This is a genomic window from Agarivorans sp. QJM3NY_25, assembly GCF_050870875.2.
In the GTDB taxonomy this organism is placed as follows: domain Bacteria; phylum Pseudomonadota; class Gammaproteobacteria; order Enterobacterales; family Celerinatantimonadaceae; genus Agarivorans.
The window spans coordinates 518834-576504 of record NZ_CP194041.2 but is presented as its reverse complement, the minus strand read 5'-3'; the positions used below and the strand labels follow the sequence as shown (position 1 = coordinate 576504).

Here is a 57671-nt window from a genome sequence, read left to right as displayed (position 1 = left end):
TAACTCAGCGGTTTCGGCAGCCATCACCATTCCCGCCCCAACTGCTTCGCCATGTAGCCAAACGCCATAACCTTGCTCTGCTTCGATCGCATGACCATAGGTATGACCTAGATTTAACAAAGCTCTAATCCCCTGCTCGGTTTCATCTTTAGCCACAACTTCGGCTTTAATTTCGCAACAACGAGCAATTGCTTGAGTCATTAATACTGCATCTAATTGCATCAACGGATCAAGATTATTCTCCAACCAAGTGAAAAAGTCAGCATCATAAATAATGCCATACTTGATTACTTCGGCCATGCCCGCTGATAACTCACGTTTATCCAAGGTCGCTAAACAATCAATATCGATCAGTACCGCCTTTGGTTGGTAGAAAGCACCGATCATATTTTTACCGAGAGGGTGATTCACTGCGGTTTTACCACCAACCGATGAGTCAACTTGCGATAATAAAGTGGTTGGTACCTGTACGAAAGGAACCGCCCGTTGATAACAAGCGGCAGCAAATCCAGCCATGTCCCCAATCACGCCGCCGCCTAAGGCAACAATGGTGGTATCACGGCTATGTTGTTTTTCCAATAATCCAGAAAAAATAAGATCAAGTGTCTGCAAGTTTTTGTACTGCTCGCCATCGGGCAAACTAACTACATCCACTTGAAAAGCACTCAAACCCTTCAACAGAGGCTCTAAATAGAGTTCCGCGACCGTAGTATTTGTAACAACCATTACTTTTTTACTAGCAATAGCAGAAGTAAAAAAATCGGGCTGACTAATTAGTCCTTGCCCGATAGTGATGGGATAACTACGCTCACCGAGAGCAACTGTTAAACATTCCATGATTAGCTTAGAATCCTAAAAGTTCAATAATTTGGTTAGCCACTGCTTTGGCACTTTGATCATCTGTTTTAACCGTATAGTCAGCTACGTCTGCATACATCGGATTACGTTCTTCAGCTAGATTTTCCAAGACCTCTCTTGGCTCATCACTTTGTAATAAAGGACGACGTTTATCGCGTTGTGTTCTAGCAAACTGCTTATCAATGGTCGTTTCTAGATAAACCACTATGCCGCGAGCAGAAAGATGATTACGGTTTTCTTTACTAATGACTGAACCACCTCCGGTGGCCAATACGATGCCTTGAAGTTGGGTCAGATCATCAATAACCCCTTCTTCTCGGACTCTAAAACCAGCTTCGCCTTCTACGTCAAATACCCAAGCGATATCCGCGCCAGTACGGCGTTCAATCTCTTGATCTGTATCGTAAAACTGCAAATGTAATTGCTGTGCTAAATGACGACCAATGGTGCTTTTCCCAGCACCCATCGGTCCTATAAGGAAGATATTTCGTTTCTCAGCCATGCTTCTTCAAATTTATCTTTGTCTATTTTCTCCCCGCAATGCGGGCACCTAATGTACCAACCTTAGTAAAAAGATCAGGGCGCGATTATCTCAGCATGAAGGGGACTTTGGCAACCGCAAAATCACCTTCAACCACGATTGACTCAGATTAAACCCGATACTCTGATTTTCCTAGAGACTATCAACCAGGATCCTTGGGGTAACAAAAATCAATAATTCATTTTTTTCTACGCTTTGAGTCGTGGTTCTAAACAATACACCTAAACCCGGAATATCGCCCAATATCGGAACTTTTTTCACATAGTCAGTTGTTTGCTGCTGAAAGATCCCCCCCAAGACTATCGTTTCGCCGTTTTTCACCAAGACCTGAGTTCCAATCTCCTGTTTATTGATGGCAATCGCTGTCCCGGTAGAGGTAGCAACGGCTTCACCTTCGGAATCTTGGGTAATGACTAAGTCCAAAATAACATTCCCATCTGGGGTAATCTGCGGAGTCACCTTAAGACTTAGCACCGCCTTTTTAAAGGTCACCGCCGTTGCCCCGCTAGACGAGCTTTCTACGTAAGGAATCTCTCGACCTTGCTCAATGTAGGCCGCCTTTTGATTGGCGGTAGTAATTCTTGGGCTGGCGATCACTTCGCCTTTATTCTCTTGCTCCAAGGCAGACAATTCTAGATCGAGAATTTGTCCATTCGCGAGCTTAGCCACTTGAAAAGCAATCGAGCCTGCGGCATCAGTGACCGGAAGGTTAACATTTAGGCGATCGTCCAAGGCTGGAATGTCGCCAGAGACGACGCTATCAACACCTTCTAAGCTTCCGCTTGTAATCCCAGTGCTACCACCGACTGACCCCGAATTAGTCACCCCCCAGCGTACACCGAGCTCTTCACTGACACTATCAAGTACCGTAACCATCCGTGCTTCAATCACAACTTGTTGAACCGCGACATCCAATTTCTTAATCATCGCCTTAATATCGCTTAGCGAGTCTTCGGTATCTTTTACCAACAAGGTATTGGTTCGCTCGTCCACACTCACCGAACCATGCTCGGATAACATCGACGCCTGCTCATTTTTAAGCAAGGCCGATAAGTCAGAAGCCTTCGCGTAATTCACTTGGATATATTCTGAATACAGAGGGGCTAAATCGGCAACTTGCTTAGCGCTTTCTAATTGTTGTCGTTCCTGCTCAGCCAACTCTGCCGCAGGCGCAATTAACAACACATTATTATCAAGGCGTTTATCCAAACCTTTTACTTTCAAAATTATATCGAGAGCTTGCTCCCAGGGAACATCATCCATGCGCAAGGTGATATTACCAACCACGGAATCCGTTGTGACTAGATTTAATTGATTAAAATCAGCAATTAATTGCAGCACGGTACGTACTGGAATATCTTGAAAATTTAGAGAAATGGGCTTGCCCTGATACGCAGCTTTCGCGACTTCTTCCGCTTGCAAAGGTTTAACTTCAACCAGAAACAGTTCTCCTGATTGATCATAACGATAATCAAAAGCCCCGTTAATCGTCACGACTAAACGCACCTTCGCCTCATCTTTAAAGACTTCAACATTATCGACTGGGGTTGCGAAGTCATTCACATCCATCACATAAACATTTTCGTCGGCAATATCGGTATTATAAAAATCGACAATCAAACTATTATCGCGTCGTTTAATATCGGCAGCGATAGAGCGATTATTCAGATCAATCATCAGCTGGCCGGTTCCACCTTTGCCCCGCCGAAAATCGATGCCTTCAATATGATTGATCGTAGCATGCTCAACACGACTGGCGGTTTCAAAAGCATTGTTAACCGTTGTAGACTTAGAATTGCTTGCGGTGGCAGTAGTAGGCAGCGCACCTAACTTAATCAGCAGCCGTTTAGAGTCTTGTTGTACTTGATATGGAACTAAGCTTTCCAAGGCCAAAACGAGTTGTAAACCAGACTCTGTCTGTAAGCTTTGTACTTGTTTCACCCCACCTCGGCCAATAATCAAAGGATTAACCTTCAGTGCGGAGCTGGCATTTGCTACGTCAATCACTAACTGATTAGGAGAGTATTCGAGGTGATCATTTACCTGCTCGATAGGCGCATCAAATAGTAATTCAATTTCTACCGCGCCTTTAATCATCGGGTTGGTATTCAGCTGAATTAACTGGGCGTTAGCCCAAGCTTGAGCTGCATAACAGAAAAGCCCCGCGAATATTAAGCTACTGTTGCAGATACCTTGCAGCATTCTTCCCTTCATGCCATTTATCCTATTGTTCCACTTTCGAAAGCAAAAGCTGAGTATTTCGCTCATTCCAACAGCCTTCACCATCAGAAACGACTTCTTTAATATCTAAACCGAGCTGACTAACTTTTATGATAATACCGTTATGCAAGCCTAGAAAATTACCTTCTCTCACTCGATACAATTCACCACTAGGAACATCAATTAAGGCCCATAGGTTTGCACCATCCCCCATGATCCCGCGCATCGTTAGACTCGCCAAAGAATACTGTTCGAGTGGTTGTTTCTCACGGTCAAAATTCGGTGCTAAAGAGCATTCCTTTTCAGAGGCTAGAGCAATCGCTTCCGCTTCAGGAACAGGGCTCGTAAAAGGGTTTCTTAGGTTATCGGCCTGGTAAGCAAGATGCTCAAAAGGCTTAATTTCTGGCACATCTTGTTTCACCGAAACCTTACGCGCTTTCACTTGCATGACATATTGCTGTAAATCATCTTTGGAGCCCCCACAAGCAAATAATGTAAGCAAGCTTAGCCCTAATATGATTGCTCTCATTACTTATCCTTAGGCTCTATTTTCTCTTTATAACGGTAGGTCTTCGCTAACATCGCCATCGTTAAAACTGCGCCGTCTTTTTGTTTTTTCAGCGAAATATCATCGAGAATCACAATTCGCGGTAAAGCGGCAACGGCACTCACAAAACCACCCAACTGGTGGTAAGTTCCACTCACTTCTAATTTTATCGGTAACTCAGTTGAAAACTCACGTTCAACTTCTGGCTCCCAGTTAATACGGTGAAACTCTAAGCCATTATCGATACCGATAAAACTCAACTCGTCTAGCAAACCTGGGATCTCATGTTTTTCGGGCAGCTGTTTGAGCAAAGAGGAAAAGGCATCTCGCATCTGCTGTATTTGCGCCTGATAAGCAGGCAAGTTACTTGCTAAAGCAGCTTTAATTTCGAATTTGCTACGTAACTCTTGTTCTTGTGCTTCAAATTGAGCCAACTTGGTTTGTTCATCTGATACTTGAACGTAATAAAATCCTGCTGCAATCAAGCCACAAATGAGACCAATGAATATTATTTTTGCAGGCCGAGGCCAAGTACCGATGCTTTCTAAATCTAATTCATTAAGCTGTTGTAAATCCATTACTTAGCTCCGACTTTTTCACTTGGCAGACCCAACTTAACGACGAATTCAAGTTGAAACTTACTCAGCTCCATATCCGCTTGTTTGTTCGATAAAGCGACGATGGAACTAATCTTGGGGCTGCCTAACCAAGTTTTTTGCTCAATATTGCGCATTAAACTCGCGACTCGATAGTTGGCTTCACTCTTCCCATCGAGGCTAATCAAGGAATTTTGAAAAGTTAAGCTATCCAGATAAACTCCGGCTGGCGAAATCAATGGTAGGATGTTGAATATTTTGGTTGGAACATTACGACTTTCTTGCAACTTCTGAATCAAGCTGATTCGTTCATTTAAGCTTTTTTTCTGCTCTTTTATTTTACGTATTTCACCAATTTGCTGGTCGAGGACCGCTATTTCAGTTTCTAAATACTGATTACGCGCAAGTTGCTTATTTTGCAGACTCGTATAATAGTTTTGCACCCCAAATGAAGCGAATAAGGTAAGGCCAGCGGCGACCCCCAAACTCAGCCAAAAATCACGCCTTTGTTTTGCCTTGAGCTCTTCCCGCCATGGAAGCAAGTTAATGTTAGACATTATCAAAACCCCTCAAAGCAAGACCCAAAGCCACCATATACTTCCCTCCATCGCGGCGTAATCCGTCGGGATCAACAGAACGATCAAACTGGCAATGATTGAAAGGCTCAGCCTTGATAACTGGCAGTTCTAAATCATTCTGCATCTGTAACACTAATTCGTCAGACAAAGCACTACCGCCGCTCACGCCAAGCGCATCCAAAGACTTATATCCGCTAGAACTCAAAAATAGCGACACTTGCCGACGAACGTTTTGAATGACCCCGCTAACAAACTGGGCGAAAACATCAATTTCATAGTTCTCGGGTAGACGGCCACTAATTTTCATCTCTTTCGCCTCTTCCAGGCTTAAGCTGTAAAAACTAGCGATTTGCTGTGTATATTGGGCACCGCCAAAGTTTTGGGCGCGGTTGTAAACCACTTCACCTTTATTGAGGATAGCAAAATTGAGCGTGGATTCACCTATATCGACCAAGCCAATGATTTTGCTATCGTCAAATTCATCTTCTTGATGATGCAATAAATAATGCCAAGCTCGGCCTAAGGCATGCGACTCAACATCAACAATTTTGGCTTCGAAATCAGCATTTGCCAATACTTCGGCGCGAATGCTAACCGCTTCGGTACGTGCCGCACTTAATAATACATTGTTACGATTCGCATCACTTTCGTTACTACCGAGGACTTCAAAATCAAGGCTGATCTCATCAATAGGAAAGGGGATTGAGTTTTCGGCCTCAAGCTCAACTTGAGTCTCTAGCTCCAAATCGGACAAACTATTGTCCATGTATATGATTTTGGTAATCACGTGACTACCTGCGACAGCAGTCGCCACTTGACGATTACGGGAAGGAAATTTTCTTTTTAATTCGCGTAAAGACGCCGTAATCTCTTCTGGAGAAACGACTTGATTATCGACCAGTGCGCCAGTTGGTGTAACGACCTCCGCAACCGCCTCTACTTTAAACCCCTGAGCAGATTTTGAGAGTAGCAGACCTTTGATGGTAGCAGAGCCGAAATCTATCCCTAACAACGCAGCCGATGTCTTTTTACCTATCCCTAGTATCATGACCCGCCAACTATCTTTTTAAATTAAACAGTTACCTGTAGATAAAGAATAACTAGTAATTGATCTATACGCTAATAGATCTTAAGAAAGTTGTCGAAACAGGTCACAATTTGACGATATAATCGACGGTTCTTTCGATACAGAGTACAACTTTAGTAATGAAATGGCTTAAAAGACTGTTATTTTTAATTTTCTTAGGTTCTAGCCTCGGCTTAGTCGCAGTCACCGCACTGTATTTTTATGTCGCGCCGCAGTTACCAGACGTAAGCACTCTGCGCGACATCCAGCTGCAAACGCCGATGCGAGTATTCAGTGCCGACGGCGAGTTAATCTCGCAATTTGGAGAAAAAAGAAGGATCCCCTTAGCCATTGAAGATATCCCTGATGAGATGATTCATGCCTTCCTTGCCACCGAAGACGCGCGTTTTTATTCTCACCCAGGCATTGACCCGATCGGTATCACCCGAGCAGCGGTTAATCTACTTGCAACTGGCGAGAAAAGCCAAGGAGCAAGTACCATCACCCAGCAAGTTGCCCGAAATTTCTTTTTAAGTCGTGAAAAAACCTATATTCGAAAAATAAAAGAAATTTTCTTAGCCCTTAAGATTGAGCAACAGCTATCAAAAGATGAAATTTTATCGCTATATCTTAATAAGATTTCTTTAGGCTACCGTTCCTTCGGCGTTGGAGCCGCTGCGCAAGTCTATTACGGCAAAACGGTAGACCAATTAACTCTCGCCCAAATCGCGATCATTGCAGGGCTGCCGAAAGCCCCTTCTGCACTCAATCCAATTCGTTCACCAGAACGCGCTCGTGATCGCCGAAGAGTAGTCTTAGGAAGAATGCTAGAGACCGGTTATATTGACCAGGCTCGCTTCGATGAAGCCAATCAAGCCCCAATTACTGCATCCTACCATGGTGCAGAAATTACGTTACCGGCTCCCTATCTTGCAGAAATGGTCCGCCAGCAGATCCTTGAACAATTTGGTGAAGACGCCTACATATCCGGCATGGATGTATACACCACCATTACAGCTAAACGGCAAAATGCGGCCACCTCAGCATTGCGCAAAAACCTATTAAATTATGACCAACGACATGGGTATCGCGGAGCAATAGACCAGCTATGGAAACCCGGACAGCCCGCCTTGGAGCCTCAACAAATCAGTGAACAATTAGCCAACTTTCCTAACTATGGAGAACTTGTCGCTGCAGCGGTGATATCGGTCACCGAACAGCAAGCGACCATCGTGACCAAACAAGGGGAAGTGGGGGTGATCGACTGGGATAATATGAAGTGGGCTCGCCGTTTTATTAGTGATACCCGGCAAGGGCCGGCGCCTAAAACAGCCACTGAAGTGCTCACTGCTGGAGATATTATTTGGGTTGTCGCCCTTAACCAAGTAAGCGCTGAAACGGGTCCAGACTCAAGTAGTGATTCAACTGCGCCAAACAACAGCGAAGCCCAAAAATCAGAGTTGACTCATTATCAACTATCACAACTTCCAGATGCTGGCGCGGCACTGATTGCGATTTCTCCGCTGGATGGTGCAATAGAAGCACTGGTTGGCGGTTTTAGCTTTAATCAGAGTAAATTTAACCGCGTGACTCAAGCCAGCCGGCAAGTGGGTTCCAATATTAAACCTTTCCTCTACTCCGCCGCATTTGAACATGGTATGACCTTAGCGAGCTTAGAAAATGATGCCCCAATTAATCGCTGGGATCAGGCGATGGGCGTCGCATGGCGTCCCAAAAATTCACCGCCAGTTTACGATGGTCCGATCCGTTTGAGAGTGGGATTGGCAAAATCTAAAAATGTTATTTCGGTGCGTTTAATGCGCGACCTAGGCATCAATACGATGATTTCACACTTAGCCAAATTTGGCTTTCCTGCGAATGAGCTCCCCCGCAACGAATCACTTTCTCTAGGCTCAGCGTCATTAACTCCGATGCAAGTGGCGAGTGCTTACGGCTCTTTTGCCAATGGCGGCTATTTAGTCAGTCCTTATTTTATTGACCGAATAGAAGATGGCGAAGGCCATGTGCTCTTCCAGCAGTTACCGAAAGTCGCCTGTGATGATTGCCATGAGATTATTAATCATGCGCCAAACTTAGATGAGCTACTTGAACAAACTGGCGATCCACTAAAACAATGTGCGATTTCATTTGCTGAAACAGAAGACTTGGCGCCACGAATTATTAGTTCACAAAATGCTTTTTTGGTTTCACAAGCGATGAATAGCGTCATTTGGGGCGGAGGAAGTTGGGCACATAAAACAGGTTGGAATGGCACAGGTTGGCGTGCAGCAAGAGAGCTAAAACGACACGATATTGCCGGTAAAACAGGTACCACCAATGATGCCAAAGACGCTTGGTTTTCGGGCTTCGGCCCCGGCTTAGTGGTCACATCTTGGATAGGATTTGACGATTTCAATCGCGAATTAGGTGAAGCCTCATACAATGCTAATTTAGGCAAAGATCAAGTCACAGGGAAAGAGTTTGGAGCCAGAACTGCGCAACCCGCTTGGATTGACTTCATGAAAGTAGGCTTAGAAGGGATCCCTGAACAACCTTGGTCAATCCCTAAAAATATAAGTACGGTGCGGATAGACCGCGCCAGCGGCTTGTTAACCACCGCCAGCGATTACACGACTCGATTCGAATACTTTGAAAAAGGAACTGAACCTAGCGAGTATGTTAAACCGAGCAGTGGTTCAGTCTTTGATGCTGAAGACGAACTATTTTAATCAAAGTGAGTATGCCGCTTAATCAGGGCGGCTAATTGATTAAAGCAGGGTCGACGTACCGAGTTATTACGATATAACAGGCTAATCCGTCGGCTCGGCTCAGGAGCGCTAAAATGGCGATAACAAATGCCATTTTGCTCAGTTTCCAGAGGGATAGCCAGCTGTGGCAATAAAGTGATCCCCATGCCCGCAGCCACCATATGTCTTAGAGTCTCAAGACTGGTCGCCTTAAAACTGTTATCTTCTTTCGCCCCAGCCGCAAAACAGTAACCCATGGCCTGATCACGCAAACAATGGCCATCCTCCAGCATCAACAATTGCTCGCCTCTTAATTCAGTCAATTCAATGTGAGCCTGATGCTGCCACTTATGCTGAGAAGGCATGGCGAGCACTAACGCTTCATCAAATAAATCGATCGAACCAAAACGTTCCATTTCAGGAAGATAAGCCAACAACAGGCAATCTAAATCACCATCCTCTAAGCGTTGCAACAAGATATGTGTTTGTTCCTCATAAAGAAACAGGGCCATATCGGTAAATTCAGAACGAATATGTGGCACTATTTGCGGCAATAAATACGGCGCCAAAGTAGGAATTAAGCCCATATGTAAGGGGCCAGCCATTGGTGCCTGAAAGCTCTTCGCCATATCTTTAAGGCCCTTTACCTCGAGCAGGATCTGTCGGGCCTTAGCAGCCAACTCATCGCCAGCATGCGTAAAAATCACCTTGCGAGAAGTTCGCTCGATCAACAACAAGCCCAACTCTTCTTCTAACTTGGCAACCTGACCACTCAAAGTCGGCTGACTGACAAAACATTTTTCCGCAGCTTTGCGAAAATGCTTCAGCTCTTGTAAAGCCACTAAATACTCTAAATCACGAAGGTTCATGCATTCTCCTTTAATTACAGCTAATAATACGCTGCTTCGTCTCAATCAACCATACTGTAAGCGAGTAACTCGTGTAGGCTAAGTCGCGATCTAAGAAACTTTGCTATAAAGCTCGCATTCACAAACACGGTAATGCCAAGAAACGCTTAGATATGATATATAAGTAAACTATCAGGATTTCCGAATACAGGTCGTATCGGTTCACGGAGGAATAACCATGGTGTGGTTCAAACACAGCTTATTAATTTTCGTTAGTTCAATACTATTCGCGTGTGGGGGAGACGGCAGTGTCGACCTCAGCGGTGGGGGCAGCAGTGGTGGCGATGGTGGGACCAGCTCAAGCACCACCGCTTCAATCGGTATTGCCCTTTATACCTGTGCGGATGGGATTAATACTGCATTAATTCCGCAGGGGTGTGTGAAAACTAATACCGTTCCCAGTGATACTGATACCTACGTTGTAGTCACACTCTCAAATGCGAGCGCTATCGCGAATGAACTGGTCAGTCTGAGTACCGTAGTGCTGAACTTAAAGCAACCACCATTCTGATTGGTGATAATGGCATCGGTCATACAACAATGAGCGCACGTACCGATGCCACCAATGCAGACTCAGTTATCGCTACTTATAGCTATCAGAGCAATGGAGAAACCGCCACTGTTACGGCCACAGAGAACTACCAAGTGCAAATCAACTCTGGTGGTTCCGGCGGCTTAAATGAGCTTCAACTTGCTCTGTACGACTGCAATGGTGTAGCACGAGATCAAATCCCCACCGGATGTAACGTAACCAATAGCCTTTCTATCGAATCGCCCATTACAGCAGTCGCTCGCTTAAGCTATACAGGCGGAGCTCCCGCAAGTAACGAACTGATTTCATTATCAACGACCAACGCAGACCTGAGCGCAGAAACGATCTTGACGGACCAGAGTGGCTTGGGGATTGCTACTTTGTTCGCTCAATTGGAAACAACTGGTGCAGATAGCTTAGTCGCAAGCAATAGCGAACTAGGCGTCACTACTAGCGCCAACTATCAAGTAGGTCAAGCCAACCTAATGATGACCCTAAGTTCCAGCCTCACTGATGGCGCAACTTTGGGCTCTGACGCAACGGCTAGTATTAGTGCCACAATTACCGATAGTCAAGGTGACCTATATACAACCCCTGTGGCGATAGGCTTTGCTTCTAGTTGCAGCGCCCAAGATCTTGCCAAGATTTCAGATTCAGTGACCACTGTAAACGGCGTTGCAACTGCCATTTATCAGGCTGATGGTTGTAGCGGCAGTGATACGATTACTGTGACGCCGAGTATCAGCGTGATTGACCCTGAAAACTATGTTATCGATATTGCCACAACCAAAGCCAGCGGAATTACCTTCCAGTCAGCAACGCCACAAACCATTTATTTGAAAGAATCGGTGGGTGAAACCATCGCCGAGCTGGTTTATGTTGTCACCGATCCAACAGGCAAGCCCAAATCTGGTCAAGAGGTCACTTTTGCACTCGATTCAAAACTACACGGCGTAAAAATCAGCCCGCTAATAGCTCAATCCAATGCATCTGGTGAAGTACTGACCCGTGTCACGAGCGGAAACATGTCAGGAACGGTCGTGGTCAATGCAAGCTTTAGTGACCCCGACACTGGCAGCATCATCTCCAGCACTTCCAACGCGCTTGCGATTCATACTGGCGTGCCTTCACAGCAAAGTATGTCGTTATCGGCGAGCACTTTAGCCTTAGAGGCTTGGGGGATCGATGGCGTAAATAGCACCCTAACTCTGAGGGTCAGTGATGAAAACAACAATCCCATCCCTAATGATACGACCATCGTATTTGAAAGCGATGGCGGCCAAATTTCAGGCAATTGTAAAACTAGTGGCGAAGATACCAACAGTAGCTGCTCGGTTAGCTGGGCAAGCCAAAACCCCCGCCCGAAAGGTCACCTCTACGATCTTCCGGCAGGCAGCTGTAATGCACCTGGTTACATTCCTGGAGACCTAGTAAACACTCAAGGCAACAACCGCTATGGCGTGGGGCGAGCCTCAGTATTAGCGGTAACCGTCGGCCAAGAGTACTACTCTGACGTCAATGGTAATCGCATATATGATACTGGCGAAACATTCACCGCTCTTGGTGAAGCCTTTGTGGATAGTAATGAAAATGGTAGCTACGATGTAGCTGGCATCATTAACCATGATAGTGTCAATGTTGAGGAGCGATTCCGAGATTACAACGAAAACAATGAGTACGACAGCGCGACTGGTATCAAGGACTCTACGGTACCAGCTAGTTCCATCGTAGAACTGTTTAATGGCTTATCTTGTATTGTAGATTCGGACACTAACGGTTTATGTACCCGTGACTTGGTCGAAGTGCGCGATTCTGTGGTACTCATTATGGCCACCTCTGGCGCTAACATTCTGATTTCTGATACCACTAACACCAGTCCAGTCAGCAGTGTTGATTTAACCGCAGTTTCATCTCAGGGTTTAGTGATTACAGTTCAAGATCTTAATGGTAACCAAATGCCAGCTGGTACCACCGTATCTATCGGCTCTAATAATGGTGAACTATCCGGACAAACCTCCTTCACAGTGCCTGACGGTGTGCGGCTATGTGATTTAATTGGCCTTAGCGTGATACAGGAAAGTAGTCCGAACAACCGCACTGAAGGCACGATGACGGTCACTGTAACTAGCCCTGGGGGAGTAGAGAGCTCTCGTTCCATCGCCATTATTGATGCCGGCTAGCCACCTCTCGTAATAAAAAGCCAGTCAATGACTGGCTTTTTTATGGACTACTGCTAAGACCTGCTAAGACCTGCTAAGACCTGCTAAGACCTGCTAAGACCTGCTAAGACCTGCTAAGACCTGCTAAGACCTGCTAAGACCTGCTAAGCAGGATGATGCTATTTACTTTTCTTGAGGCAATAAAAAAGGCCGCCTAAGCGACCTTTCTTGCTTGTGCTAACTTCTTATTCGAAGATTTTAGCTACAACACCCGCACCTACTGTACGGCCACCTTCACGGATTGCGAAGCGTAAACCTTCGTCCATCGCGATTGGGCAGATTAGCTCAACAACAAATTTCAAGTTGTCGCCAGGCATAACCATTTCTACGCCTTCTGGAAGCTCTACCGCACCAGTTACGTCAGTTGTACGGAAGTAAAACTGTGGACGGTAACCTTTGAAGAATGGTGTGTGACGACCACCTTCATCTTTGCTTAGTACGTATACTTCAGCTTCGAACTTGGTGTGTGGAGTAATTGAACCTGGTTTCGCCAATACTTGACCACGTTGGACGTCATCACGCTTGGTACCACGTAACAAAATACCACAGTTCTCACCTGCACGACCTTCGTCAAGCAATTTGCGGAACATTTCAACACCAGTACAAGTTGTTTTGGTGGTTTCTTTGATACCAACAATTTCAATTTCTTCTGAAACTTTGATGATACCACGCTCAACACGACCGGTTACCACGGTACCACGACCTGAAATTGAGAATACATCTTCAATTGGTAGTAGGAATGGCTTGTCGATGTCACGCTCTGGCTCTGGAATGTAAGAATCTAAAGCTTCTGCAAGCTCAATGATTTTTGCTTCCCATGCTTCTTCGCCTTCTAGGGCTTTCAAAGCTGAACCTTGAATCACTGGTAAGTCATCACCAGGGAATTCGTATTCTGATAGAAGTTCACGTACTTCCATTTCTACTAATTCTAGAAGCTCTTCATCATCTACCATGTCACATTTGTTCATGAATACGATGATGTAAGGTACACCTACCTGACGAGAAAGCAGAATGTGCTCACGCGTTTGTGGCATTGGGCCATCGGTAGAAGCAACTACTAAGATAGCGCCGTCCATTTGTGCAGCACCGGTAATCATGTTTTTCACATAGTCGGCGTGTCCAGGACAGTCAACGTGTGCATAGTGACGAGTCGGTGTATCGTACTCAACGTGTGAAGTTGAGATTGTAATACCACGCTCGCGCTCTTCTGGAGCGTTATCGATTGCTGCGAAATCTTTTGCTTCACCGCCGTATACTTTTGCCAATACGTTAGTAATAGCCGCTGTTAAAGTTGTTTTACCGTGGTCAACGTGGCCAATAGTACCAACGTTTACATGCGGTTTATTACGTTCAAATTTTTCTTTAGACACGATATGTACCTTCTTTTCCATTCCGACCTGCCTCAACCAGAGACAAATCAATCATAGTTGAATTAGTTTATTTTGCTTCAATAATAGCATCAGCAACATTCTTGGGCGCTTCACTGTACTCGGTGAACTCCATCGAGTACGACGCACGCCCTTGAGTTGCCGAACGTAGATCTGTAGCATAGCCGAACATTGCAGACAGCGGCACTTTAGACTTAATAATCTTTAAGCCCGCAGGTCCATCGTCCATGCCTTCAATTATGCCACGACGACGATTCAAGTCACCCACTACATCTCCCATCCAATCTTCAGGAGTTGTAACTTCTACTTTCATCATCGGCTCAAGCAATACTGGATCAGCATCCAATGCGCCTTTTCTGAAGCCCATTGCACCGGCAATTTTAAACGCCATTTCGTTAGAGTCAACATCGTGGTACGAACCATCGAATAAAGTGACTTTAACGTCAAGCATTGGGTAACCCGCCAGCACACCCTGATCCATTTGCTCTTTACAGCCTTTGTCTACCGCTGGGATGTATTCCTTAGGAACAGTACCACCAACAATCTCATTGACAAATTCGTAACCAGCACCTGGCTCTAGAGGTTCCATACGCAACCAAACATGACCATATTGACCACGACCACCTGATTGACGCACAAACTTTCCTTCCACTTCAACTTGCTTGCGAATCGCTTCGCGATAAGCAACTTGAGGTTTACCTACATTACAATCCACGTTGAATTCACGCTTCATGCGATCTACGATGATATCTAAGTGCAACTCACCCATACCTGAGATAAGGGTTTGTCCAGATTCTTCATTAGTTTCTACGCGGAACGACGGATCCTCAGCGGCCAATTTCCCCAAAGCAACACCCATTCTTTCTTGGTCTGCTTTAGTTCTAGGCTCAACCGCAATTTGAATCACCGGCTCCGGGAATTCCATTCGCTCAAGAACCACTTTATTGTTCATATCACATAAAGTGTCACCCGTGGTGACGTCTTTGAGACCAATCGCAGCGGCAATATCACCAGCACGAACTTCTTTGATCTCTTTCCGGTCGTTTGAATGCATCTGCACCATACGACCAAGACGCTCACGTTTTTGTTTAACCGAGTTATACACCGCAGTGCCGGTTTCAACCGTTCCCGAATAAACACGCATAAAGGTTAACGTTCCCACAAATGGGTCGGTCGCAATTTTAAACGCCAACGCAGCAAAAGGTGCATCGTCATCTGCTGGACAGTCAACTTCGTTGTCTTTCTCGTCCAAACCTTTAATAGCGGCAACGTGATTTGGCGCCGGCAAATATTCAACAACAGCGTCAAGCACAGCTTGTACACCTTTGTTCTTAAATGCCGAGCCACATGTCGCTAGCACGATCTCGTTGTTTAGCGTGCGTTTACGCAAGCCAAACTTGATTTCGCTTTCACTTAACTCGCCTTCTTCCAAGTACTTATCCATAAGCTCATCGCTAGCCTCTGCAGCAGCTTCCACGAGTTCTTCGTGAAGCTGTTCAGCTCGGGCGACTAATTCAGCTGGAATGTCTTCATAGTTAAAGGTGGTCCCTTGGTCCGCTTCGCTCCAGTTAATCGCCTTCATTTTAATTAGGTCGATAACTCCAACGAATCCTTCTTCAGCACCAATGTTAAGTTGAATAGGTACACAATTAGCACCTAAACGATCACGGATTTGCTCAATTACCCGTTCAAAATCTGCACCAGCCCTATCCATTTTGTTCACGAATACTAATCGTGGCACTGAATATTTATCGGCTTGACGCCACACTGTTTCAGATTGAGGTTCAACACCTGATGAACCACAAAATACAACTACAGCACCATCTAATACCCGCAACGAACGTTCAACTTCAATGGTGAAGTCAACGTGCCCAGGAGTATCGATGATATTGACACGATGTTCTTCAAATTGGGCATTCATACCACGCCAAAAAGTGGTCGTCGCCGCAGAAGTAATCGTAATCCCGCGTTCTTGTTCTTGTTCCATCCAGTCCATGGTAGCTGCGCCATCATGTACCTCACCAATTTTATGAGATAGACCGGTATAGAAAAGGACTCGCTCTGTAGTTGTTGTTTTGCCAGCGTCAACATGAGCACAGATACCGATATTGCGGTAGCGCTCAATTGGAGTTGTACGAGCCATTGTTATCCTCTTGCTAAGGAAATATCCTTAGTCTCACATAGAAAGCAGCACAGCTGTTTTAAGCAGCTGTGCAAGCAATTACCAGCGGTAATGAGCAAACGCTTTGTTTGCATCGGCCATACGGTGAACGTCTTCACGTTTCTTAACCGCAGAACCTTTGTTTTCGCTCGCGTCTAGGATTTCACCCGCTAGACGTAAAGCCATAGATTTTTCACCACGTTTACGTGCTGCATCTACCATCCAACGCATACCTAGAGTGTTACGACGCACAGGGCGTACTTCTACAGGTACTTGGTAAGTAGAACCACCAACACGGCGAGATTTAACCTCTACCGATGGGCGCACGTTTTCAAGAGCAATTTCAAAAATTTCTTGGTGAGACTTGCCTGATTTCTCAGCTGCACCGTCTAATGCACCATAAACAATTTTTTCTGAAATAGATTTCTTACCATCAACCATTACTACGTTGATGAACTTAGCCAGAAGTTCTGATCCGAACTTAGGATCTGGCAAGATTTTGCGTTGACCGATCACTCGACGTCTAGGCATTTGAATATCTCCGGTATGCTTCAGGTTTCCCCAAAACGAATTTTAAAAAAATTTCGCTATAACTAAATGTTTGGCCTTACTTAACGGAGAGCCGTTATGACTTAGGACGTTTAGCGCCGTATTTTGAACGTCCTTGACGACGATCACTTACGCCAGCACAGTCTAATGCGCCGCGTACGGTGTGGTAGCGAACACCTGGTAAGTCTTTAACACGACCACCACGGATCAAGATCACTGAGTGCTCTTGTAAGTTATGACCCTCACCTCCGATGTAAGAAGTTACTTCGAATCCGTTAGTTAAACGAACACGAGCGACCTTACGTAATGCTGAGTTAGGTTTTTTTGGAGTAGTGGTATATACACGAGTACATACACCACGACGTTGTGGACACGCAGCAAGTGCAGGTACATTGCTTTTTACAGCTTTGCTTGCACGTGGCTTACGAACCAACTGGTTAATCGTTGCCATTCGAAATAGCTCCTGAAATTACATTTAAACATGTGAAAAAAATCTATCCCCTATTTTGGGGAGGCGAAATTTTATGCGTTGCGCGGATAAGAGTCAAGACTTGCGAATCACCTAAATCTAATATTTTTTAGTCTTGAGGGATAGCTTACCAAGTGAGACAGGGGGTATGGCTTACCGTGAGCTGAACAAATTGTTGATAATCGATAGCATTAAAGGAGCTAATCTTAAGTCCGCGAGCCTGCATATCATCCAACAACACCGATAAACGGCCCTGTGCGCTTAACGCCACTAACTTTGCATCAGCTTTGACTAAGGCATACACAGCATCTTCAATCAACACCAAATGGCTGTCAACGTCCATTTGTTGGATACAGGCTTGAAACTCTGAACTTGCATAACTGTGACGCATAATATGAAGCATTTTAAAACCTTAATATCGCATGGGCATGCCCATAACGCGTCCAAAAATCCTGACTTGCCAATGCCTTTGTAGGGATAGCCAATTGCTCCAGTGTCAGTCCTCGCTCGGCTAACGCCAAAGGATTAACAAAAACTTGCTCTACATCGTATAACTCAAGTAAACCATAGGTCGGTAAAATATTCCGCTGCAAAATGCCTGCTGGCTGTTGGTTCACCAACAACTGCCATACACCCTCACCGTCAAAGTAAGCCACCACATCCTCGGTCACGGCTGAAGCCGCTAAACAAGCATCGAGCGACTCACGGGCGAGAGAAGTTCCATGAGGCGGAGTCGCAAAAATGAACACTAATGCCTTATTCACAGTTGAACCACCCGGTCGGCAGCAAGCATGGCCATCGACATCTCGGCTAATCCGGACATACTAAAATGCTCACTCATCGACCAACTCTCAAGACCATGGTTTTGCGCATCCTGCTGGGTCACAACCCCACGTCGATACGCTGCAGCACTGCATACTAACAACTCACAATTGGCACGGACCTTCAGATCCAGCCAAGCTTGATGAAAGTCAACTTCATCACTCGCAGGAAGAGCACTCACGATGGCATTGGAAACCCCTTCTAAATAGAAGAATACGGTATTCAATGCATGCCCCTGTTGAACAATCGCATTTGCCAGATTTAGAGCAGTCGCACTGCCCTGTCGACCATATAAGGGACTGGTAACAACCAAGGCATAATTTAGATTTTTTAGCATGTTTACTTAATGTGAGCGATAGCTTCAACTTCAACCAGAACATCTTTGGGTAAACGCGCAACTTCAACACAAGAACGCGCCGGCGCATTTTCCGGAAAATATTCAGCATACACAGCATTGAATGCAGTAAAGTTAGCCATATCGCTCAAAAAACAAGTAGTCTTAAATACCGTGGTCCGGTCTGCACCAGCAGCCGCTAATACCGCCATTAAGTTTTCCATCACTTGACGAGTTTGCTCAGAAATACCGCCATCGACAATTTCCATGCTACTTGGAACTAAAGGGATCTGTCCTGAAGTAAACACCAATTCATCGATTTTTGTTGCCTGAGAATATGGACCTATCGCAGCAGGTGCTGCATCGCTTGATACAATTTGTTTGCTCATAATATGCTCTTCAATACTAATATTAAAAACCGGAGTCTGTGACTTGGGGATACGCTTGTCAAATATTTTGCGCTAACCATCGATTTATTTGCATAAAAAAAGGCGGCCAATGGCCGCCTTTTTATCCAGCTCTAAAGCTTATTCAGCATCACTACTTGGTGCAGCATTCAATAAAGCAGCCAAATTATCAGCAGCTTCATCCGCCGTTATCGGTGCTGGAGCAACCGATTGATTACGACGTTTTTCATGATACGCATAACCAGTACCCGCAGGGATCAAACGACCTACAATCACGTTTTCTTTCAGACCGCGTAACTCATCCTGTTTTCCACCCACAGCCGCTTCGGTAAGCACGCGTGTGGTTTCTTGGAACGATGCCGCTGAAATAAACGATTCCGTAGATAGTGAAGCCTTGGTGATACCCAGTAGCTCACGGCGGTAAACCGCTGGCCGCTTACCTTCAGCAACCAACACACGGTTTTCGATATTCACCCGTGCCACTTCTGCCTGTTCACCGAGCAAGAAGCTAGAATCACCCGCATCAAGAATCAAACACTTACGTAGCATTTGACGCACGATGGTTTCGATATGCTTATCGTTAATTTTCACCCCTTGTAAACGATATACATCTTGAACTTCGTTCACAATGTAGTTCGCAACAGGGCTGATACCACGTAAGCGTAAAATATCGTGTGGAGACTCTGGTCCATCGGCGATAACCTCACCTTTTTGAACCTTCTCACCTTCGAACACGTTCAGGTTACGCCACTTCGGTATCATTTCCTCGTAAGGAGCAGCATCCGTTGGAGTAATCACTAAACGACGCTTACCTTTAGTTTCTTTACCGTAACTAATGGTACCGCTGATCTCAGCAAGAATAGCAGGTTCTTTCGGTTGACGAGCTTCGAATAGATCTGCAACCCGAGGTAGACCACCGGTAATATCTTTAGTACCGCTTGATTCTTGCGGAATACGTGCAATCGCATCCCCCACACCTACTTCAGCATTATCTTCCAAGTTTACGATTGATTTACTTGGTAGGAAGTACTGAGCAGGAATGTCGGTACCAGCAATCAATACATCATTGCCTGAACCGTCAACCAATTTCACCATTGGGCGCATTTCTTTACCAGCACTAGGGCGCTCGTTCGGATCTAATACGTTAATGCTTGAAAGACCGGTTAGCTCATCGGTTTGACGACTAATGGTGACACCTTCAACCATATCAACGAATTTAACGCGACCAGGTACTTCAGTGATAATCGGGTGAGTGTGTGGGTCCCAATTAGCGATAGTATCGCCAGAGTTAACCGCACCACCGTCAGCAACTTCCAAAACACTACCATATTGCAATTTATGACTTTCTTTGGTCTGCCCCAAATCATCAATAATCGTTAATTCGGTAGAGCGCGAAGTTACAACCAATTTACCTTCGTTATTCGTCACAACCTTGGCGTTATGTAACTTAATAGTACCCACGTTCTTCACTTGGATACTGTTTTCTGCTGCCGCTCGTGACGCTGCACCACCAATGTGGAAAGTACGCATGGTAAGCTGGGTTCCCGGCTCACCAATCGATTGTGCTGCAACGACACCGACCGCTTCACCGCGACCGACCAAATGGCCTCGAGCAAGATCACGACCATAACAAAGTGCACAAACACCAAAGTCATTTTCACAGCTAATTACAGAGCGAACCTTAACGGTATCAACTGAATTCTCTTCAAGAAGGTCACACAGTTTTTCATCAAGCAAGGTCTTAGATTTAATTAACACTTCATTTTCGGTACCTGGCTTGATGACGTCGCCAACCAATACCCGACCAAGAACACGCTCACGCAATGGCTCAACAACGTCACCGCCTTCGATATGAGGCGTCATCAAGATACCTTCTTCGGTACCACAATCGGTGTCGGTTACCACTAAATCTTGAGCAACGTCAACCAAACGGCGCGTTAGATAACCCGAGTTTGCTGTTTTCAGTGCGGTATCGGCCAAACCTTTACGTGCACCGTGCGTTGAGATGAAGTACTGAAGTACGTTAAGGCCTTCGCGGAAGTTAGCCACAATCGGCGTTTCGATAATCGAACCATCCGGTTTTGCCATCAAACCACGCATCCCCGCCAACTGACGGATCTGAGCAGCACTACCACGCGCACCGGAGTCAGCCATCATAAAGATACTGTTGAAAGACGCTTGCGCTTCTTCTTCACCATCTCTATTGATCACGACCTCAGTCGACAAGTTGTCCATCATCGCTTTGGAAACTTTTTCGTTAGCTGACGCCCAAATATCAATAACTTTGTTGTAGCGTTCACCGGCAGTTACCAGACCCGCTAGGAATTGCTCTTGAATTTCACTCACTTCTTCACTGGCTTCATCCACGATATCTTTCTTCGCGGCAGGAATAACCATGTCATTAATACCTACAGAGGCACCAGACAAAGTTGCGTAATGGAAGCCGGTGTACATCAATTGGTCAGCGAAAATAACTGAATACTTCAAACCTAGTTTACGGTAACAGGTGTTCAGTAAACCAGAGATCTGCTTCTTACCCATTGCTCGGTTAACCAATTCAAAAGGTAAACCTTTCGGTACGATTAACCACAAGATAGCACGACCAATCGTGGTTTTTTTGATTTCGGTCTTTTCGATCTTAGAGCCGTCTTCAGCAACAATCACTTCGGTGATTCGCACATTAACTCGTGCGTGTATGCTGGCCTGTTTAGAACGATAAAGCTTCTCAGCTTCTTTCGGACCTGACAGATACATACCTTCGGCTTGCGCATTCACTCGTTCCCGAGTCATGTAATACAAACCCAAGACAACGTCTTGCGAAGGCACGATAATCGGTTCACCGTTAGCTGGCGATAGTACGTTGTTGGTGGACATCATCAACGAACGTGCTTCTAACTGCGCTTCAATAGTTAACGGTACGTGTACCGCCATTTGGTCACCATCGAAATCGGCGTTATATGCCGCACATACCAATGGGTGTAACTGAATCGCTTTACCTTCAATTAACACTGGCTCAAAGGCTTGAATACCCAAACGGTGCAAGGTTGGTGCACGGTTAAGTAATACCGGGTGTTCGCGGATAACTTCTTCAAGAATATCCCAAACCTCACCACCTTCGCGTTCAACCATCTTCTTGGCTGCTTTAATGGTGGTCGCTAAACCACGCAATTCAAGCTTGCCATAGATGAACGGTTTAAACAGCTCAAGAGCCATTTTCTTCGGTAGACCACACTGGTGTAAACGCAGTGTTGGACCCACGGTAATTACTGAACGACCAGAGTAATCAACACGTTTACCCAGCAAGTTCTGGCGGAAACGACCTTGCTTACCTTTGATCATATCAGCCAAAGATTTAAGCGGACGTTTATTAGAACCAGTAATCGCACGACCACGACGACCATTATCCAACAAGGCATCAACCGCTTCTTGCAGCATCCGCTTCTCGTTACGCACAATAATGTCTGGGGCAGCCAAGTCTAATAGACGCTTCAAGCGGTTATTACGGTTGATCACACGACGATATAAGTCGTTCAAATCAGAAGTCGCAAAACGGCCGCCATCAAGTGGTACTAATGGGCGTAAATCAGGTGGAAGAACCGGTAATACGGTCATAATCATCCACTCAGGTTTATTCCCTGAATCGCGGAACGCTTCCATCAGTTTCAGACGCTTGGTAGTCTTCTTACGCTTGGTTTCTGAGTTGGTAGTTTGCAACTCTTCGCGCATCACTTCGATTTCTCGATCAAGCTCTAAATGACGTAGCAGAGCTAATACAGCTTCGGCACCCATTTTGGCTTCGAACTCGTCACCGTATTCTTCAAGAGAATCTAAGTAAGTTTCTTCGGTTAACATTTGGCCGCGCTCTAAGCTAGTCATACCAGGCTCAGTCACAACAAATGATTCGAAGTAAAGTACTCGTTCAATATCACGTAGCGTCATATCAAGTAACAAACCGATACGTGATGGTAACGATTTAAGGAACCAGATGTGCGCTACAGGAGACGCAAGCTCGATGTGGCCCATCCGATCACGACGCACTTTAGATTGTGTAACTTCAACGCCACACTTCTCACAAATTACGCCACGGTGTTTCAAACGCTTGTATTTTCCACACAAACATTCGTAATCTTTTACTGGACCGAAAATACGGGCACAGAATAGACCGTCGCGCTCAGGCTTAAAGGTACGATAGTTAATCGTTTCTGGTTTTTTAACTTCACCAAAAGACCAACTACGGATCTGATCGGGTGAAGCTAGGCCAATTTTAATGCCTTCAAACTCTTCGGTCTTGCTTTGTTGCTTAAGAAACTTAAGTAAATCTTTCACGTTTCTCTCCAGTCGGAGTTAAACCTGGGGCGTTTCTCATGAAACGCCCGCCTTGCTTTTAAATCAGGTGAAGTCCTGTGCTTACAGCTCGTCTAACTCAATATTAATACCCAAAGAGCGAATTTCTTTAAGTAGTACATTGAACGACTCTGGCATGCCGGGTTCCATCTGATGATTACCGTCAACGATATTTTTGTACATTTTAGTACGACCGTTCACATCATCGGATTTAACCGTGAGCATTTCCTGTAAGGTGTAAGCGGCACCATAAGCTTCAAGTGCCCATACTTCCATCTCACCGAAACGCTGACCACCAAACTGGGCTTTACCACCAAGCGGTTGCTGTGTAACTAAGCTGTAAGAACCAGTAGAACGAGCATGCATCTTGTCATCAACCAAGTGGTTCAATTTCAACATGTACATGTAACCCACGGTTACAGGGCGCTCAAATTCTTGACCGGTACGACCATCACATAACACAATTTGGCCTGAATCAGGCAAATCGGCTAAGCGCAATAGCTCTTTGATTTCAGCTTCTTTAGCACCATCAAATGCTGGGGTTGCCATTGGCACACCACCACGTAGGTTCTTCGCCAGTGTCATTACTTCTTCATCGGTGAAGCTAGCAATGTCAACTTTCAGTGTATCATCACCGACGTTGTACACTTTCTGAATGAAATCACGCAGTTTATCCATTTCGATTTCGCGCTGAACTTTCAGCATTTCGTCGATTTTCTCACCTACACCTTTAGCCGCGAGGCCTAAGTGGGTTTCTAGGATCTGACCAATGTTCATCCGCGATGGTACACCTAGCGGGTTCAAGCAGATGTCTACTGGACGGCCAGTTTCGTCATAAGGCATATCTTCACGAGGAACAATGGTAGAAATTACACCTTTGTTACCGTGACGACCCGCCATCTTGTCACCAGGCTGAATACGACGTTTAACAGCTAAGTAAACTTTCACAATTTTCAATACACCAGGCGCTAAATCATCACCTTGAGTGATCTTACGGCGCTTAATGTCGAATTGCTTGTCAAACTCGGCTTTGATTTCGTCGTATTGCTCAGCAATTTGTTCTAACTGGGTTTGTGCTGCTTCATCACTTAATGCCGCTTGCAACCATTCTGTAGGCGCTTGGCGATTTAGGTCTGATTCTGACTTACCAGCGTTCATCAATACTGATTTAGCACGAGCAAAGATACCCTCTTCAAGGATTTTGAATTCCTCGGTAAGATCTTTCTTCGCTTCTTTCAGCTGCATTGACTCAATTTCTTGAGCTCGCTTGTCTTTTTCTACGCCATCACGAGTGAACACCTGAACGTCAATTACGGTACCAAATACTGAATTAGGTACTCGTAGGGATGTATCTTTCACATCCGACGCTTTCTCACCGAAGATAGCTCGTAAAAGTTTCTCCTCAGGTGTCAACTGAGTTTCACCCTTCGGCGTAACCTTACCGACCAGAATATCACCAGGCTTAACTTCTGCCCCCACATACACAATACCTGACTCATCAAGTTTGCTCAGTGCGGATTCACCCACGTTAGGAATATCTGCTGAAATCTCTTCGCTTCCCAATTTGGTATCACGAGCAATACAGCTTAATTCTTGAATGTGAATCGTAGTGAAGCGATCTTCTTTCACCACGTTTTCAGAAATACCGATCGAATCTTCGAAGTTATAACCATTCCAAGGCATAAACGCGACGCGCATATTTTGACCTAACGCCAACTCACCTAAGTCAGTTGAAGGGCCATCTGCGAGTACATCGCCTTTAGAAACAAACTCACCAGCTTTTACCACTGGACGTTGGTTAATACAGGTATTTTGGTTAGAACGGGTGTATTTGGTTAAACTGTAAATGTCGATACCTGCTTCACCAGGACTCATTTCGTCTTCATTTACTTTAACAACAATACGACTTGCGTCAGCATAATCAACAGTACCACCACGCTTAGATACCACGGTCACACCGGAATCAACGGCAACCGCACGTTCAATACCAGTACCAACCAATGGTTTATCAGCACGCAGCGTTGGAACTGCCTGACGTTGCATGTTTGAACCCATCAATGCCCGGTTCGCATCATCGTGTTCTAAGAACGGAATCAACGAAGCAGCAACAGAAATAATTTGCTGCGGGCTCACATCCATATACTGAATTTGATCAGTCGGCATGTAAGTCGATTCGCCTTTATGGCGACAAGGCACTAAATCGGTTTCTAGTAACTTACCATCGGCATCTACCTCTGCGTTCGCCTGAGCGATCACGTAGGTGCCTTCATCAATGGCCGACAAGTAATCAACTTCATCAGTAATAACACTGTTGATCACTTTACGGTATGGCGTCTCCAAGAAGCCAAACTCATTGGTGCGTGAATAAACTGCTAATGAGTTAATCAAACCAATGTTTGGACCTTCTGGCGTTTCAATCGGACATAAACGACCATAGTGCGTTGGGTGTACGTCACGTACTTCAAAGCCAGCACGTTCGCGAGTCAAACCACCCGGGCCTAAGGCAGAAACACGACGTTTGTGTGTTACTTCAGAAAGCGGGTTGTTTTGGTCCATAAATTGCGACAATTGGCTGGAACCAAAGAACTCTTTTACCGCAGCCGAAATCGGCTTGGCGTTAATTAAGTCTTGTGGCATCAAGGCGTCAAGATCACCGAGACTCAAACGCTCTTTAACTGCACGCTCTACACGAACTAAACCAACACGGAATTGGTTTTCGGCCATTTCACCAACGCTACGGATACGACGATTACCGAGGTGATCGATATCATCGACTTCACCACGACCATTGCGGATCTCGATCAGCATTTGCATCACTTTAATGATGTCGTCTTTGTCGAGCACACCAGCAACTCGTCCGTCGTCACGACCAACACGACTGTTGAACTTCATACGGCCAACAGTAGATAAGTCATAACGGTCACCATTAAAGAACAAGTTCTCGAATAGTGCTTCGGCAGCATCTTTTGTTGGTGGCTCACCTGGGCGCATCATGCGGTAAATTTCAACTAAGGCCTCAAGACGATTAGTCGATGAATCTACACGTAAAGTATCCGAGATGAATGAACCATTATCCAAGTCATTGGTATAGATGGTTTTCAACATCGAATAACCCGCTTGCGCTAAAGCTGCGATCAACTCTAAGTTTAATTCGCTGTTTGCTTCTGCAATGATTTCACCAGTGGCTTCATCAACGTAGTCTTCCGCAAGCACTTTATCGGCAAGGTACTCGACTGGGACTTCAATCTGCTCAATACCAGATTTTTCCAATTGACGAATGTGACGAGCTGTCACCCGGCGACCAGTTTCAATTAAAACTTCGCCATTCAAGATCACATCAAAAGAAACCGTATCACCGCGTAAGCGAGATGGCACTAACTCCATCAACACCTTGCCATCCTTCAATTCAAAGGTGGTGGTATCGAAGAAAGTTGCCAAGATTTCTTGGGTGGTCATTTCTAACGCACGCAAAATGATCGAGGCCGGTAGTTTGCGACGACGGTCAATACGAACAAATAAATTATCTTTCGGATCGAATTCGAAATCTAACCACGAACCGCGGTAAGGAATAACGCGAGCGTTATATAAGACCTTACCTGATGAATGCGTTTTACCACGATCGTGGTCGTAAAACACACCCGGGCTACGGTGTAGTTGGGATACGATAACACGCTCGGTACCGTTAATTACAAAAGTACCGTTACCTGTCATCAAGGGAATTTCACCCATGTAAACTTCTTGCTCTTTGATGTCTTTCACCGTGCCAGCCGGAGCTTCACGGTCAAACAACACTAAACGCAATTTAACGCGCAAGGGAGCAGAGTAGGTGACTCCACGAATTTGACATTCTTTAACGTCAAACACCGGCTCGCCAAGACGATAGCTAACGTACTGTAGCTCTGAATATCCTGAATAACTGGCAATCGGGAATACACTGCGGAATGCAGCTTCCAGCCCATACTCGCCTTCAGGATCGATCTCTATGAATTTCTCAAAAGAGTCAAGCTGTATTGAAAGCAGGTAAGGCGTGTCCACTACTTGAGGACGTTTTCCAAAGTCCTTACGAATGCGTTTTTTCTCTGTATAAGAGTAAACCATATGGTTCCTCAGCTCGCTGATAAGTGACCCACTCTGTCCGCAAAAAATCTGGGACAGTTCTTACGTACCGTTTGTCTTGTATTTAGATGTTTCCCACCTAAATTTTTTGCTAGACGCACCATCTAAAACGGTGATAAAAAAGACGACGTCCTACAGCGCAAAAAGGCCGGTGGTTAAATAACCACCAGCCATAGCCTATAAAGGCTGCAATCTACTTATAAGCAGATTACTTAACTTCAACAGAAGCACCAGCTTCTTCAAGAGCAGCTTTAAGCGCTTCAGCTTCTTCTTTAGATACTGCTTCTTTAACAGCAGCAGGAGCTGAATCAACTAAACCTTTCGCTTCTTTCAAGCCAAGACCGGTAGCAGCACGTACCGCTTTAATAGCAGATACTTTGTTTGCGCCAGCAGCAGTTAAGATTACGTCAAATTCGGTTTGCTCTTCAGCAGCCGCACCAGCGTCACCAGCAACAGCAACAGCTGCAGCAGCAGATACGCCGAACTTCTCTTCCATAGCTTCGATTAGTTCAACAACGTCCATTACTGACATTTCAGCAACAGCTTCGATAATTTGGTCTTTAGTGATAGACATGACTCAAATTCCTAAATTCAATTAAATTTATAAGATAATGTAGCAACAAGCAAATTATGCTGCTTCTGCCTCTTTTTGGTCGCGTAATGCGGCCAGAGTGCGAACCAACTTGCCAGCTGAAGCTTCTTTCATAGTTGCCATTAACTTGGCAATTGCTTCGTCGTAAGTTGGTAGTTTTGCAAGAACGTTTACGTCTGCTAATGCACCTTCAAATGCTGCTGCACGCACTTCGAATTTTTCTTGCTCTTTAGCGAAGTCTGTTAACAGACGCGCTGCGGCACCGGGGTGCTCGTTAGAGAAGGCAATCAAAGTAGGACCGATGAATGACTCAGAGAGACATTCTAGGTCTGTGCCAGCTACTGCACGGCGGGCAAGGGTATTACGTACCACTTGCATAGATACGCCAGCTTCACGCGCTTTAGCACGCAATGAAGTCATCGCACCTACAGTTACGCCACGTGAATCAGCAACTACTGCAGAAAGTGCACCTTTGGCAGCTTCGTTGACGTCAGCGACAATTTGCTTCTTGTCTTCGAGTCTTAATGCCATTGGCTTTACTCCTGGATTCCAATACCAGATAAATCTGGTGTTTACTTTCCTCTAATCCTAAGAATTAGAGACCTTTACGGCTTGGTGTTCCAGAATAAATAATTATTCTTGGGTTTCCTCACCATCTACGTAGGAAATTAAGCTCATAATAAGCACCTACGGTCTTGGATGAGGGCCGAAGCCCTGACCCATAATTACAAAGCGCGAAATTATAGTATAAATATCACGCTCTGTAAATATTAAGCTTGAATATCTAAAGTCGCAACATCAATAGCTAAACCAGCACCCATGGTGGTAGACAAGCTAACTTTCTTGATGAACTGACCTTTAGACTGAGCTGGTTTAGCTTTGCGAAGAGCAACAACCAACGCTTCCAAGTTTTCTTTTAACTTGTCAGCTTCAAAATCAACTTTACCAATAGTAGTATGGATAATGCCGTTTTTGTCGTTGCGGTAACGAATTTGACCCGCTTTCGCTAATTTAACCGCATCAGCAACATTTGGTGTAACCGTACCCACTTTAGGGTTAGGCATCAAACCGCGTGGACCTAGGATTTGACCTAGTTGACCGACAACGCGCATTGCATCTGGAGATGCAATCACAACGTCGAAGTCCATTTCACCGGCTTTAACTTTTGCAGCTAAGTCATCCATACCAACGATATCGGCACCGGCTTCTGTAGCTGCTTCAGCGTTTGCACCTTGAGTAAATACTGCAACGCGAACGTTACGACCAGTACCGTGAGGTAGTACAGTTGCACCACGTACGTTTTGGTCTGATTTACGAGGATCTACACCCAAGTTTACTGAGGCATCAACACTTTCAAGAAATTTAGCAGAAGCCAGTTCTTGAAGAAGCGCTACCGCTTCGTTGATTGAGTATTCTTTTGTTGAATCAACTTTTTCGTTGATCGCACGCATGCGCTTAGAAATTTTCGCCATCGTATTAGCCCTCTACAACCAAGCCCATCGCGCGGGCAGATCCTTCAATTGAACGAACCATTGCGTCTAAATCAGCACCGGTCATGTCGACAGCTTTAGTGTTAGCAATCTCTTCAAGTTGAGCACGCGTTACAGTACCAACTTTAGTTTTATTTGGAACACTAGAACCAGACTTAATACCTGCAGCTTTTTTCAGCAAGTACGAAGCAGGTGGAGTTTTAGTTTCAAAAGTGAAAGAGCGATCAGCATACACAGTAATAACAACTGGTACTGGTGCGCCTTTCTCAATTGAATCTGTTTTTGCGTTAAACGCTTTACAGAATTCCATGATGTTTACACCGTGTTGACCTAGAGCAGGACCAACTGGTGGTGACGGGTTTGCGGCACCCGCAGCAACTTGAAGCTTAATATAAGCTTGGACTTTTTTAGCCATTTTAGATTTACCTTATTTTGGGTTCAAACGCCTCCTGCAAGTGCAGTTGGCTTCCCGATGGAACAAAGGGCAGCGGATTATAAGCGATCCTCTGCCCTAAAAACAACCAATTGTTTAGTTTTTATCAACCTTTCTCGATCTGGCCAAATTCCAACTCGACAGGAGTTGCCCGACCAAAGATCAATACTGATACTTTCACCCGGCTCTTTTCGTAATCCACTTCTTCGATGGTACCATTGAAGTCGGCAAAAGGACCGTCGGTAACCCGAACCACTTCGCCTGGTTCGAATAATGTCTTAGGTCTTGGCTTATCGCTGGTTTCATCCAAACGATCAAGAATGGCCTGAGCTTCTTTATCAGAAATGGGTGCCGGACGCTCAGCAGTACCACCAATGAAACCTAATACCCGCGGCACACTTTTCACAAGGTGCCAACTTTCATCGTTAAGCTCCATTTGCACCAGAACATAACCGGGAAAGAATTTACGCTCGCTCTTACGTTTTTGACCCGCGCGCATCTCTACGACTTCTTCAGTCGGGACCAAGATTTCACCAAAAGAATCTTCCATCGCATGGATTTGAATATATTCTTTTAACGACTTAGATACGCGCCCTTCATAGCCAGAGAATGCTTGGACCACGTACCAACGTAATTTGCGCTCTTCAGTCATTAGATACTCACCCCTGTAACAAAGGCAACCAGACGAACTAAGATGGCGTCTAATCCCCATAAAATTAGCGACATGAATGCAGTAGCAGCTAATACAATCATGGTAGTTTGAATGGCTTCTTGACGAGTTGGCCAGATAACCTTACGCACTTCCATACGCGATTCTTTAGCAAAGACAAAAGCTTGCTTGCCTTTATTGGTTTGTGAAGCAATAGCGAGTGCAGCAACGGCTGCGATGACTACGCCAAGCACACGAACTAATACCGAGATATCTGTGTATAGGTAGTTACCTACCACAGCGGCGATTAAAATTAGAGCCGCTAAGGCCCATTTTAGGCCATCTAACGACCCACTTTGGTTTTCAGTACTGGTACTCATCAAACAACCTGCAAATAATCCCACAAAATCAAAAATCCCTTCTATAAAGGGATAGTGGCAGGGGTGGAGAGATTCGAACTCCCAACATTCGGATTTGGAATCCGACGTTCTGCCATTGGAACTACACCCCTATAGTACGAAGCCCGACATTATAGGCACTTTGTTTAAAGATTGTAACCCTTAAATTGGCAAAATAGTGCCAAGATTGTGGGACGGAGCGGGTTTCTTGGGGTTTCATTTAACTCGCTTACCGTTCCGCCTTAAACGATCACGGAACTGAGCCTTGGCAAACTGCTGCATATCTTCCACCACATCGGTCTCGTCAACAATTTCTCGGCCCAGTAAAGTCTCGATCACATCTTCCAGACTCACTATCCCAGCGGTCTGACCATATTGATCTTCCACAACAAAGAGGTGTTCTTTACGTGAAATAAACAAATCCAATAATTGCAAACAGGGTAGCTTCTCAGACACACGATGGATCGGTTGCAGTATACTTCGCAGCGTTTGGTCCCCCTTCCCTCGGCGAGCCAGCTCGGCAAGACTGCGGTGACTGATCACACCAACAATACTGTCGATGTTATCTTTGTAAACCGGAAAGCGACTAAAGCGCGGAGTCATTTCATTATCCAGCGCCTGATTCACCGAGTCGTCTTGCTCAAAGGCATGCACAACGGTGCGCGGGGTCAGAATTTGCTGAGTAATGCGCTCCCTCAAGCCAAGAATATTAGCTAATAGCATACTCTCTTGTTTTGCCAGCGCACCGCCTTCATAACCCAATGTGGTAAAGGCCTGGATCTCTTCTCGGCTGATACTATCCGTTTCATCGCGTCGGAATATGCAGGTGATATAACCCGACAGCCATACCAGTGGGTACACCAGTTTTGTTAACAAGGAAATCAGTTTTGCCGATGGATACGCTAACACCCGCCAGTAATTCGCGCCTAATGTTTTTGGGATGATTTCAGAAAAATACAAGATGGCCAGAGTCAGTAACACTGCAATCAGGCTTTCCCACTTGGGGCCAAATACTTGCAGGGCCTGAGAACCCACGCCAGCGGCTCCCATGGTATGGGCAAAGGTATTCAGGATCAAAATACAGGCAATGGAATGCTCTAGATTATCTTTTACCTTTGTCAGAGCTTGTCCTTTTACAGGGTCTTGTTTATGCAGGGTGGCAACATAACTTGGTGTGATCGATAACAGCACCGCCTCAAGAATCGAACATACAAATGAAACACCGATAGCAATAACAAGATAAATCAGCAATAGGGTCATATAAAAACTAGGCTTACCTCTTAAACTTTACTAGGATCTCTTACCTTAGTGGCTTAGCTTAAAGCTCTAAGTTGCGGCGCAGATTAAGCATCAATCTAGCATTTTCATTGTCAGAAAAGAATAGTCAACACCCGCTTCAGCCAATTTTTCCGGATAAACTCTTCCGCGCCTGCTTAGCGGCATTTACCGAACCGACTTCTACCAATCTGGGATCAACTTATTGCGCAGAATAAATCTGCCGATAAGCAGCCATGGAGCACAGTCACTCGTGGCTCTAATACGAGATAAATCAAGCTGTTAGTGGTGATTTAGCGAGCAAAAATTAACCGATGATGAGTTAGCTTGGTATTAGTGACCTGCAGCTGCTCCGCTGTCTCAGGACGACACCCTAAGCGAGGTACGCTGAAACGCCTTGGCGTGCGCACAATCAACTTGGAGCTATTCTAACAAGCAGAATAATCACGCTTACTTTTCTTGAGGCAATAAAAAAGGCCGCCTAAGCGACCTTTCTTGCTTGTGCTAACTTCTTATTCGAAGATTTTAGCTACAACACCCGCACCTACTGTACGGCCACCTTCACGGATTGCGAAGCGTAAACCTTCGTCCATCGCGATTGGGCAGATTAGCTCAACAACAAATTTCAAGTTGTCGCCAGGCATAACCATTTCTACGCCTTCTGGAAGCTCTACCGCACCAGTTACGTCAGTTGTACGGAAGTAAAACTGTGGACGGTAACCTTTGAAGAATGGTGTGTGACGACCACCTTCATCTTTGCTTAGTACGTATACTTCAGCTTCGAACTTGGTGTGTGGAGTAATTGAACCTGGTTTCGCCAATACTTGACCACGTTGGACGTCATCACGCTTGGTACCACGTAACAAAATACCACAGTTCTCACCTGCACGACCTTCGTCAAGCAATTTGCGGAACATTTCAACACCAGTACAAGTTGTTTTGGTGGTTTCTTTGATACCAACAATTTCAATTTCTTCTGAAACTTTGATGATACCACGCTCAACACGACCGGTTACCACGGTACCACGACCTGAAATTGAGAATACATCTTCAATTGGTAGTAGGAATGGCTTGTCGATGTCACGCTCTGGCTCTGGAATGTAAGAATCTAAAGCTTCTGCAAGCTCAATGATTTTTGCTTCCCATGCTTCTTCGCCTTCTAGGGCTTTCAAAGCTGAACCTTGAATCACTGGTAAGTCATCACCAGGGAATTCGTATTCTGATAGAAGTTCACGAACTTCCATTTCTACTAATTCTAGAAGCTCTTCATCATCTACCATGTCACATTTGTTCATGAACACGATGATGTAAGGTACACCTACCTGACGAGAAAGCAGAATGTGCTCACGCGTTTGTGGCATTGGGCCATCGGTAGAAGCAACTACTAAGATAGCGCCGTCCATTTGTGCAGCACCAGTAATCATGTTTTTCACATAGTCGGCGTGTCCAGGACAGTCAACGTGTGCATAGTGACGAGTCGGTGTATCGTATTCAACGTGTGACGTTGAGATTGTAATACCACGCTCGCGCTCTTCTGGAGCGTTATCGATTGCTGCGAAATCTTTTGCTTCACCGCCGTATACTTTTGCCAATACGTTAGTAATAGCCGCTGTTAAAGTTGTTTTACCGTGGTCAACGTGGCCAATAGTACCAACGTTTACATGCGGTTTATTACGTTCAAATTTTTCTTTAGACATAATAGTCCCTCTGGATAAAGGTCATTGGCACCAAAGCACCATTGGTTTGCGTTTACCGAACGGTAAAAAGTAATAGGGAGACTTGAAAAGGAGTGGTGCTGATAGGCAGATTCGAACTGCCGACCTCACCCTTACCAAGGGTGCGCTCTACCAACTGAGCTATATCAGCATTGGAGCGGGCAGCGGGAATCGAACCCGCATCATCAGCTTGGAAGGCTGAGGTAATAGCCATTATACGATGCCCGCATCAAACCTTTTGGAAGACGACCTACTACCAAAAATAATGGTGGGGGGGGACGGATTCGAACCATCGAAGCTTTCGCGGCAGATTTACAATCTGCTCCCTTTGGCCACTCGGGAACCCCCCCACACAATCACCTATAAATACAAGGTGAAGCCTACTTAAGAGATGGTGCCGATTGCCGGAGTCGAACTGGCGACCTACTGATTACAAGTCAGTTGCTCTACCAACTGAGCTAAATCGGCATCGCTTAAGTGCTGCGCATTCTATGTAATGCCTTTATTAAATGCAACAAGCAAATACAAAAAAAACTGCAGGAAAGGTGCAAACGCGCAAAAATCAGCCATTAGGCTCATTTATTGGCCACGAAGTGACACTTCTCCGGCCATATAGGCTTGTAAACCACTCTCTTGTTCAACTAATAATTGACCTTGTCGGTCAACGCCTTTTGCTATCCCAGAGACTTGTTTGTGTTCGGAAAAGTGCAACGTTACATTTTTATCACGAAAAATATCGTAGCGATTCCAACGTTGTTGCAAGGCAACAAAACCCTGCTCTTTAAATATGTCAAACATCTGATTGAGCGAGTGGACGATAGCAATCGTTAACGCAGTTCGATCAACCGTCGGTTCGCCCGCGACTTCGAGTTGCGCAAAAGCTTGGTCTATCAACAGCCCCTTCGACTCCGTAACGCGGACATTGACCCCCAAACCAATCACTAGATTCACCGTGCTATTCGCCTGCCCTTGCATTTCAATAAGCACGCCACCCAATTTTGCCGAACCAAGATAGATGTCATTCGGCCATTTTAAGCCGAGATCTCGATAACCCTCTGCTTCTAACGCCTCGACGATAGCTAAACCAACGGCAAGGCTCAGCCCCATTGCGGCTTCAATACCATCTTGCAAGCACCACAATAAAGACATACAAAGCTGTCCCGCATAAGGGGTTTGCCAGGCCCGGCCGCGACGCCCGCGTCCTGCACTTTGATATTCGGTCATCACTAACTGACCATGGCTCAGCTCAGCCTGATGGCGATTCAACCAGGCATTGGTTGAATCCACTTGATGTAGTAATTTAGGTGAATGAGCGGAAAGCTCGGCTTGCAGACGGTCGATATCAAGTAAAGATAAGGGCTGAACTAAACGATAGCCTTTACCTTTCACGCTAAAGATATCCAAACCCAGCTGACCAAATTGTTTAACATAAGTCGCTACGGTGGTTCTTGATACGGCCAACAGTTGCGCTAAGCGCTCACCTGAGCAAAACTCACCATTTGCTAAGTATTGAATGAGGCGATAGGCCTTATCTTCATTCATTGGGTCGCCCCAACACCGAATCCGGTGCCACTTCGCCATCGGCCCCAATAAACCGCACTTCCGGCTCAAGCACAATGCCAAATGCCTGCCAAACTTGGTTTCGAATGTATTGGCATAAGCTCAATAATTGCGCAGCACTAGCATGCCCGTGGTTGACTAATACTAATGCTTGCTCTTGATGCACCGCTGCGTCTCCAATACGATAGCCTTTCAAGCCTAAATGGTCGATTAACCAACCAGCTGCCAACTTTCTCTGCCCGCCGGCGGCTGGATAATGTACTAATTTAGGGTACTGGTTCACTAAACTATCGACTTGCTCCTGAGCAATGACTGGGTTCTTGAAAAAACTCCCCGCGTTACCCAGTAAAGTCGGATTAGGGAGCTTAGCCTTTCTAAGCTGACAAACGGTATCAAATACCTGCTGTGCACTGGCACTTGGGGCTAATCGATCGAGTCCAGCGTAATGAATTGAGGCTCGCCATGCTTTTGCAAGCGATAACTCTACCTCGGTAATTAAGCCCTGATTTTTTAGGCGCCGTTTGAAAATACTATCCCGATAGCCAAACTCGCACTCCGCAGCAGTTAACCGTTGAACACTAAAATCGTCAAACGAAAAATAGCTCACGGCATGACAACAATCGGCAAACTCTAAACCATAGGCACCAATGTTTTGCACCGGTGCCGCACCAGCAGTTCCTGGGATCAAGGCCAAATTTTCTAAACCGGGTAGGCCTTGCGAAATCGTCCACTGCACAAGGTGCTGCCAGTCTTCCCCAGCCGCTACAGTTAACTGAATCGCTTGTGCGTTATCCTCGACTTGGACCCCACGCAGCCGATTAAGGATAACTAAACCCTTAAAGTCTTCTGTTAATAATAGATTTGAGCCGCTCCCAATAATCAGCCAACTTAATTGCTTGGCCTTCACCCATTCAAACAAGGCTGGTAACTGTTGTACCTGTTCTAATTCAAACAGGTAATCTGCTTTTAGCTCAAGCCCAAAACTATTTAAATGCTTAAGGCTAGCGTTACGAATAAAAGATTGCTCAACACTCATTTTCTCAACCGTACTCGACTTACCTCGTGATTTGGCCCCTTTTCCAAAATCAGATCGGCGCGCTCACGAGTCGGCAAAATATTTTCAACTAAATTAACGTAGTTGATACTGGTCCAAATTTGTGCCGCAATCTTAGCGGCATGCGTTTCATCTAATTTTGCATAATGATGAAAGTAGTTATCGGGGTTGGTGAAAGCACTACCGCGTAATTTTTTAAAGCGGTCCACATACCACACTTCCAATAGGCTAGGCTCTGCGTCTACAAAAATGGAGAAGTCGAGGTAATCGGATACGTATAGTGGCCGCTGTTGTCCTGGCTGCCCTTCTGCCGATTGCAGCACATTCAAGCCTTCCAAAATGACGATATCAGGCTGCTCTACCTCAACCCGCCGACCTTTCACAATGTTATATGATGAATGGGAATAGATCGGGGCGCTCACCTTCGGCTGTCCCGCTTTCAAGGCCGCGACAAAAGCCAAAAGTGCTTTTTTATCATAGCTTTCAGGAAATCCTTTGCGTTGCATTAAGCCCTTGGCTTCTAGCTCTTCATTGGGGTAAAGAAATCCATCAGTCGTGACAATATCGACCTTTGGATGTTCCGGCCAACGTTGCAATAGCGCCTGCAAAATCCTTGAAGTGGTGCTTTTACCTCCAGCTACACTGCCGGAAACACCAATAATGTATGGTACATGTTTAGCACTGCCTAAAAAGTCTGCAAGAACTTCACGGCGATTTTGTCGGGCCTTCACGTAGAGATTGAGCAAACGCGATAAGGGCAAATAAATATCACATACCTGTTGTAATGATAAAGCTTCATTAATCCCGCGAATGTTTTCTAAATCGGTTTCATTAAGGGTAAGCGGAACCGATTGGCGGAGTGTTGCCCAAGCTTCACGTTCAAAATCGAGGTAACTGAAAGCAGGCTGCGTAGTGTTGTGGATAGCTGGCATGGGCCCTTCCTATATAATGCGGCACAACCATATAACAAAAGCTATAAACACTCCACCTCAACTGACCAAATTAGCCTCTCTGGTGATCAGGTTTTAGCGTCAATAGATGCAACTAAACTACATTTAATCAACGGTATGGCGAGGGTGAAACGCTGTCAGTCCGATGCCGAGTAGCAACCTTATTTAAAGTCACTCCTGCAGGTTCGAGTCCAGCCTGAGTAAATTTATTTAGCGTTCGTTTCAGCGACTGAATATCGGTTCGCTCTGCTTCAATTACCAAAGAAATCGCATCAACCGACCCCCTATGAGCATCGCATCGGACACCTGCAACGGCTCCGGTGTCAAGCAAAACGCGATCATAATGTTGACGCAGGCCAGTGAGCAGTAATCTAAATTTTTTCGATGCTAGTAAAGATGCGGAATCTGGCCCAATCAAACCAGCGTTTAATACATCAAATCCAAGTTGTGGATCCCGATGAATAGATTGTGCAACTGAATGGGTTCTGGCCAATAAATAAGTTAAGCTGGGCTAAGCGAAAGAATAGTTTAAACAAGCCGAAGCTCGATGTAGATCAGCATCAATCAGCAATACTTTTTCAACTTCACTACATGCAGTAGCAGTTTGTATCACTAAACTCGTCTTGCCTTCCCCCTCTAAAGCAGAATAAAACAATACCAGTTGTCCACCATTGGGACGCATCTGTAAGCTCCCAGGCAATGCCCTTAAGGGCTCATTCAACCAAGGATCAATACCTTGCACAAACCACTGCTGATTGCGTCCTTTCAGTTTAGGTACTTCGGCAATAACCTCAACATCCAGCACTCCCTCCAATGGCTCGCGACACGCAAAACCCTGAGCCAAGGTTTGCTTAAACAAAACCACAAGGGAACTGATAATAAAAGCCGTAAAAACCGCAATAAGCAGGCTAAGAATTTGCTAGCGGCCACTCACCGGTTCGGATAATACAGCGCAATCGATAAGTTGGGCTTCTCCGTATGCGTGGCCGCGAGCGCTTCAAGCTCTCTGCGTATTTCAAGCGATCTAATATATATCCCAGACACCGCATCAATACCATGTGATCCCGTCCAGAGAATAGCAACGGCGGATCCAAAACCTGCCCTGCCGTTGGTACACGGCTCCATTCCTCTATAAGCCATACCATAGAACGCTTGCTAGCTGTTTCACTCACCGCATGGCGATAATCAATGTAGGCTTTTGCCACTGCCACAGATACTTGTTGAGCTAGTTGAGGATCCCAGCTGCTAAAGCTGATTTTAACCATTTGAGTGGTCACGATAGGAGTGATCGTTAAACCCTGTGTAAATTGCTTCAATAGCTGTGCTTTTGTCAATAAGCCAGTGTTAACCAACTGATTACTATGACCTTGGCTTAGTCGTTCCCATCAATAAAACCAGGGTTGAATCGCTTGATGTAAAAATGCTGAATAATGCAATAAATCCAATTGTTCAATGACCCGAGAAGCGATTAACTTAGAACGAAGAATTTCGAGCTCTGTATTAAAAGAGCCCGTAGCTTGCGACGCAAGGTCATGCTTAACCAGCAGCATTTCCTCGGGCCAGTAGTCGCCTGGTATAGTTCGGGCTTTGCTTTAAAATACAGTATCGTTAGTAGTAGCGTGACCCCTACAACCGCGGCAATGCGCAGTTTATGCAACATAAACTTACCAGCAGCGGTCGCACACTCCCGGTTTTAGCTTTCCGAAGATTGGCTAGCTTTTGTTTACCCATGAATCGAACCGAATAACCCTAAACAACAAATCAGATTGTGACAGATAGTGCCGGTGAGGATGACAACTTGCAGTTAACCAACACCAGAAATTGAGGAGGGATGAGTTATTGATGCAGCAAAGACAATAATTACCGCTTTAATCATATAGTTAAATGTAAAAAGGCTCCCAAATAGGAGCCTTTTTTATAGTTTAAGACCTAAATTTAGGCTTTAACTATTACGTCTACCAAAGTCCAAGACTTAGTCTTAGAGATTGGCGCACATTCTTTGATGCTCACTACATCGCCTTCTGCGGCAACATTGGCTTCATCATGAACGTGTAGCTTAGTAGTACGCTTGGTATATTTCCCATAGATAGGGTGTTTAACCTGGCGTTCAATAGCAACAATAATAGATTTCTCCATTTTGTTGCTAACTACTTTACCTTGCAATGTACGGATATCGCTCATTACGCACCTGCCTTCTGATTCAGAATAGTTTTCACACGCGCGATATCGCGACGTACGTTTTTAAGCAAATGTGTTTGAGCTAATTGGCCAGTACTTGCTTGCATACGCAAGTTAAATTGCTCACGAAGCAGGTTAAGTAGCTCAGCTTTAAGCTCTTCAACACTTTTATCTTTAAGTTCGTTAGCTAACATCACATCACCGTCCGCGTTACAAATGTAGTGCTAATAGGTAACTTACGCGCGGCAAGCTCGAAAGCTTCACGAGCAAGTGTTTCTGCTACGCCGTCCATTTCATACAGGACTTTGCCTGGCTGAATTTGGGCTACCCAGTATTCTACGTTACCTTTACCTTTACCCATCCGAACTTCGAGTGGCTTTTTGGTAATCGGTTTGTCTGGGAATACACGGATCCAGATTTTACCTTGACGTTTAATGTGACGAGTCATTGCACGACGTGCTGCTTCGATTTGACGAGCAGTAAGACGGCCACGACCAGTCGCTTTTAAACCGAAGTCGCCAAAAGACACTTCTTGTCCTTTGCCTAGACCACGGTTACGACCTGTAAATTGCTTACGGAATTTAGTTCGTTTTGGTTGTAACATTCCCGGTTCTCCTATTTAGCGTTGCGCTTGTTACCGCGCTTCGGCTTAGAAGGAGCTTCAGGAGCTGCAGCCACTGGCATACCGCCAAGAACTTCACCTTTAAAGATCCAAACTTTAACGCCGATGATACCGTAGGTAGTCAACGCTTCTGAAGTTGAGTAATCAATATCAGCACGAAGTGTATGCAATGGCACACGACCTTCACGATACCATTCAGCACGAGCAATTTCTGCTCCGCCTAAACGACCACTAACTTGAACCTTGATACCTTTAGCGCCTAGACGCATTGCATTTTGCACGGCACGCTTCATAGCGCGACGGAACATAACACGACGTTCTAGTTGACTAGAGATAGAATCTGCTACTAATTTCGCATCTAACTCAGGCTTACGAACTTCTGAGATGTTGATTTGCGCAGGTACGCCCGCTAATTTAGCGACGTTCTTGCGAAGTTTTTCAACGTCTTCACCTTTTTTACCAATCACAACACCTGGACGAGCAGTGTGAATAGTCACACGGATGCTCTTGGCAGGGCGTTCAATAGTAATGCGAGAAACAGAAGCACTTTTCAATTCTTTAGTTAAGAATTGACGTACTTTGTGGTCGCTAAAAAGATTGTCTGCGTATTCACCTTTATCGGCATACCAGGTTGAATTCCATGGCTTTACGATACCTAGGCGAATACCATTAGGATGTACTTTCTGACCCATTGCTTATCTCCTAGTTATCAGATACAACCACAGTGATGTGGCTGGTACGCTTGATAATACGGTCGGCTCGGCCTTTAGCACGAGGACGAATACGCTTTAAAGTTGGACCATCATCAACAAAGATTTTGGCAACTCTTAACTCGTCGATATCTGCACCTTCGTTGTGCTCAGCATTAGCAATCGCAGATTCTAGAACTTTTTTAACAAGTCCTGCTGCTTTCTTGCTGCTGAATTGCAACGTAACAAGTGCTTTTTCAACTGGTAGACCACGTACTTGATCTGCAACCAGGCGTGCTTTCTGCGCAGAACCACGAGCAAAACGGTGTTTAGCTAAAGCTTCCATCATCTAACTCCTACTTCTTCTTCGCTTTCTTATCAGCAGCATGGCCGCGATAAGTGCGAGTTGGCGCGAATTCACCCAGTTTATGACCGATCATTTCATCGGTAACAAATACTGGAACGTGCTGACGACCATTATGGACAGCGATGGTCAAACCGATCATTTGTGGAATGATCATTGAGCGACGAGACCAAGTTTTCAATGGTTTCTTGTCCCCGCTTTCCACCGCTTTCTCTACCTTCTTCAACAAGTGTAGGTCAATGAATGGACCCTTCTTGAGAGAACGTGGCATGGCGATTCCCCTTATTTCTTAGAACGACGGCGTACGATATATTGATCCGTACTCTTATTTTTACGAGTTTTGTAACCTTTGGTAGGTACACCCCATGGAGTAACTGGATGACGGCCACCAGATGTACGACCTTCACCACCACCGTGTGGGTGATCAACTGGGTTCATGACCACACCGCGAACGGTAGGACGAACACCACGCCAGCGCGTTGCACCAGCTTTACCAAGTTTACGTAACATATGCTCACCATTACCCACTTCGCCTAAAGTAGCACGACAATCAGATAATACTTTTCGCATTTCACCGCTACGCAAACGTAGAGTTACATACGCACCATCACGCGCAATAATTTGAGCGTAAGCACCAGCAGAACGTGCTAATTGAGCACCTTTACCAGGCTTCAATTCAACTGCATGAACAGTAGAACCTACTGGGATGTTGCGCATTGGTAAACAGTTACCAGCTTCAATCGGTGCGTCAACACCAGACATCAGTTTAGCTTCTGCTTTTACACCCTTAGGTGCCAAAATGTAACGGCGTTCACCATCTGCGTACAATACCAAAGCAATGTGAGCACTGCGGTTTGGATCATATTCAAGACGTTCTACTTTCGCAGGAATGCCATCTTTATCATTTCGTTTGAAGTCAATCAAACGGTAGTGTTGTTTATGACCACCACCGATGTGACGAACGGTAATTACACCGCGGTTGTTACGACCACCAGACTTCGACTTACTCTCCAACAAAGGAGCGTAAGGCTTGCCTTTGTGCAGGTCAGTGTTTACCACTTTAACAACGTGGCGACGACCAGCAGATGTAGGCTTACATTTTACAATAGCCATTTAAGATAACTCCTCTTACTCTGCGGCACCGGTGAAGTCGATGTCAGAACCTTCAGCTAAGGTGACATACGCTTTCTTCACGTCGTTACGGCGGCCGAAACGTGCTCCGTGACGTTTAGTTTTACCTTTAAGGTTCAAGGTAGTAACGCCTGTCACTTCAACTTCGAATAATTTTTCAACTGCAGCTTTGATTTCTGCTTTAGTTGCGGTGTTCACAACTTTGAATACGATAGTATTATCGGCTTCAGCAGACATAGTGCTCTTTTCAGAGATATGTGGAGCTACTAGTACTTTCAACAAACGTTCTTCGCTGATCATGCTAACCACTCCTCAATTTGTTTCACTGCATCAGCAGTTACCAACACTTTATCAAAAGCAATCAAGCTAACTGGATCAATACCAGCTACATCACGAACGTCTACTTTGTAGAGGTTACGTGCGGCCAAGAATAAGTTTTCATCAATTTCACCAGTCACGATTAATACATCGTTCAAGTCAAATTCTTTCAACTTAGCAACTAATTCTTTAGTTTTAGGCGCTTCAACGCTGAATTTTTCAACCACAATCAAACGTTCTTGACGAACAAGTTCAGACAAGATGCTGCGGATTGCGCCGCGGTACATTTTCTTGTTAACTTTTTGGCTGTGATCTTGAGGCTTAGCTGCGAAGGTTACTCCGCCACTACGCCAAATTGGGCTACGAATTGTACCGGCACGCGCGCGGCCTGTACCTTTCTGACGCCATGGTTTCTTACCACCACCTGATACTTCAGAACGTGTTTTCTGAGCACGAGACCCCTGGCGTGAGCCTGCAGCATATGCAGTCACTACCTGGTGAATCAACGCTTCGTTAAAGTCACGTCCGAAGGTAGTTTCGGAAACTTCAAGAGCGCTTTGGGCGTCTTTCAATACCAATTCCATTACTATCTCCTAACGTTACGCTTTAACAGCAGGTTTAACGATCACGTCACCATTGGTAGCGCCGGGTACAGCACCTTTTACCAAAATTAGGTTACGTTCAACATCAACACGTACGACATCTAGGTTTTGCGTAGTAACACGCTCTGCACCCATATGACCGGCCATCTTCTTGCCCTTAAATACTTTACCTGGGCTTTGGTTTTGACCAATAGAACCAGGAGCACGGTGGCTCAAAGAGTTACCGTGAGTAAAATCTTGAGTTGCAAAGTTCCAGCGTTTAACACCGCCTTGGAACCCTTTACCTTTAGATGTACCAGTAACGTCTACTTTTTTAACTTCATTGAACAAGTCAACTTTCAGCTCACCGCCTACAGCAACTTCTTCACCTTCACCGTCAGCTAGACGGAATTCCCACAGGCCACGACCCGCATCAACACCAGCTTTAGCAAATTGACCTGCTTCTGGTTTGTTCACGCGACTTGCTTTTTTAGCGCCGGTGGTCACTTGCAGAGCACGATAACCGTCGCTTTCCTCAGTGATAACACGAGTAACGCGGTTTGGCTCACATTCGATTACGGTAACTGGAATTGAAACGCCTTCTTCAGTGAAGATGCGAGTCATTCCAACTTTACGACCGATTAGACCAATCATTGTAAAAACCTCTTATTAGTCAGACTTAGGTTTAGCCCAAGCTGATTTGCACATCTACACCAGCAGCAAGGTCAAGGCGCATCAAAGCGTCAACTGTTTTATCAGTTGGCTCAACGATGTCTACAAGACGTTTGTGGGTGCGAATTTCATACTGATCACGCGCGTCTTTATTCACGTGCGGTGATACAAGAATGGTGTAACGCTCTTTACGAGTAGGTAGTGGAATAGGACCACGAACCTGAGCGCCAGTGCGTTTGGCAGTTTCTACGATTTCCGCAGTAGATTGATCGATCAGACGGTGATCAAATGCTTTCAAGCGGATTCGAATTCTTTGGTTCTGCATTACAGAGCTCCAAATTAAAAATTAAAGAACCTAACACACACCAACAACATCCAATTCCAATATTTGGGGATGGTAGTGCGCGCGACGAGTAACGTTTGCTTCCAAATCGGAAGCACTGTTATCAGACAACTTAATTGAGTTATCTGCATGAGCCGTTCGAGAACAACTCAGCCACTAACTTAGTGAGCCGCGCCATTATACTCAGGCAAAGTAAAAAAACAAGCGAAACCACAAATTTTGTGTAAATGCTGAACAATTATTCCAAATCACGATGACGAACCATTAAGCAGCTCGCAAAACCATAGTTTTTACAGGGCTATAATCATTAACTACTAACATAGTTGTGGATCACCATGACCGAAAAATACCGCTTATTGGTACTAAGCAAACAAGATTGGTCCGCTGTATTTGCTGCGCCGACAAGACCTTGGCTGTTTTCTCAATTAGATACGATAAGTGACCCTAAAGCTTTACAAACTTTATTCAACGATCAGCGACTTCGGCTAGTCGTCATTGACTTAGCCTTATTGACCGAGCAAACCAGCCATATTGCTCAATTAGAAGTCTTAATCACTCAGCATAAATCGACTTTTCAAATTTTGCTGTATGCCAATCAGCTCCCGGATGCAAAACAACTATGTCAATGGGTCAATAGTTTTCAGCCACGCGGAATCTTAGGTCCCGAAGTTAATTCGACAACATTGCTGCAAGCTATCGAGCAACATTGGCCTGTCGCAGCGCTAATCACCCCTCAGCAACAATGGCTCGCCAAGCAATTAGCCGCCAAAGTGGCTCAATTTCGGGCCACGTTTTTTGATTACACTGAGCTGAGTGATGAGCAGTTATCCGATAAAGTAATTAGCGCCCTATATACTTTCTTTCAACATAATGACGAAGATCACCTATGTCGAACTTATAGTGCCAATCATATTCTTACCCAAGAAGGGAAAGCCAATCAATTTCTTTGGTTTATTGCCAAAGGAGAAGTCGTACTTAATAAGCAGCAAGAAGGAAAAGTATTAGAAGTTGCTCGCATGAGAGCGGGTTCCTTAGTCGGCGGAATGTCATTCGTTACTGGTGAACCTGGTTTTACCAGTGGTATCACCTCAATGCAGACCGATGTCATCAAACTCGACCGACCCACCTTTGCCAAAGTGCTAGATTCTAGTAATCAATTACTCCCCCTATTCACCAATTTATTATTGCGGCATTTTAATCGGCGCTTACAAAAAAGTATTCAAACCAAACTAACCTTGCAAAACACCTTGGACTCACTAGATTCTGCCCATGAACAGCTGATCGAAAAAGAAAAGATGGCGGTACTAGGCCAACTAATTTCCGGTGTCGCCCACGAACTTAACAACCCGGTCGCGGCAATCATTAGAGGGAGTGACACGATTGCGACTCAACTCCCGCAAATATTGGAAGGCAACTTAAGCCACTCACAAACAATGCTTGGGCAGCGGCTATTGAAAATGGCTTTAACACTGACGCCAATGTCCACCAGCGATATCCGCCAGCGGAGTAAAAATTGTATCAAGCTGTTTGGCGATGCCATCAATGCTCGTAAAGCAGTGAGTATTGGCTTAGACCACCCAGAAACGCGCCAGCAATATTTAGAATGTCGAGCCAACTGCAGCCATAACGAGCTAATCGGTGCGCTCGAACGCTATCATCAGATCGGTAATTTTCTGCGTAATATTCAAGTTTGCGCATCTCGAATTTCCGGCCTAGTGAAAGGTCTCAAGCACTATGCAGGTCAAGATCCAGAACAACCCGTCTTAGCCGACTTAAATGAAGGCTTAGCTGAAACCTTAGTTATTTTGGAAAATCGGCTACGTCATTTCGAGGTGGAATGTAACTATGGCCTGTTGCCTATCTATCGTTGTTACCCAATCGCTTTACAACAGGTATGGACAAATTTGATTGCCAACGCACTCGATGCTATGGGCACCAATGGCAAACTATTAATAACAAGCCAATATATTGAAGGCTCACCGCCCCTTATCAAAGTAACCGTTGAAGACAATGGGGATGGAGTGCAGCAAGAACTTATCGACAGAATTTTCGAGTTGAACTTTACCACCAAGCGTGAAGGAAATTTTGGTTTAGGGATCGGCCTTACCGTTTGCCAGCAAATTGTCGGACAACATGATGGCAGGATAGAGGTTGAATCTGAACCCGGACAATTCACTCGATTCATTGTTAGCTTACCACTAAAACCGAATTAAGACTTAAGGAGTCTCACCATGCAGCAACTACTGATTTTATGTGTTGATGATGAACGTGAAGTACTTGACAGTGTACTACACGACATCATGTCTTTAAGTCCACCTTTCGTGATTGATGGTGCTCAAAGTGTCGCCGAAGCACGCGAGGCAATTACCGACTTTGAACAACAGGGGGGCAAGCTTGCGCTGATCTTAGCCGACCATATCATGCCCGACGAACTTGGCATCGACTTTCTCATTGATCTCAACCACACAGCCAATACCGAGGCAGCAAAAAAAATACTATTAACCGGTCAAGCGGGACTTCACGATACCATTGAAGCAATTAATCGTGGAGGGTTGAACTACTACCTAGCCAAGCCATGGACTCAGGAGTTACTACTCAACATCGTCATTGAAAAACTCACCGACTACGTCTTAGAACATTGTGATAATCCGATGCCCTATGCTCAGGTACTCGATGGCGCCAGAATTTTTAGTCATGTTGGGCAACACCGGATGGATATAAAAAATTAGAGTGGTACTAAAGCAGTAATGGATAGCGCTGGCATTGACGAAGCTTAAGCGCTTACCGAGACACACCGATTGTCAGGGTGAAGCAACTGACAACATGCGCAATGCAAACCAAGGGTCTGGCTTAATTTGCCAACAGGTGGCTAACTGGCGTTCATTCACCCGCAAATCATCAGGAGCTAAGTCTTATCGATCAGACCTCGGGCTCATACTCAGAACCGTCGAAACCAAGCCCTAAGCAATATCACTTCTATCGCAACAACATTTACCGCGATGGTTCTTTAAACATCTCCATCTGTGATGCATATCTGCTCGATCAAGTACTCGCGAGACTTATTTAATTACAACGCTCACCTGAGCGCTGACCTTGTATTTTACACTCTGTAAGATCTTAGAAACTTTGGTTTGCATTTGTTTACTTAAAGCGTCTGAATTAGGCAGGCGGCTATAGATTTGGTAGTTTTGGAAGAAGACTTATCTCTTAGTACTTGAGAAGCAAGTTGAGATACACTGCTAGATATAACATGTAGCGCTCAGTATTTGGGTTATTTTGCTGGTTTATCAATATAAGGGGGATACCTTGGATTACAAAGAACTAAGAGAGTACCTGCTATCTAAGCCTGAAGCCGAGCTCGATTTGCCATTTGCACCTGATGTTCCTGTCTTCAAGGTAAGGAAGAAAATGTTTGCCTTGGTCGGATGGAAAAATGAATTGATGAGCATCAACCTAAAGTGCCAACCCGAGCAAATTGACGCATTATTGGATATTTATCCTTCGATTACTCGAGGTTATCACATGAATAAGCGCCATTGGATTAGTTTGTACTTTGATGGTGGTGACGCAGAACATGAGGTATTCAGGCTTATTGATAACTCCTATGAGTTAGTTGTCAGAGGGATGAGTAGGAATGTTCAAACCCTGCTCATTGGTTTAGCTGACGAGTAGATTTCCGTGAATCCCCCAAGCAAATCGCTTGACCAACTTGGCCATAAAAATCTCTAATTTGCTAGCTAACCTCACCAATCATTTCCCCAAAAAAAGCCCCATCAACTGATGAGGCTTCTATGCAGTACTCAATATAGACTCAATCTAAGCAACATTTTGCTTATGGATCAGCGTCTTGTTATCAAGGATAAACTCTAAAGCCACTTCATCACAAGCATGCTGACGGGGACAAATATCGCAATCTTTCATCACCTTCTCTGGCAACATGCTCTTCGAAGTGGGGCTAAAGCCAAGCTTCATGAAAAATTCTGGCACTCGAGTTAATACAAATACCTTCTCGATTTCCATTTTCTTGGCTTTTTTCATCAGATGCTGAACCATTGCTCGCCCCTGCCCCGTGCGCTGTGCACTAGGGTTCACCCCTAAAGAGCGGACTTCCGCTAAGCCAGTGTCGTATAAATAAAGTGAAGCACAACCGGTCACCTTACCCGCTTGCTCACTCACCGTAAAATCACCGATTGCCTGCACTAACTCGGGGCGAGGGCGCGGCAGGTTTTCACCCGCTTGCGACCAGTAATTCACCATCTCTTCGATGGTATCTAAATCGGTCATGCGTGCAGAGCGAACGTATAGACCTTTCACATTGCGTTTCGATAAACGAGTTTCAGCTTCAGTTAGCGCATGCTCGACCTGCTCCGGAGCCACGCCACCTAAAGCTTGACGCTTGCCTAAAGTGGACTCAAGAGACAAGTTTGGATAAACATCGTTTTCAATTTCCGGTGCGAGCTCTTTAAATTCGGCTAAGCTCAGCTCTTCTAAAGGCACGCCTTTCTCAATCGCGGTCACCACAGCAATGCCCACAATATGGTGGGCTTCACGGAACGGGATCCCTTTGGCAACCAGATAATCTGCCAGTTCGGTGGCATTAGAGTAACCACCTTTGGCCGCTTCAATGGTGGTTTCTTCGTGCACATCCATATCATCGAGCACCAATTCAGCCATCGCTAAACAGTCACCCCAAGTGTCTAAAGCATCAAATAAACCTTCTTTATCTTCTTGCATGTCTTTGTTATAAGCTAAAGGCAAGGCTTTTAAGGTCATCATGATGCCCGACAGCGAACCGTATACTCGGCCCGCTTTACCACGGATCAGCTCCAAGGCATCTGGATTTTTCTTCTGTGGCATCAGCGATGAGCCAGAAGTCACTTGATCGGATAAATCTAAGAAAGCCGATTCGCCAGAGTTATAGAAAATGAGATCTTCTGCCATCCGCGATAGGTGGATCATACTAATCGAGGCGGTTGAAATCAGTTCCACCACATGGTCACGATCTGAGACCGAATCCAAGCTATTACGGGTTGCCCGGCGAAAACCAAGGTCTTTAGCAATTTGCTGGCGGTCCATCGGATAGGCGGTGCCCGCTAGAGCGCCACAGCCCAGAGGACAAACATCCAAACGACTTAAGGCATCTTGCAGACGCGAATAATCACGCTCAAACATCTCAACATAGGCCATCGCCCAGTGAGAGAAAGTAACCGGTTGGGCACGCTGCAGATGAGTATAACCAGGTAAAACAGTATGCTGTTGTTGACGAGCAAATTTAACCAGCTTTTGTTGCAGCTTATCGAGATGCTCCAACAATTCAATACCTTGGCTTTTACACCAAAGTTTTAAATCGGTGGCCACTTGGTCGTTACGGCTACGTCCAGTGTGCAATTTCTTACCAAGATCACCCACTCGTTGAATTAGTTGGGTTTCAACCCAAGAGTGAATATCTTCGGCATCACTCCCCAAAATCTGTTGTGGGTTTTCGGCGACTTGCTTACCTAACTCCAGTAAAGCCTCTTCCAAACGCGCTTGCTCATCGGCATTCAGAACACCAACACTGAGCAAGGCCTTCGACCATGCAATTGAACCGGTTATATCTTGCTCGGCCAATCGATAATCGAAACGCAACGAGTCATTAAACTGCTTAAATCTGGAATCTGCAGCTTGGCTAAAACGCCCACCCCACAATGCCATTTTACTCTCCATTTATTATTGCAAAGACCTCAGTGCCATTAGCCTCTGAGGTCTAGGTATTTCTTGCTTATACTTCGGCCAAACTTATTTGCTATTTAAAGCGCGGATCCGGCTAGCTAGAGAGTATAAACGAATAAAGCCTTCAGCGTGCTTCTGATCGTAGACTTGATCTTCTCCAAAGGTTGCAAATGCTTCCGAGTACAAACTATTTGGCGAGCGTTTTTGTACAACTTGTGCTTGCCCTTTGTACAACTTCACAACCACTTCGCCATTCACGTCTGCCGCTAAAGACTCCGACGCCGCCAATACAGACTGGCATAAAGGTGTGAACCAACGACCATCGTATACTAAGTGAGCCATTTGTTGGCCGACGGTTTCACGCCAGATGCGCGAGGTTTTATCGTGTACTAACTCTTCAATACCTCGAAGCGCAGCAACAATCACCGTACCACCCGGTGTTTCATAACAACCACGCGACTTCATGCCCACGGTACGGTTCTCAGTAATGTCGATACGACCAACGCCATGAGCAGCAGCAATCTCATTCAGTTTCGAGACCACTTGGTAAGGACTAAGTGCTTCATCGTTGACCGCAACGACTCGGCCTTGTTCAACTTTTAGACTCACATACTCTGGCTGGTTAGGCGCATCAATCGGATCAACCGTTAAGGTCCAAACGCCTTTGCTTGGCTCGTTCCATGGGTCTTCCAGCTCACCACCCTCGTGAGAAATATGCCAGGCATTGGCATCACGGCTATAAATTTTTGTCGCTGAAGCAGTGGTTGCGATATTTCTTTCGGCAAGATATTCAAGCAAATCTTCACGACTTTCCATGCTCCATTCGCGCCACGGTGCAATCACCGTTAAATCAGGCGCTAAAGCAGCAAAACAGCTTTCGAAACGAATTTGGTCGTTGCCTTTACCCGTACAGCCATGACAGACCGCATCGGCACCAACTTTACGAGCGACTTCTACTTGTGCTTTGGCAATAATTGGCCGAGCCATAGAAGTACCAAGTAAATAAGTTCCTTCGTACACGGCCCCCGTGGCAATCGTTGGATAAATATAGTCAGCAACAAACTCTTCTTTAAGATCAATGATGTGACACTCAGAAGCACCAGAGGCTAAGGCTTTTTCTTCTAAGCCGATGAGTTCTTCCTCACCTTGGCCTACATCAGCACAAAAAGCGACGATCTCACAATTATTATAGGTTTCTTTCAACCAAGGAATAATGGCTGAAGTATCCAAACCGCCAGAGTAGGCTAAAACAACTTTTTTAATATCGGTCATGTTGAGGTATTCCTTGTTCTGTCCAGCAATTATTGCTGAAAATCCACTAATTTAATAAAGAAACTAAGACTGCGTTTTGCGCGTGCATCCGGTTTTCAGCCTGATCGAAAATCAGCGACTGAGGACCATCCATAATCTCGGAGGTGATTTCCAATTCACGATGTGCTGGTTGGCAATGCAATACATGCTTAATACCACAATTTTGCATTAACTGGCGATTAATTTGATAAGCCATAAAACGATCTTTGACTGACTGTAACGGCGTATCATCCCCCATCGACACCCAAGTATCGCCATAAACCACATCATAGCCCTTGATATCATCAAGCTTATCGGTCACCACGATTTTACCACCATGAGCCTTGGCTAATTGGCGTGCCGTTTGTACAATTTGAGCGTCGGGACTAGAACCCAAGGGACAAACCGCGGCCACTTCCATCCCCAAAATAGCACCACCCAGTAACAACGAGTGAGTGACATTATTGCCATCGCCCAAGTAAGCTAACTTCACTTTACTCAAGTCCGTATAGTGTTCACTAATCGTTAAAAAATCGGCGAGCCCTTGGCAGGGATGGTACAGGTCACACAAAGAGTTAACGATGGGTACCGAGGAATGAGCTCGCAAGGTTTGCAAGGTTTGGTGTGAGAATACTCGTGCTACGATGGCATCGGCCCAACGGGTAATATTTGAAGCGAAGTCTTTAACACTTTCACGCTCACCCATGGCGCCATTTTGCTGGTCGAGGTAAACCGCATGTCCACCAAGGCGATTAATCCCAATATCGAAGGTCACACGAGTACGCAAAGAAGGTTTTTCAAACAGGGTGACCACACTTTTTCCAGCAAGGCTTTGCGCATAATCGGTCGGCGTTTTTTTAATTTTTGCGGCCAACTCGAGTAGACCTAAAATCTGCTCTTGACTTAGCTCCTGCAAGCTCAGTAGGTGTTTCATATCGCTCATCATCTATCCTTAAATTTGTACCTGAGTCCCGACTGACTCACCGTTATATAATTGACCCGCGAGCAAACTTGCTAATTGCTCAGCATCTTTCCAAGAAGCCAAAGCAACTGGTGCTTGTAAAAAGGCTGCCGCATCAAGCGCCGCTTTAACCTTGACCGTCATGCCGTCGGTAATCACCCCATCGTCAATCAACTGTTGCGCCAATTGACCGTCAAGCTTAGCAATTAACTGCTTATTTTGGTCTAATACACCTGCAACATCAGACAATAACACCAACTGCCCTTGAAGTAATTGACACACCGCTAAGGCCGCTTGATCTGCATTGACATTATATAATTCACCATCACTTCCAATCCCTATCGAACTAATCACAGGGACATGGCCCAGCTCAATTAAACTGTTCAGTAACGCCGGGTTCGCAGCTGAGGCTTCGCCTACATGCCCTAAACGCGGATCCATTGCTGTCACCCGACAAGAGCCTGCATCACTTAAACACAAACCAACCGCTGACAGTCCAGACTTCAGTGCTCGCGCTAATAGCAATTTATTACTAGTACCCGCTAAAGCACCCACCACATAGGGGATTTGCTCTTTAGGCGTAATCCGCAAACCATCAAGTTTTTCTGAGACAAAGCCGGTTTTCGCCAATACGTCTTCGACAACTACGCCACCACCGTGTACTAAAACAATAGGCTGAGAAACTGCCTCTAAAGCGGCAAATAAATTATCTAAGGCGTGGGAATTATTCAATACCGCACCACCTAATTTAATCACTAAAGTTTTCATACAGAACCTTAAACTAATGCCGTTGTGGCGGCAAAGCCATTGCGAATATTGAGGCACTGAATAGCCTGACTAGCGGCCCCCTTCAACAAGTTATCTTCCGCAGAAACCACAATCAGATCATCGCCCTGCTGTTGCCAAGCCAAATCGATAAATGGCGTATATTCTACTTTAGTAATCGATGGCCATTCGTCTGCTAATAAACGCACAATTTGTTGCCCCGCATAAGCTTGTTGATAAGCTTCATTCACCTGCTCTGGTGTAGTTCCCGGTTTTAAAATGACATTAATCGTCGCTAAGATACCGCGCTTAAAATTGCCAAGATGTGGCGTGAAGATCACCGGATGACCGAGATGCGTGGCGATTTCCGGTTGGTGACGATGCTTAAATACACCATAAGGACTTAGGCTCACCTCGCAGAAGCTACTATTTAAAGACGCTTTGCGCCCAGCGCCACTCACACCACTGGTTGCGTTAATTACCGCTTTACTATTATCAGCAATCAAACCCGCCGCCGCCAAAGGTTTTAAGGCCGTTAAAGAAGCCGTAGGATAACACCCCGCCACCGCGACTAAATCAGTTTGTTTAATCTGCTCGGCATTCCATTCAGCTAAACCATAGACCGCTTTATCCAGTAATTCGGGATATTGGTGAGTAAAACCATAGTAGGTTTCATAAAACTCGGCATCTTGCACCCGAAAAGCACCCGAGAGATCAAATACCTGACAACCAGCAGCTAAAAAGGCCGGCGCCAAATCATGACTAACTTCATGTGCGGTTGCCAACAACACAATGTCAACATTGGCAAAAGTACTGGCGATATCAGCCACCATTAGAGGCTGAACAGGTGCATCAACAATACCGCGTAATCGACCATGTAAACTGGATAAAGACTTACCCGCATCGAGACTTCGCTCGGAGACAAATAAGCCTGCAAGTTGTAACTGCGGATGGCGACTCACATAGCCTGCCAACTCCGCTCCGGTATAACCACTCGCTCCAATAATCGCAGCCTGTAACATCGTGTCTTCGTTCCCTTCACATTGGTAATATTTTCATTTGTGACAAAGCTTAGCGCCGCTGACAAGTTTAATAAAAAATCATTATTTTAAACAAGCTAAACCAAGCTATGCTTCAATTATTGCGGAGCATACCACAAGTAATTCGTTATGCAATAATAATGCATTTTTATTTATTGTAATGTTTGTAAAAAATACTAAAATCGTGGCTAATCCTCTAAATTTACCGATGACCATGAGATACACAATAGGCCTGAGCGCTTGATCCACCTCAAAGGAACTCAGGTTACCTGTAATTTTATTACAGGTGCTTTGACTATAAGCGCAGTCTTAGGTATGTTTTTGGGCTAGGAATAGGGTAATTTAGTAAATTAATTTCAATAATCGCTAGCATACGCCAACAGTAAAGGAAAAAGAATGAGCCAGAATTTGCCTCAGGAAACCAATGCGTCATTACGAGGAAATGTAAATTTACTCGGACAGCTACTTGGTAATACGATCAAAAGCCATATGGGCGAGGCTTTCCTCGAGAAAGTAGAAACGATCCGTCAGCTAGCAAAAGCGTCACGCAGCAATGATGAACAAGCGCGTGAGCAGCTATTAGAACTATTACGAAATTTAAGCGACGATGAGTTATTACCTGTAACTCGCGCCTTTAGCCAATTTTTAAATCTGGCTAATATCGCCGAACAATTCCATACCATTTCTCGCAATTGTGAAGGCAGTACCTGCACCACCGATCCCATCGATTTGGTATTTCAAAAATTAAAACAAGAGCAACTTAGCGAAGCAGAAATTCATCACGCAGTTGCCCAACTCAATATCGAATTAGTCTTAACGGCCCACCCCACCGAAGTGACTCGCCGAACACTAATCAATAAATACGTGAGTATTAATGATTGTCTCGACTGGTTAGAATTAGACTTACCGCAACGAGAGCGGGATAATTTGATGGGTCGCCTAGAGCAACTGATTAATCAAGCTTGGCACACCGACGAAATCCGTAAGCTACGCCCAACCCCAGTTGACGAAGCCAAATGGGGCTTTGCCGTAATTGAAAACTCATTGTGGCATGCTGTTCCTGAATTTGTTCGACAATTAGATAAGAAACTCAGTAATCACTTCGACATGCGTCTTGCTTTAGATAGCGCTCCTGTGGTGTTTTCATCATGGATGGGCGGAGACCGAGATGGTAACCCCTTTGTCACCGCAAAAGTGACTGAAGAAGTATTACTTTCAAGCCGTTGGGTCGCTGTAGATTTATACCTGAAGGAAATTCAGAAGCTAGTCAGTGAATTGTCGATGAGCGATGCAAATCAAGCCTTGCTTGAGCAAACTGGCACTCAGAGCGAACCTTATCGTGCGCTACTTAAAGTATTGCGCAGTGAACTACAAGAAACCCACGACTACCTTACCGCGAAGTTGAAAGGTCAGTATACAGAAGCCCGCGACATCGTGGTGAATACCGAACAGCTGCGGGAACCGCTCGAGCTATGTTACTACTCACTACAAGATTGTGGCATGAGCATCATCGCCGATGGGACTCTACTCGACCTATTACGTCGTATCGCCTGCTTTGGCATCAACTTATTGCGCTTGGATATTCGCCAAGACAGTGGTCGTCACGAAGAAGTTTTTTCAGAACTGAGCCGTTATTTGGGCTTGGGCGATTATGCGCATTGGAATGAAACCGACAAACAACACTTTTTATTACAAGAGTTAAACTCCAAGCGGCCATTGTTCCCACGAAATTGGGAACCCAGTGAGTCGGTGCAAGAAGTGCTGGATACCTGTGCCATCATCGCCAAACAAGAGCGTGAAGCCTTAGGTATATACATTATTTCTATGGCTAGTGAGCCCTCCGATGTATTAGCCGTACAGCTGCTATTACAAGAAGCTGGTTGCCCATTCCGCCTACCTGTCGCTCCATTATTTGAAACATTGGATGATTTAAATAATGCGCCAGCAACCATGAGCAAACTGTTGTCCGTCGATTGGTATCGCGGCTATATCTCGGGCCAACAACATGTGATGATTGGTTATTCCGACTCTGCGAAAGATGCTGGGGTGCTGGCAGCCTCTTGGGCTCAATATCGCGCTCAAGAAGCATTAGTCTCCATTTGCGAAGGTCACGGTGTCAATCTGACCTTATTCCATGGTCGTGGTGGTACTATTGGTCGTGGTGGTGCTCCAGCCCATGCAGCACTGCTATCCCAACCACCAGGATCTTTAAAAGGTGGGCTTAGAGTGACCGAACAAGGCGAAATGATCCGCTTTAAGTTTGGTTTACCTAAAGTCGCTTTAGATAGCTTGAACCTCTATGCCAGTGCTGTTCTAGAGGCAAACTTAGTCCCACCAATGGAGCCGAAAGACGAATGGCGATTAGTGATGGATCAAATTGCCGAAACCTCTTGTGACAATTATCGTGGTGTGGTCTGGGGAGAAGAAGATTTTGTTGCTTATTTCCGTTCAGCGACTCCTGAACAAGAGTTAGCCAAGCTTCCCTTAGGGAGCCGTCCAGCGAAACGTCGTCAAGATGGCGGCGTAGAAAGCTTACGGGCGATTCCATGGATTTTCTCTTGGAGTCAGAATCGACTATTGTTACCCGCTTGGCTAGGCAGTGGCGCCGCATTTAATCAGCTGATTGAGCAAGGTAAAGCCGAGCTACTACAAGAAATGCGTGAATGGCCCTTCTTCGAAAATCGTTTAGCAATGTTAGAGATGGTATTCATGAAAGCGGATACTTGGCTATCACAGGTTTACGATGACCGTTTAGTAGAACCAGAACTCAAAGGTCTAGGAGTAAAACTACGCGCTCAGTTGGATTCAGCAAAAGCGGCTATCTTATCGCTATCACCTGAACATCGCTTATTAGCCAACCAAGCCTGGGTAGTGGAGTCAATTAACTTACGTAACCCCTATATCGATCCCTTACATGTGCTGCAGGTCGAGCTCTTAAACCGCTCGCGAGCTAGCGAGCAGCTCTGTCCGGTGGTCGATCAAGCACTCATGGTCAGCATTGCTGGTATTGCCGCAGGTATGCGTAATACTGGTTAAGTCACTTCACAAAACAAACCTCGCACTTGCTGCGGGGTTTGTTTTATTGACGAAGCTGATGAGCCACCAGCTCAGCGCTTGGTTTGATGAACGAGTGATACACCGCTAACATCGTCGTTCGGAACCGAGATAATTGAGAGTGAAGCGGTAATCATGGTGGGGAATAGGAAAACTCTCGGGTTCTCTTCGGCATTTGTCACTCAATGCCCAATTTCAACCACTTAGCGTCACCGAGCGGACGATGTTTATCCGCACCATGGCAATTGATAGTTAGGATGTCATCAATGCAAAAGTTCTCCGGCTGGTTATTCCTCGGATTCTTACTGCTTTATTTACTTTCAGCCTTTGGTCAAATTGGCCTGTTCTTCCCCACGCTACTTGCCTGGTTCGCCGTCGCAGTGTATTGGCCGCAACTGAATCGCCCGATCCAATTGCAAGCCGCCACGTTATT

Annotated in this window: 54 protein-coding genes and 5 tRNA genes (2 of these 59 running past the window's edge); 8 read left to right on the top strand and 51 right to left on the bottom strand. The window is 45.4% G+C overall.

What is annotated here, in order from left to right; all coding sequences use genetic code 11:
• From aroB to pilM, 7 genes are all read right to left on the bottom strand, one after another.
• Positions 1-837: the 5' portion of a 3-dehydroquinate synthase gene (gene aroB / locus ACRRSW_RS02580; RefSeq protein WP_432454726.1), read on the bottom strand. 240 nt of this gene lie to the left of the window's left edge; the window shows 837 of its 1077 coding nt (coding positions 1-837); the start codon lies at positions 835-837; its stop codon lies off the left edge, out of view.
• Positions 838-844: 7 nt separating this feature from the next.
• Complete coding sequence (aroK, locus tag ACRRSW_RS02575) at positions 845-1360, bottom strand: shikimate kinase AroK (RefSeq protein ID WP_432454727.1); 516 nt, start codon at positions 1358-1360, stop codon at positions 845-847.
• A gap of 171 nt (positions 1361-1531) precedes the next feature.
• Entirely contained in the window at positions 1532-3613 is a 2082-nt protein-coding gene (pilQ, locus tag ACRRSW_RS02570; protein WP_432460780.1) for a type IV pilus secretin PilQ, read from the bottom strand.
• Between the two features lie 10 nt (positions 3614-3623).
• The gene (locus ACRRSW_RS02565) at positions 3624-4148 is read right to left on the bottom strand and encodes a pilus assembly protein PilP (protein ID WP_432454729.1); all 525 of its coding nucleotides are present in this window, start codon (positions 4146-4148) and stop codon (positions 3624-3626) included.
• A complete protein-coding gene (locus ACRRSW_RS02560; protein ID WP_432454730.1) occupies positions 4148-4744 on the bottom strand; it encodes a type 4a pilus biogenesis protein PilO in 597 nt (198 codons plus the stop codon). The genes ACRRSW_RS02565 and ACRRSW_RS02560 overlap by 1 nt, the downstream gene beginning before the upstream one ends.
• Entirely contained in the window at positions 4744-5319 is a 576-nt protein-coding gene (locus ACRRSW_RS02555; protein WP_432454731.1) for a PilN domain-containing protein, read from the bottom strand. The genes ACRRSW_RS02560 and ACRRSW_RS02555 overlap by 1 nt, the downstream gene beginning before the upstream one ends.
• Complete coding sequence (pilM, locus tag ACRRSW_RS02550) at positions 5312-6388, bottom strand: type IV pilus assembly protein PilM (protein ID WP_432454732.1); 1077 nt, start codon at positions 6386-6388, stop codon at positions 5312-5314. Before pilM ends, ACRRSW_RS02555 begins: the two co-directional genes overlap by 8 nt.
• A gap of 158 nt (positions 6389-6546) precedes the next feature.
• Between pilM and ACRRSW_RS02545 the strand changes: the two genes are divergently transcribed.
• Entirely contained in the window at positions 6547-9135 is a 2589-nt protein-coding gene (locus ACRRSW_RS02545) for a penicillin-binding protein 1A (protein ID WP_432460779.1), read from the top strand.
• Here the strand turns inward: ACRRSW_RS02545 and oxyR are convergent.
• Positions 9132-10022 carry a DNA-binding transcriptional regulator OxyR gene (oxyR, locus tag ACRRSW_RS02540; protein ID WP_432454734.1) on the bottom strand — a complete coding sequence of 297 codons (891 nt, stop codon included), beginning with the start codon at positions 10020-10022 and terminating at the stop codon, positions 9132-9134. The genes ACRRSW_RS02545 and oxyR overlap by 4 nt on opposite strands.
• Positions 10023-10239: 217 nt before the next feature.
• On the opposite strand from oxyR, the gene ACRRSW_RS02535 reads away from it, so the two are divergent.
• Entirely contained in the window at positions 10240-10572 is a 333-nt protein-coding gene (locus ACRRSW_RS02535; protein WP_432460778.1) for a hypothetical protein, read from the top strand.
• 29 nt (positions 10573-10601) lie between these two features.
• Positions 10602-12773: a hypothetical protein gene (locus tag ACRRSW_RS02530; RefSeq protein WP_432460777.1), complete on the top strand. Its 2172-nt coding sequence runs from the start codon at positions 10602-10604 to the stop codon at positions 12771-12773.
• A gap of 224 nt (positions 12774-12997) precedes the next feature.
• On the opposite strand, the gene tuf (ACRRSW_RS02525) is transcribed toward ACRRSW_RS02530, so the two are convergent.
• From tuf (ACRRSW_RS02525) to rpsJ, 38 genes are all read right to left on the bottom strand, one after another.
• Positions 12998-14182: an elongation factor Tu gene (tuf, locus tag ACRRSW_RS02525; RefSeq protein ID WP_432454751.1), complete on the bottom strand. Its 1185-nt coding sequence runs from the start codon at positions 14180-14182 to the stop codon at positions 12998-13000.
• A 67-nt stretch (positions 14183-14249) separates the two neighbouring features.
• Entirely contained in the window at positions 14250-16343 is a 2094-nt protein-coding gene (fusA, locus tag ACRRSW_RS02520; RefSeq protein WP_432454736.1) for an elongation factor G, read from the bottom strand.
• A 78-nt stretch (positions 16344-16421) separates the two neighbouring features.
• A complete protein-coding gene (rpsG, locus tag ACRRSW_RS02515) occupies positions 16422-16892 on the bottom strand; it encodes a 30S ribosomal protein S7 (protein ID WP_432454737.1) in 471 nt (156 codons plus the stop codon).
• Positions 16893-16986: 94 nt separating this feature from the next.
• Positions 16987-17361: a 30S ribosomal protein S12 gene (gene rpsL / locus ACRRSW_RS02510; protein ID WP_248714063.1), complete on the bottom strand. Its 375-nt coding sequence runs from the start codon at positions 17359-17361 to the stop codon at positions 16987-16989.
• Positions 17362-17506: 145 nt separating this feature from the next.
• Positions 17507-17782 (bottom strand): sulfurtransferase complex subunit TusB, encoded by a 276-nt coding sequence (gene tusB / locus ACRRSW_RS02505; protein WP_432454738.1) that lies wholly within the window; start codon positions 17780-17782, stop codon positions 17507-17509.
• 1 nt (position 17783) lies between these two features.
• Positions 17784-18143, bottom strand: coding sequence for a sulfurtransferase complex subunit TusC (tusC, locus tag ACRRSW_RS02500; RefSeq protein WP_432454739.1), 360 nt, complete (start codon positions 18141-18143; stop codon positions 17784-17786).
• Entirely contained in the window at positions 18140-18538 is a 399-nt protein-coding gene (gene tusD, locus ACRRSW_RS02495) for a sulfurtransferase complex subunit TusD (RefSeq protein WP_432454740.1), read from the bottom strand. Before tusD ends, tusC begins: the two co-directional genes overlap by 4 nt.
• 2 nt (positions 18539-18540) lie before the next feature.
• A complete protein-coding gene (locus tag ACRRSW_RS02490) occupies positions 18541-18924 on the bottom strand; it encodes a RidA family protein (RefSeq protein ID WP_432454741.1) in 384 nt (127 codons plus the stop codon).
• A 138-nt stretch (positions 18925-19062) separates the two neighbouring features.
• Positions 19063-23268: a DNA-directed RNA polymerase subunit beta' gene (gene rpoC, locus ACRRSW_RS02485; protein ID WP_432454742.1), complete on the bottom strand. Its 4206-nt coding sequence runs from the start codon at positions 23266-23268 to the stop codon at positions 19063-19065.
• An 81-nt stretch (positions 23269-23349) separates the two neighbouring features.
• Entirely contained in the window at positions 23350-27384 is a 4035-nt protein-coding gene (rpoB, locus tag ACRRSW_RS02480) for a DNA-directed RNA polymerase subunit beta (protein WP_432454743.1), read from the bottom strand.
• 226 nt (positions 27385-27610) lie between these two features.
• Positions 27611-27976: a 50S ribosomal protein L7/L12 gene (rplL, locus tag ACRRSW_RS02475; RefSeq protein ID WP_432454744.1), complete on the bottom strand. Its 366-nt coding sequence runs from the start codon at positions 27974-27976 to the stop codon at positions 27611-27613.
• 54 nt (positions 27977-28030) lie between these two features.
• Positions 28031-28525, bottom strand: coding sequence for a 50S ribosomal protein L10 (gene rplJ, locus ACRRSW_RS02470; RefSeq protein WP_432454745.1), 495 nt, complete (start codon positions 28523-28525; stop codon positions 28031-28033).
• Between the two features lie 239 nt (positions 28526-28764).
• Entirely contained in the window at positions 28765-29466 is a 702-nt protein-coding gene (gene rplA / locus ACRRSW_RS02465) for a 50S ribosomal protein L1 (RefSeq protein ID WP_432454746.1), read from the bottom strand.
• Between the two features lie 4 nt (positions 29467-29470).
• On the bottom strand, positions 29471-29899 hold the full coding sequence (gene rplK, locus ACRRSW_RS02460; RefSeq protein WP_432454747.1) for a 50S ribosomal protein L11: 429 nt from the start codon (positions 29897-29899) through the stop codon (positions 29471-29473).
• A 124-nt stretch (positions 29900-30023) separates the two neighbouring features.
• The gene (nusG, locus tag ACRRSW_RS02455) at positions 30024-30569 is read right to left on the bottom strand and encodes a transcription termination/antitermination protein NusG (protein WP_432454748.1); all 546 of its coding nucleotides are present in this window, start codon (positions 30567-30569) and stop codon (positions 30024-30026) included.
• Positions 30569-30946, bottom strand: coding sequence for a preprotein translocase subunit SecE (gene secE, locus ACRRSW_RS02450; protein ID WP_432454749.1), 378 nt, complete (start codon positions 30944-30946; stop codon positions 30569-30571). The genes nusG and secE overlap by 1 nt, the downstream gene beginning before the upstream one ends.
• Positions 30947-31001: 55 nt before the next feature.
• Positions 31002-31077: transfer RNA gene (locus tag ACRRSW_RS02445), tRNA-Trp, on the bottom strand.
• Positions 31078-31180: 103 nt separating this feature from the next.
• Positions 31181-32224, bottom strand: coding sequence for a CNNM domain-containing protein (locus ACRRSW_RS02440; protein ID WP_432454750.1), 1044 nt, complete (start codon positions 32222-32224; stop codon positions 31181-31183).
• A 527-nt stretch (positions 32225-32751) separates the two neighbouring features.
• Entirely contained in the window at positions 32752-33936 is a 1185-nt protein-coding gene (gene tuf, locus ACRRSW_RS02435) for an elongation factor Tu (protein WP_432454751.1), read from the bottom strand.
• A gap of 93 nt (positions 33937-34029) precedes the next feature.
• Positions 34030-34105 (bottom strand) — tRNA-Thr (locus ACRRSW_RS02430).
• 2 nt (positions 34106-34107) lie between these two features.
• A tRNA-Gly gene (locus ACRRSW_RS02425) sits at positions 34108-34182 on the bottom strand.
• A 38-nt stretch (positions 34183-34220) separates the two neighbouring features.
• A tRNA-Tyr gene (locus ACRRSW_RS02420) sits at positions 34221-34304 on the bottom strand.
• A 42-nt stretch (positions 34305-34346) separates the two neighbouring features.
• Positions 34347-34422: transfer RNA gene (locus ACRRSW_RS02415), tRNA-Thr, on the bottom strand.
• 111 nt (positions 34423-34533) lie between these two features.
• On the bottom strand, positions 34534-35496 hold the full coding sequence (gene birA / locus ACRRSW_RS02410) for a bifunctional biotin--[acetyl-CoA-carboxylase] ligase/biotin operon repressor BirA (RefSeq protein ID WP_432460776.1): 963 nt from the start codon (positions 35494-35496) through the stop codon (positions 34534-34536).
• On the bottom strand, positions 35489-36550 hold the full coding sequence (gene murB / locus ACRRSW_RS02405) for a UDP-N-acetylmuramate dehydrogenase (protein WP_432460775.1): 1062 nt from the start codon (positions 36548-36550) through the stop codon (positions 35489-35491). The genes birA and murB overlap by 8 nt, the downstream gene beginning before the upstream one ends.
• On the bottom strand, positions 36547-37500 hold the full coding sequence (gene coaA, locus ACRRSW_RS02400; protein WP_432454754.1) for a type I pantothenate kinase: 954 nt from the start codon (positions 37498-37500) through the stop codon (positions 36547-36549). Before coaA ends, murB begins: the two co-directional genes overlap by 4 nt.
• Before the next feature lie 529 nt (positions 37501-38029).
• Positions 38030-38323 carry a hypothetical protein gene (locus tag ACRRSW_RS02395; RefSeq protein ID WP_432460774.1) on the bottom strand — a complete coding sequence of 98 codons (294 nt, stop codon included), beginning with the start codon at positions 38321-38323 and terminating at the stop codon, positions 38030-38032.
• Between the two features lie 1130 nt (positions 38324-39453).
• Positions 39454-39699 (bottom strand): 30S ribosomal protein S17, encoded by a 246-nt coding sequence (rpsQ, locus tag ACRRSW_RS02390; protein WP_432454757.1) that lies wholly within the window; start codon positions 39697-39699, stop codon positions 39454-39456.
• A complete protein-coding gene (gene rpmC, locus ACRRSW_RS02385) occupies positions 39699-39890 on the bottom strand; it encodes a 50S ribosomal protein L29 (RefSeq protein ID WP_163134083.1) in 192 nt (63 codons plus the stop codon). Before rpmC ends, rpsQ begins: the two co-directional genes overlap by 1 nt.
• Positions 39890-40300 (bottom strand): 50S ribosomal protein L16, encoded by a 411-nt coding sequence (gene rplP / locus ACRRSW_RS02380; RefSeq protein WP_248714044.1) that lies wholly within the window; start codon positions 40298-40300, stop codon positions 39890-39892. The genes rpmC and rplP overlap by 1 nt, the downstream gene beginning before the upstream one ends.
• Before the next feature lie 11 nt (positions 40301-40311).
• On the bottom strand, positions 40312-41010 hold the full coding sequence (gene rpsC, locus ACRRSW_RS02375) for a 30S ribosomal protein S3 (protein WP_329775581.1): 699 nt from the start codon (positions 41008-41010) through the stop codon (positions 40312-40314).
• Positions 41011-41020: 10 nt separating this feature from the next.
• On the bottom strand, positions 41021-41353 hold the full coding sequence (gene rplV / locus ACRRSW_RS02370) for a 50S ribosomal protein L22 (protein ID WP_432456110.1): 333 nt from the start codon (positions 41351-41353) through the stop codon (positions 41021-41023).
• 10 nt (positions 41354-41363) lie between these two features.
• Complete coding sequence (gene rpsS, locus ACRRSW_RS02365; protein ID WP_026959667.1) at positions 41364-41642, bottom strand: 30S ribosomal protein S19; 279 nt, start codon at positions 41640-41642, stop codon at positions 41364-41366.
• 11 nt (positions 41643-41653) lie between these two features.
• On the bottom strand, positions 41654-42484 hold the full coding sequence (rplB, locus tag ACRRSW_RS02360) for a 50S ribosomal protein L2 (RefSeq protein ID WP_432454759.1): 831 nt from the start codon (positions 42482-42484) through the stop codon (positions 41654-41656).
• A 15-nt stretch (positions 42485-42499) separates the two neighbouring features.
• Complete coding sequence (gene rplW, locus ACRRSW_RS02355; protein WP_432454760.1) at positions 42500-42802, bottom strand: 50S ribosomal protein L23; 303 nt, start codon at positions 42800-42802, stop codon at positions 42500-42502.
• Entirely contained in the window at positions 42799-43404 is a 606-nt protein-coding gene (gene rplD / locus ACRRSW_RS02350; RefSeq protein WP_432454761.1) for a 50S ribosomal protein L4, read from the bottom strand. Before rplD ends, rplW begins: the two co-directional genes overlap by 4 nt.
• Positions 43405-43419: 15 nt before the next feature.
• Positions 43420-44055 (bottom strand): 50S ribosomal protein L3, encoded by a 636-nt coding sequence (gene rplC / locus ACRRSW_RS02345; RefSeq protein WP_432454762.1) that lies wholly within the window; start codon positions 44053-44055, stop codon positions 43420-43422.
• A gap of 31 nt (positions 44056-44086) precedes the next feature.
• Positions 44087-44398: a 30S ribosomal protein S10 gene (gene rpsJ, locus ACRRSW_RS02340; protein ID WP_137674375.1), complete on the bottom strand. Its 312-nt coding sequence runs from the start codon at positions 44396-44398 to the stop codon at positions 44087-44089.
• Positions 44399-44751: 353 nt separating this feature from the next.
• On the opposite strand from rpsJ, the gene ACRRSW_RS02335 reads away from it, so the two are divergent.
• The 3 genes from ACRRSW_RS02335 (at position 44752) to ACRRSW_RS02325 (ending at position 48088) form a co-directional block, all read left to right on the top strand.
• On the top strand, positions 44752-46629 hold the full coding sequence (locus tag ACRRSW_RS02335; RefSeq protein WP_432460773.1) for an ATP-binding protein: 1878 nt from the start codon (positions 44752-44754) through the stop codon (positions 46627-46629).
• A gap of 18 nt (positions 46630-46647) precedes the next feature.
• Positions 46648-47145 carry a response regulator gene (locus ACRRSW_RS02330; RefSeq protein WP_432454764.1) on the top strand — a complete coding sequence of 166 codons (498 nt, stop codon included), beginning with the start codon at positions 46648-46650 and terminating at the stop codon, positions 47143-47145.
• 577 nt (positions 47146-47722) lie between these two features.
• Positions 47723-48088: an MmcQ/YjbR family DNA-binding protein gene (locus ACRRSW_RS02325; RefSeq protein ID WP_432454765.1), complete on the top strand. Its 366-nt coding sequence runs from the start codon at positions 47723-47725 to the stop codon at positions 48086-48088.
• Between the two features lie 144 nt (positions 48089-48232).
• On the opposite strand, the gene argH is transcribed toward ACRRSW_RS02325, so the two are convergent.
• The 5 genes from argH to argC all read right to left on the bottom strand — a co-directional run bounded on the left by argH (position 48233) and on the right by argC (position 54166).
• Positions 48233-50110: an argininosuccinate lyase gene (gene argH, locus ACRRSW_RS02320; RefSeq protein WP_432454766.1), complete on the bottom strand. Its 1878-nt coding sequence runs from the start codon at positions 50108-50110 to the stop codon at positions 48233-48235.
• Between the two features lie 84 nt (positions 50111-50194).
• Positions 50195-51400: an argininosuccinate synthase gene (locus ACRRSW_RS02315; RefSeq protein WP_432454767.1), complete on the bottom strand. Its 1206-nt coding sequence runs from the start codon at positions 51398-51400 to the stop codon at positions 50195-50197.
• 46 nt (positions 51401-51446) lie between these two features.
• The gene (locus ACRRSW_RS02310) at positions 51447-52352 is read right to left on the bottom strand and encodes an ornithine carbamoyltransferase (RefSeq protein WP_432456111.1); all 906 of its coding nucleotides are present in this window, start codon (positions 52350-52352) and stop codon (positions 51447-51449) included.
• An 18-nt stretch (positions 52353-52370) separates the two neighbouring features.
• Positions 52371-53147: an acetylglutamate kinase gene (gene argB, locus ACRRSW_RS02305; RefSeq protein ID WP_432454768.1), complete on the bottom strand. Its 777-nt coding sequence runs from the start codon at positions 53145-53147 to the stop codon at positions 52371-52373.
• An 8-nt stretch (positions 53148-53155) separates the two neighbouring features.
• Entirely contained in the window at positions 53156-54166 is a 1011-nt protein-coding gene (gene argC, locus ACRRSW_RS02300) for an N-acetyl-gamma-glutamyl-phosphate reductase (protein WP_432460772.1), read from the bottom strand.
• A 414-nt stretch (positions 54167-54580) separates the two neighbouring features.
• Between argC and ppc the strand changes: the two genes are divergently transcribed.
• Positions 54581-57220: a phosphoenolpyruvate carboxylase gene (gene ppc, locus ACRRSW_RS02295; RefSeq protein ID WP_432460771.1), complete on the top strand. Its 2640-nt coding sequence runs from the start codon at positions 54581-54583 to the stop codon at positions 57218-57220.
• Between the two features lie 284 nt (positions 57221-57504).
• A protein-coding gene (locus ACRRSW_RS02290; protein ID WP_432454771.1) for a hypothetical protein crosses the window boundary here: on the top strand, positions 57505-57671 show its start. The gene runs 1081 nt beyond the window's last position; 167 of the gene's 1248 nt are visible here — the first part of the coding sequence; its start codon is at positions 57505-57507; its stop codon lies beyond the right edge, outside the window.

Bases quoted from the DNA above. Each gene is read 5' to 3' on its own strand.
- ACRRSW_RS02335 (WP_432460773.1), top strand. From the start codon at position 44,752: ATGACCGAAAAATACCGCTTATTGGTACTAAGCAAACAAGATTGGTCC.
- ACRRSW_RS02560 (WP_432454730.1), bottom strand. From the start codon at position 4,744: ATGGATTTACAACAGCTTAATGAATTAGATTTAGAAAGCATCGGTACT.
- argC (WP_432460772.1), bottom strand. From the start codon at position 54,166: ATGTTACAGGCTGCGATTATTGGAGCGAGTGGTTATACCGGAGCGGAG.
- rpsC (WP_329775581.1), bottom strand. From the start codon at position 41,010: ATGGGTCAGAAAGTACATCCTAATGGTATTCGCCTAGGTATCGTAAAG.
- argB (WP_432454768.1), bottom strand. From the start codon at position 53,147: ATGAAAACTTTAGTGATTAAATTAGGTGGTGCGGTATTGAATAATTCC.
- tusD (WP_432454740.1), bottom strand. From the start codon at position 18,538: ATGCTAAAAAATCTAAATTATGCCTTGGTTGTTACCAGTCCCTTATAT.
- rplC (WP_432454762.1), bottom strand. From the start codon at position 44,055: ATGATTGGTCTAATCGGTCGTAAAGTTGGAATGACTCGCATCTTCACT.
- rpmC (WP_163134083.1), bottom strand. From the start codon at position 39,890: ATGTTAGCTAACGAACTTAAAGATAAAAGTGTTGAAGAGCTTAAAGCT.
- rplD (WP_432454761.1), bottom strand. From the start codon at position 43,404: ATGGAATTGGTATTGAAAGACGCCCAAAGCGCTCTTGAAGTTTCCGAA.
- pilQ (WP_432460780.1), bottom strand. From the start codon at position 3,613: ATGAAGGGAAGAATGCTGCAAGGTATCTGCAACAGTAGCTTAATATTC.
- argH (WP_432454766.1), bottom strand. From the start codon at position 50,110: ATGGCATTGTGGGGTGGGCGTTTTAGCCAAGCTGCAGATTCCAGATTT.
- rpsQ (WP_432454757.1), bottom strand. From the start codon at position 39,699: ATGAGCGATATCCGTACATTGCAAGGTAAAGTAGTTAGCAACAAAATG.
- tusB (WP_432454738.1), bottom strand. From the start codon at position 17,782: ATGCTTCATATTATGCGTCACAGTTATGCAAGTTCAGAGTTTCAAGCC.
- aroK (WP_432454727.1), bottom strand. From the start codon at position 1,360: ATGGCTGAGAAACGAAATATCTTCCTTATAGGACCGATGGGTGCTGGG.
- rpoB (WP_432454743.1), bottom strand. From the start codon at position 27,384: ATGGTTTACTCTTATACAGAGAAAAAACGCATTCGTAAGGACTTTGGA.
- pilM (WP_432454732.1), bottom strand. From the start codon at position 6,388: ATGATACTAGGGATAGGTAAAAAGACATCGGCTGCGTTGTTAGGGATA.
- oxyR (WP_432454734.1), bottom strand. From the start codon at position 10,022: ATGAACCTTCGTGATTTAGAGTATTTAGTGGCTTTACAAGAGCTGAAG.
- ACRRSW_RS02565 (WP_432454729.1), bottom strand. From the start codon at position 4,148: ATGAGAGCAATCATATTAGGGCTAAGCTTGCTTACATTATTTGCTTGT.
- birA (WP_432460776.1), bottom strand. From the start codon at position 35,496: ATGAATGAAGATAAGGCCTATCGCCTCATTCAATACTTAGCAAATGGT.
- ACRRSW_RS02440 (WP_432454750.1), bottom strand. From the start codon at position 32,224: ATGACCCTATTGCTGATTTATCTTGTTATTGCTATCGGTGTTTCATTT.
- ACRRSW_RS02535 (WP_432460778.1), top strand. From the start codon at position 10,240: ATGGTGTGGTTCAAACACAGCTTATTAATTTTCGTTAGTTCAATACTA.
- rpsJ (WP_137674375.1), bottom strand. From the start codon at position 44,398: ATGCAGAACCAAAGAATTCGAATCCGCTTGAAAGCATTTGATCACCGT.
- rplB (WP_432454759.1), bottom strand. From the start codon at position 42,484: ATGGCTATTGTAAAATGTAAGCCTACATCTGCTGGTCGTCGCCACGTT.
- rplW (WP_432454760.1), bottom strand. From the start codon at position 42,802: ATGATCAGCGAAGAACGTTTGTTGAAAGTACTAGTAGCTCCACATATC.
- ACRRSW_RS02490 (WP_432454741.1), bottom strand. From the start codon at position 18,924: ATGAGCAAACAAATTGTATCAAGCGATGCAGCACCTGCTGCGATAGGT.
- rpsG (WP_432454737.1), bottom strand. From the start codon at position 16,892: ATGCCTAGACGTCGAGTGATCGGTCAACGCAAAATCTTGCCAGATCCT.
- murB (WP_432460775.1), bottom strand. From the start codon at position 36,550: ATGAGTGTTGAGCAATCTTTTATTCGTAACGCTAGCCTTAAGCATTTA.
- secE (WP_432454749.1), bottom strand. From the start codon at position 30,946: ATGAGTACCAGTACTGAAAACCAAAGTGGGTCGTTAGATGGCCTAAAA.
- rplA (WP_432454746.1), bottom strand. From the start codon at position 29,466: ATGGCGAAAATTTCTAAGCGCATGCGTGCGATCAACGAAAAAGTTGAT.
- ACRRSW_RS02315 (WP_432454767.1), bottom strand. From the start codon at position 51,400: ATGACCGATATTAAAAAAGTTGTTTTAGCCTACTCTGGCGGTTTGGAT.
- ACRRSW_RS02530 (WP_432460777.1), top strand. From the start codon at position 10,602: ATGAGCGCACGTACCGATGCCACCAATGCAGACTCAGTTATCGCTACT.
- ACRRSW_RS02555 (WP_432454731.1), bottom strand. From the start codon at position 5,319: ATGTCTAACATTAACTTGCTTCCATGGCGGGAAGAGCTCAAGGCAAAA.
- rplP (WP_248714044.1), bottom strand. From the start codon at position 40,300: ATGTTACAACCAAAACGAACTAAATTCCGTAAGCAATTTACAGGTCGT.
- rpsL (WP_248714063.1), bottom strand. From the start codon at position 17,361: ATGGCAACGATTAACCAGTTGGTTCGTAAGCCACGTGCAAGCAAAGCT.
- rplL (WP_432454744.1), bottom strand. From the start codon at position 27,976: ATGTCTATCACTAAAGACCAAATTATCGAAGCTGTTGCTGAAATGTCA.
- ppc (WP_432460771.1), top strand. From the start codon at position 54,581: ATGAGCCAGAATTTGCCTCAGGAAACCAATGCGTCATTACGAGGAAAT.
- ACRRSW_RS02310 (WP_432456111.1), bottom strand. From the start codon at position 52,352: ATGAAACACCTACTGAGCTTGCAGGAGCTAAGTCAAGAGCAGATTTTA.
- fusA (WP_432454736.1), bottom strand. From the start codon at position 16,343: ATGGCTCGTACAACTCCAATTGAGCGCTACCGCAATATCGGTATCTGT.
- ACRRSW_RS02545 (WP_432460779.1), top strand. From the start codon at position 6,547: ATGAAATGGCTTAAAAGACTGTTATTTTTAATTTTCTTAGGTTCTAGC.
- rplK (WP_432454747.1), bottom strand. From the start codon at position 29,899: ATGGCTAAAAAAGTCCAAGCTTATATTAAGCTTCAAGTTGCTGCGGGT.
- ACRRSW_RS02330 (WP_432454764.1), top strand. From the start codon at position 46,648: ATGCAGCAACTACTGATTTTATGTGTTGATGATGAACGTGAAGTACTT.
- rplJ (WP_432454745.1), bottom strand. From the start codon at position 28,525: ATGGCATTAAGACTCGAAGACAAGAAGCAAATTGTCGCTGACGTCAAC.
- rpsS (WP_026959667.1), bottom strand. From the start codon at position 41,642: ATGCCACGTTCTCTCAAGAAGGGTCCATTCATTGACCTACACTTGTTG.
- tuf (WP_432454751.1), bottom strand. From the start codon at position 33,936: ATGTCTAAAGAAAAATTTGAACGTAATAAACCGCATGTAAACGTTGGT.
- nusG (WP_432454748.1), bottom strand. From the start codon at position 30,569: ATGACTGAAGAGCGCAAATTACGTTGGTACGTGGTCCAAGCATTCTCT.
- coaA (WP_432454754.1), bottom strand. From the start codon at position 37,500: ATGCCAGCTATCCACAACACTACGCAGCCTGCTTTCAGTTACCTCGAT.
- rplV (WP_432456110.1), bottom strand. From the start codon at position 41,353: ATGGAAGCTTTAGCTAAACACCGTTTTGCTCGTGGTTCTGCGCAGAAA.